This window comes from Corynebacterium sp. HMSC074C04 (genome assembly GCF_001838295.1).
Classification (GTDB): Bacteria; Actinomycetota; Actinomycetes; order Mycobacteriales; family Mycobacteriaceae; genus Corynebacterium; species Corynebacterium amycolatum.
On sequence record NZ_KV836272.1, the window covers coordinates 629,887 to 686,212 of the forward strand.

General features: G+C 57.8%; 53 protein-coding genes, 1 pseudogene and 1 riboswitch (1 of these 55 cut by a window edge). Of the genes and pseudogenes, 28 read left to right on the forward strand and 26 right to left on the reverse strand.

The genetic code is table 11. The annotated features are described in order from the left end of the window. Both HMPREF3011_RS07125 and HMPREF3011_RS07130 read right to left on the reverse strand, forming a co-directional pair. Positions 1 to 520, reverse strand: a 520-nt coding sequence (locus HMPREF3011_RS07125) for an ABC transporter ATP-binding protein (RefSeq protein WP_141764763.1), incomplete at its 3' end; no start/stop codon positions are given. A gap of 9 nt (positions 521 to 529) precedes the next feature. Further along, entirely contained in the window at positions 530 to 1,138 is a 609-nt protein-coding gene (locus tag HMPREF3011_RS07130; RefSeq protein WP_038628289.1) for an ECF transporter S component, read from the reverse strand. Between the two features lie 158 nt (positions 1,139 to 1,296). Between HMPREF3011_RS07130 and HMPREF3011_RS07135 the strand changes: the two genes are divergently transcribed. Together HMPREF3011_RS07135 and HMPREF3011_RS07140 are read left to right on the forward strand one after the other, a co-directional pair. Further along, positions 1,297 to 3,348: a DUF2339 domain-containing protein gene (locus HMPREF3011_RS07135; protein WP_038628287.1), complete on the forward strand. Its 2,052-nt coding sequence runs from the start codon at positions 1,297 to 1,299 to the stop codon at positions 3,346 to 3,348. An 88-nt stretch (positions 3,349 to 3,436) separates the two neighbouring features. After that, positions 3,437 to 3,634 (forward strand): hypothetical protein, encoded by a 198-nt coding sequence (locus tag HMPREF3011_RS07140; protein WP_038628285.1) that lies wholly within the window; start codon positions 3,437 to 3,439, stop codon positions 3,632 to 3,634. A 168-nt stretch (positions 3,635 to 3,802) separates the two neighbouring features. Here the strand turns inward: HMPREF3011_RS07140 and HMPREF3011_RS07145 are convergent, their stop codons facing one another. The 3 genes from HMPREF3011_RS07145 to HMPREF3011_RS07155 all read right to left on the reverse strand — a co-directional run bounded on the left by HMPREF3011_RS07145 (position 3,803) and on the right by HMPREF3011_RS07155 (position 8,084). Further along, entirely contained in the window at positions 3,803 to 5,146 is a 1,344-nt protein-coding gene (locus HMPREF3011_RS07145) for an alpha-amylase family protein (protein WP_038628282.1), read from the reverse strand. A 4-nt stretch (positions 5,147 to 5,150) separates the two neighbouring features. After that, complete coding sequence (locus tag HMPREF3011_RS07150; RefSeq protein WP_038628279.1) at positions 5,151 to 6,566, reverse strand: M20 metallopeptidase family protein; 1,416 nt, start codon at positions 6,564 to 6,566, stop codon at positions 5,151 to 5,153. A gap of 135 nt (positions 6,567 to 6,701) precedes the next feature. Continuing rightward, positions 6,702 to 8,084 carry a M18 family aminopeptidase gene (locus HMPREF3011_RS07155; protein ID WP_070841331.1) on the reverse strand — a complete coding sequence of 461 codons (1,383 nt, stop codon included), beginning with the start codon at positions 8,082 to 8,084 and terminating at the stop codon, positions 6,702 to 6,704. Positions 8,085 to 8,348: 264 nt separating this feature from the next. Between HMPREF3011_RS07155 and HMPREF3011_RS07160 the strand changes: the two genes are divergently transcribed. Continuing rightward, a complete protein-coding gene (locus HMPREF3011_RS07160) occupies positions 8,349 to 8,546 on the forward strand; it encodes a hypothetical protein (protein WP_049180842.1) in 198 nt (65 codons plus the stop codon). A gap of 2 nt (positions 8,547 to 8,548) precedes the next feature. On the opposite strand, the gene HMPREF3011_RS07165 is transcribed toward HMPREF3011_RS07160, so the two are convergent. The 3 genes from HMPREF3011_RS07165 to thiC all read right to left on the reverse strand — a co-directional run bounded on the left by HMPREF3011_RS07165 (position 8,549) and on the right by thiC (position 13,276). Then, positions 8,549 to 9,943, reverse strand: coding sequence for a glycosyltransferase family 87 protein (locus HMPREF3011_RS07165; protein WP_246821457.1), 1,395 nt, complete (start codon positions 9,941 to 9,943; stop codon positions 8,549 to 8,551). Between the two features lie 261 nt (positions 9,944 to 10,204). Further along, the gene (locus tag HMPREF3011_RS07170) at positions 10,205 to 11,188 is read right to left on the reverse strand and encodes an HtaA protein (RefSeq protein WP_246821458.1); all 984 of its coding nucleotides are present in this window, start codon (positions 11,186 to 11,188) and stop codon (positions 10,205 to 10,207) included. A gap of 381 nt (positions 11,189 to 11,569) precedes the next feature. Next, positions 11,570 to 13,276, reverse strand: coding sequence for a phosphomethylpyrimidine synthase ThiC (gene thiC, locus HMPREF3011_RS07175; RefSeq protein ID WP_070841332.1), 1,707 nt, complete (start codon positions 13,274 to 13,276; stop codon positions 11,570 to 11,572). Next, positions 13,275 to 13,396, reverse strand: a riboswitch (TPP riboswitch). It overlaps the preceding gene by 2 nt. 384 nt (positions 13,397 to 13,780) lie before the next feature. Here thiC and HMPREF3011_RS07180 point away from each other — a divergent pair. After that, positions 13,781 to 14,311 (forward strand): hypothetical protein, encoded by a 531-nt coding sequence (locus tag HMPREF3011_RS07180; protein ID WP_246821460.1) that lies wholly within the window; start codon positions 13,781 to 13,783, stop codon positions 14,309 to 14,311. A gap of 490 nt (positions 14,312 to 14,801) precedes the next feature. Here HMPREF3011_RS07180 and HMPREF3011_RS11445 read toward each other — a convergent pair whose 3' ends face one another. Beyond that, on the reverse strand, positions 14,802 to 14,969 hold the full coding sequence (locus HMPREF3011_RS11445) for a hypothetical protein (RefSeq protein WP_224433626.1): 168 nt from the start codon (positions 14,967 to 14,969) through the stop codon (positions 14,802 to 14,804). Between the two features lie 887 nt (positions 14,970 to 15,856). On the opposite strand from HMPREF3011_RS11445, the gene HMPREF3011_RS11450 reads away from it, so the two are divergent. The 3 genes from HMPREF3011_RS11450 (at position 15,857) to HMPREF3011_RS07195 (ending at position 18,422) form a co-directional block, all read left to right on the forward strand. Then, on the forward strand, positions 15,857 to 16,156 hold the full coding sequence (locus HMPREF3011_RS11450) for a hypothetical protein (protein ID WP_246817328.1): 300 nt from the start codon (positions 15,857 to 15,859) through the stop codon (positions 16,154 to 16,156). 237 nt (positions 16,157 to 16,393) lie between these two features. Beyond that, positions 16,394 to 17,890, forward strand: a complete 1,497-nt coding sequence (locus HMPREF3011_RS07190) for an MFS transporter (RefSeq protein WP_070841334.1) — start codon at positions 16,394 to 16,396, stop codon at positions 17,888 to 17,890. After that, complete coding sequence (locus HMPREF3011_RS07195; protein ID WP_038628259.1) at positions 17,877 to 18,422, forward strand: TetR/AcrR family transcriptional regulator; 546 nt, start codon at positions 17,877 to 17,879, stop codon at positions 18,420 to 18,422. The genes HMPREF3011_RS07190 and HMPREF3011_RS07195 overlap by 14 nt, the downstream gene beginning before the upstream one ends. A 6-nt stretch (positions 18,423 to 18,428) precedes the next feature. Here HMPREF3011_RS07195 and HMPREF3011_RS07200 read toward each other — a convergent pair whose 3' ends face one another. Further along, positions 18,429 to 19,631, reverse strand: coding sequence for an alpha/beta hydrolase (locus HMPREF3011_RS07200; protein ID WP_038628255.1), 1,203 nt, complete (start codon positions 19,629 to 19,631; stop codon positions 18,429 to 18,431). Between the two features lie 387 nt (positions 19,632 to 20,018). Between HMPREF3011_RS07200 and HMPREF3011_RS07205 the strand changes: the two genes are divergently transcribed. Next, entirely contained in the window at positions 20,019 to 21,608 is a 1,590-nt protein-coding gene (locus HMPREF3011_RS07205; protein ID WP_070841335.1) for a Re/Si-specific NAD(P)(+) transhydrogenase subunit alpha, read from the forward strand. 6 nt (positions 21,609 to 21,614) lie between these two features. After that, positions 21,615 to 23,090 (forward strand): NAD(P)(+) transhydrogenase (Re/Si-specific) subunit beta, encoded by a 1,476-nt coding sequence (locus tag HMPREF3011_RS07210; RefSeq protein WP_038628251.1) that lies wholly within the window; start codon positions 21,615 to 21,617, stop codon positions 23,088 to 23,090. A gap of 48 nt (positions 23,091 to 23,138) precedes the next feature. On the opposite strand, the gene HMPREF3011_RS07215 is transcribed toward HMPREF3011_RS07210, so the two are convergent. The 5 genes from HMPREF3011_RS07215 to HMPREF3011_RS07235 form a co-directional block, all read right to left on the reverse strand. Further along, positions 23,139 to 23,498, reverse strand: a complete 360-nt coding sequence (locus tag HMPREF3011_RS07215) for a GNAT family N-acetyltransferase (protein WP_246821462.1) — start codon at positions 23,496 to 23,498, stop codon at positions 23,139 to 23,141. Positions 23,499 to 23,692: 194 nt separating this feature from the next. Continuing rightward, positions 23,693 to 24,577 carry a 5-oxoprolinase subunit C family protein gene (locus tag HMPREF3011_RS07220; protein WP_070841337.1) on the reverse strand — a complete coding sequence of 295 codons (885 nt, stop codon included), beginning with the start codon at positions 24,575 to 24,577 and terminating at the stop codon, positions 23,693 to 23,695. Positions 24,578 to 24,595: 18 nt separating this feature from the next. After that, a complete protein-coding gene (locus tag HMPREF3011_RS07225; RefSeq protein ID WP_038628241.1) occupies positions 24,596 to 25,249 on the reverse strand; it encodes a 5-oxoprolinase subunit B family protein in 654 nt (217 codons plus the stop codon). Between the two features lie 71 nt (positions 25,250 to 25,320). Then, entirely contained in the window at positions 25,321 to 26,094 is a 774-nt protein-coding gene (locus tag HMPREF3011_RS07230) for a LamB/YcsF family protein (RefSeq protein WP_038628238.1), read from the reverse strand. A gap of 89 nt (positions 26,095 to 26,183) precedes the next feature. Beyond that, entirely contained in the window at positions 26,184 to 27,395 is a 1,212-nt protein-coding gene (locus HMPREF3011_RS07235) for an NRAMP family divalent metal transporter (protein WP_070841338.1), read from the reverse strand. 148 nt (positions 27,396 to 27,543) lie between these two features. On the opposite strand from HMPREF3011_RS07235, the gene HMPREF3011_RS07240 reads away from it, so the two are divergent. Together HMPREF3011_RS07240 and HMPREF3011_RS07245 are read left to right on the forward strand one after the other, a co-directional pair. Continuing rightward, a complete protein-coding gene (locus HMPREF3011_RS07240) occupies positions 27,544 to 28,233 on the forward strand; it encodes a GntR family transcriptional regulator (protein ID WP_038628232.1) in 690 nt (229 codons plus the stop codon). A 27-nt stretch (positions 28,234 to 28,260) separates the two neighbouring features. Then, positions 28,261 to 29,226 (forward strand): quinone oxidoreductase family protein, encoded by a 966-nt coding sequence (locus HMPREF3011_RS07245; protein ID WP_235191238.1) that lies wholly within the window; start codon positions 28,261 to 28,263, stop codon positions 29,224 to 29,226. A gap of 13 nt (positions 29,227 to 29,239) precedes the next feature. On the opposite strand, the gene HMPREF3011_RS07250 is transcribed toward HMPREF3011_RS07245, so the two are convergent. Genes HMPREF3011_RS07250 through HMPREF3011_RS07280 form a run of 7 tightly spaced genes read right to left on the reverse strand, consistent with a single transcriptional unit; the run spans position 29,240 to position 34,317 of the window. Next, the gene (locus tag HMPREF3011_RS07250) at positions 29,240 to 29,761 is read right to left on the reverse strand and encodes a hypothetical protein (protein WP_038628219.1); all 522 of its coding nucleotides are present in this window, start codon (positions 29,759 to 29,761) and stop codon (positions 29,240 to 29,242) included. Further along, on the reverse strand, positions 29,758 to 30,201 hold the full coding sequence (locus HMPREF3011_RS07255; protein ID WP_168163124.1) for a hypothetical protein: 444 nt from the start codon (positions 30,199 to 30,201) through the stop codon (positions 29,758 to 29,760). Before HMPREF3011_RS07255 ends, HMPREF3011_RS07250 begins: the two co-directional genes overlap by 4 nt. Continuing rightward, positions 30,168 to 30,860: a metal-dependent transcriptional regulator gene (locus HMPREF3011_RS07260; protein ID WP_038628213.1), complete on the reverse strand. Its 693-nt coding sequence runs from the start codon at positions 30,858 to 30,860 to the stop codon at positions 30,168 to 30,170. Before HMPREF3011_RS07260 ends, HMPREF3011_RS07255 begins: the two co-directional genes overlap by 34 nt. A 3-nt stretch (positions 30,861 to 30,863) precedes the next feature. After that, positions 30,864 to 31,682, reverse strand: a complete 819-nt coding sequence (locus HMPREF3011_RS07265) for a metal ABC transporter permease (RefSeq protein WP_038628210.1) — start codon at positions 31,680 to 31,682, stop codon at positions 30,864 to 30,866. Further along, entirely contained in the window at positions 31,675 to 32,505 is an 831-nt protein-coding gene (locus HMPREF3011_RS07270) for a metal ABC transporter permease (protein WP_038628208.1), read from the reverse strand. The genes HMPREF3011_RS07265 and HMPREF3011_RS07270 overlap by 8 nt, the downstream gene beginning before the upstream one ends. Next, positions 32,495 to 33,163: a metal ABC transporter ATP-binding protein gene (locus HMPREF3011_RS07275; RefSeq protein WP_038628204.1), complete on the reverse strand. Its 669-nt coding sequence runs from the start codon at positions 33,161 to 33,163 to the stop codon at positions 32,495 to 32,497. The genes HMPREF3011_RS07270 and HMPREF3011_RS07275 overlap by 11 nt, the downstream gene beginning before the upstream one ends. A 23-nt stretch (positions 33,164 to 33,186) precedes the next feature. Continuing rightward, positions 33,187 to 34,317 (reverse strand): metal ABC transporter substrate-binding protein, encoded by a 1,131-nt coding sequence (locus HMPREF3011_RS07280; protein ID WP_038628201.1) that lies wholly within the window; start codon positions 34,315 to 34,317, stop codon positions 33,187 to 33,189. A 275-nt stretch (positions 34,318 to 34,592) separates the two neighbouring features. Between HMPREF3011_RS07280 and arsC the strand changes: the two genes are divergently transcribed. The 8 genes from arsC to HMPREF3011_RS07320 all read left to right on the forward strand — a co-directional run bounded on the left by arsC (position 34,593) and on the right by HMPREF3011_RS07320 (position 43,774). After that, positions 34,593 to 34,937, forward strand: coding sequence for an arsenate reductase (glutaredoxin) (gene arsC, locus HMPREF3011_RS07285; RefSeq protein WP_070841339.1), 345 nt, complete (start codon positions 34,593 to 34,595; stop codon positions 34,935 to 34,937). A gap of 197 nt (positions 34,938 to 35,134) precedes the next feature. Beyond that, positions 35,135 to 36,532: an MFS transporter gene (locus HMPREF3011_RS07290; protein ID WP_070841340.1), complete on the forward strand. Its 1,398-nt coding sequence runs from the start codon at positions 35,135 to 35,137 to the stop codon at positions 36,530 to 36,532. A gap of 142 nt (positions 36,533 to 36,674) precedes the next feature. After that, complete coding sequence (locus HMPREF3011_RS07295) at positions 36,675 to 36,842, forward strand: antitoxin (protein WP_080969535.1); 168 nt, start codon at positions 36,675 to 36,677, stop codon at positions 36,840 to 36,842. Positions 36,843 to 37,091: 249 nt separating this feature from the next. Then, positions 37,092 to 38,051 (forward strand): FecCD family ABC transporter permease, encoded by a 960-nt coding sequence (locus HMPREF3011_RS07300; protein WP_246821464.1) that lies wholly within the window; start codon positions 37,092 to 37,094, stop codon positions 38,049 to 38,051. 25 nt (positions 38,052 to 38,076) lie between these two features. After that, positions 38,077 to 38,937: an ABC transporter ATP-binding protein gene (locus HMPREF3011_RS07305; RefSeq protein WP_070841341.1), complete on the forward strand. Its 861-nt coding sequence runs from the start codon at positions 38,077 to 38,079 to the stop codon at positions 38,935 to 38,937. Positions 38,938 to 39,049: 112 nt separating this feature from the next. Continuing rightward, a complete protein-coding gene (locus HMPREF3011_RS07310) occupies positions 39,050 to 40,075 on the forward strand; it encodes an ABC transporter substrate-binding protein (protein ID WP_038628185.1) in 1,026 nt (341 codons plus the stop codon). A 116-nt stretch (positions 40,076 to 40,191) separates the two neighbouring features. After that, positions 40,192 to 41,928 carry an ATP-binding cassette domain-containing protein gene (locus HMPREF3011_RS07315; protein WP_235191236.1) on the forward strand — a complete coding sequence of 579 codons (1,737 nt, stop codon included), beginning with the start codon at positions 40,192 to 40,194 and terminating at the stop codon, positions 41,926 to 41,928. Position 41,929: 1 nt separating this feature from the next. After that, positions 41,930 to 43,774 (forward strand): amino acid ABC transporter ATP-binding/permease protein, encoded by a 1,845-nt coding sequence (locus HMPREF3011_RS07320; protein ID WP_070841342.1) that lies wholly within the window; start codon positions 41,930 to 41,932, stop codon positions 43,772 to 43,774. Between the two features lie 46 nt (positions 43,775 to 43,820). On the opposite strand, the gene HMPREF3011_RS07325 is transcribed toward HMPREF3011_RS07320, so the two are convergent. Together HMPREF3011_RS07325 and HMPREF3011_RS07330 are read right to left on the reverse strand one after the other, a co-directional pair. Next, positions 43,821 to 45,116: an alpha/beta fold hydrolase gene (locus HMPREF3011_RS07325; protein WP_070841343.1), complete on the reverse strand. Its 1,296-nt coding sequence runs from the start codon at positions 45,114 to 45,116 to the stop codon at positions 43,821 to 43,823. Positions 45,117 to 45,131: 15 nt separating this feature from the next. After that, the gene (locus HMPREF3011_RS07330; protein ID WP_038628175.1) at positions 45,132 to 46,226 is read right to left on the reverse strand and encodes a trimeric intracellular cation channel family protein; all 1,095 of its coding nucleotides are present in this window, start codon (positions 46,224 to 46,226) and stop codon (positions 45,132 to 45,134) included. 57 nt (positions 46,227 to 46,283) lie between these two features. Between HMPREF3011_RS07330 and HMPREF3011_RS07335 the strand changes: the two are divergent. The 3 genes and pseudogenes from HMPREF3011_RS07335 to HMPREF3011_RS07345 all read left to right on the forward strand — a co-directional run bounded on the left by HMPREF3011_RS07335 (position 46,284) and on the right by HMPREF3011_RS07345 (position 48,714). After that, positions 46,284 to 46,880: pseudogene (locus HMPREF3011_RS07335) on the forward strand (HD domain-containing protein). 170 nt (positions 46,881 to 47,050) lie between these two features. Next, entirely contained in the window at positions 47,051 to 48,085 is a 1,035-nt protein-coding gene (locus tag HMPREF3011_RS07340) for an NADP-dependent oxidoreductase (protein ID WP_168168156.1), read from the forward strand. Positions 48,086 to 48,180: 95 nt separating this feature from the next. Continuing rightward, complete coding sequence (locus HMPREF3011_RS07345) at positions 48,181 to 48,714, forward strand: LURP-one-related family protein (RefSeq protein ID WP_246821465.1); 534 nt, start codon at positions 48,181 to 48,183, stop codon at positions 48,712 to 48,714. 29 nt (positions 48,715 to 48,743) lie between these two features. On the opposite strand, the gene HMPREF3011_RS07350 is transcribed toward HMPREF3011_RS07345, so the two are convergent. Beyond that, entirely contained in the window at positions 48,744 to 50,069 is a 1,326-nt protein-coding gene (locus HMPREF3011_RS07350; RefSeq protein WP_222867186.1) for an MFS transporter, read from the reverse strand. A 140-nt stretch (positions 50,070 to 50,209) separates the two neighbouring features. Here HMPREF3011_RS07350 and HMPREF3011_RS07355 point away from each other — a divergent pair, with 140 nt between their 5' ends. The 5 genes from HMPREF3011_RS07355 (at position 50,210) to nagB (ending at position 54,706) form a co-directional block, all read left to right on the forward strand. Continuing rightward, entirely contained in the window at positions 50,210 to 51,985 is a 1,776-nt protein-coding gene (locus tag HMPREF3011_RS07355; RefSeq protein WP_070841345.1) for an ABC-ATPase domain-containing protein, read from the forward strand. A gap of 111 nt (positions 51,986 to 52,096) precedes the next feature. Beyond that, a complete protein-coding gene (locus HMPREF3011_RS07360) occupies positions 52,097 to 52,885 on the forward strand; it encodes a MerR family transcriptional regulator (protein ID WP_070841346.1) in 789 nt (262 codons plus the stop codon). A 75-nt stretch (positions 52,886 to 52,960) separates the two neighbouring features. Continuing rightward, positions 52,961 to 53,275 (forward strand): cupin domain-containing protein, encoded by a 315-nt coding sequence (locus HMPREF3011_RS07365; protein WP_070429484.1) that lies wholly within the window; start codon positions 52,961 to 52,963, stop codon positions 53,273 to 53,275. Positions 53,276 to 53,356: 81 nt separating this feature from the next. Next, positions 53,357 to 53,668, forward strand: a complete 312-nt coding sequence (locus HMPREF3011_RS07370; protein ID WP_016422332.1) for a hypothetical protein — start codon at positions 53,357 to 53,359, stop codon at positions 53,666 to 53,668. Between the two features lie 252 nt (positions 53,669 to 53,920). Then, positions 53,921 to 54,706 (forward strand): glucosamine-6-phosphate deaminase, encoded by a 786-nt coding sequence (gene nagB / locus HMPREF3011_RS07375; protein ID WP_016422331.1) that lies wholly within the window; start codon positions 53,921 to 53,923, stop codon positions 54,704 to 54,706. 61 nt (positions 54,707 to 54,767) lie between these two features. Here nagB and HMPREF3011_RS07380 read toward each other — a convergent pair whose 3' ends face one another. Further along, entirely contained in the window at positions 54,768 to 55,385 is a 618-nt protein-coding gene (locus HMPREF3011_RS07380) for a cation efflux transmembrane domain-containing protein (RefSeq protein ID WP_049180864.1), read from the reverse strand. Positions 55,386 to 55,427: 42 nt separating this feature from the next. Between HMPREF3011_RS07380 and HMPREF3011_RS07385 the strand changes: the two genes are divergently transcribed. Further along, positions 55,428 to 56,326, forward strand: the 5' portion of a protein-coding gene (locus HMPREF3011_RS07385) for a lipoate--protein ligase family protein (protein WP_038628161.1). The gene runs 187 nt beyond the window's last position; the window shows 899 of its 1,086 coding nt (coding positions 1–899); it begins with the start codon at positions 55,428 to 55,430; its stop codon lies off the right edge, out of view.

Sequence of the window (56,326 nt, forward strand, 5' to 3'; positions counted from 1 at the left end):
CCCGTGCGCCCATCGCCAGCACACCCGCCAATGCGAGGCGCTGTTTCTGTCCCCCGGAAAGCCGGTGCGTGGGATGGTCCAGCGGCAAATCCAGTCCCACCACATCCAGGCTGGCGCGTACTCGGTTGCCGATCTCAGCCGGGGCAACGCCAAGGTTTTCCGCACCAAAGGCAACATCGTCGCCAACGCGGGCACTAATCGTCTGCGAGTCAGGGTCTTGCAGCACTAAGCCCACCGCGCCCCGTGCGGAAGCGGGAGTACAACCTTCAATCAGGAGCTCTCCGGTGGCTTCGCCATCGGAGTCGTCGCCAAGTACGCCAGCAATAGCGGCAAGCAGCGTCGACTTCCCTACCCCCGACGCGCCGAGCAACAGCACCTTTTCACCACGCTCCACGTCCAGTGTGATGTCATTCAGTACCGCAGCTTTGCGCCCCGCGTGCCGATATCCGAACCCCCGCGCGCTCACCGCAGGGACATTTCCGCTTGACGACGGCCTCCGCGTCAACGCCTCATCTGTCATCGATTTTTCCTAGACGTCGCCGTGCCGCTCTCGCCCGATGGCAAACCGATCCAGCGCTCCAGTTGCCGCCAGTGCCTTAGCCAGGAAGTAAGCCAGCAGACCGGCGAGGACGGCACCAGACAGCGCCGTGGAGATCAGGTAGATGATGTTGAATTCGAAAGTCTTGGCCAGGTTGCCGGTGAAAAACTCATAGGTCCACGCGCCGACACCTGCCATGAGACCGGAGATAACCACGGTGGCCAGGTTGTAGCTCTTATACGTCAGAATGAGGAACACCAGCTCCGCGCCGAGCCCCTGCGCCAAACCTGAGTACACGGTAGGGATACCCCACTGGTTACCGATTAGTGCTGAAACTGTCGCTGCGATTACCTCAACGAAGATAGCGGCACCCGGCTTGCGAATGATGTACGCGCCGAGTGGCCCACCGAGGAACCACATACCCGCGACCAAACCGCCAAGGCCAGGAGTAAGCGCGTTGACTGCTTCATAGCCCGCACCGCCGATGATGTTCCAGATAACAAAAATCAGGCCAACGGCCACGCCGATAACAGCTGCAATGATGATGTCAATATTGCGCCATGAGAAGTTAGCGCGTGCTGCACTCGCCGATTGCGTCATCTCACTTGCTCCCATTTTTTCTTTAACTCGAGCGATATTGCTCAAAAGATTTTGATGTATTCATTAGCGGCATATGGGGCCTGTGCCGACACGCCCTAAGCACTAACTTTTGCCTACCCTACCGCGCCCCGCAGATGGCCTAGATAACATAAGGAACCATGACTAAAGCCGAGCGGTCATCTACTGGAGATACCCCAACTGCCCAAACCCCTCATCCGCCGACAGTCGGCGATGAGAGGACAGCCGCGGATTCCGCAGTGAAAACTGCCGAGTTCCCTGGTGCTGACAACACCGCTGAGCAGGAAAGTTCTCGCCCATACTACATGCCCTCATTGACGTGGGGCGAGAGACTTGACCTGTCTGCGAAGCAGTGGTGGCCACTCATCGGAGTTGTTATTGCGATACAGCTTGTCGCTCGCATTCTGGTTCTGACTAGCCATGGTTTTTACTGGGATGACTTCATCATCGTTGGCCGCCTTTACGACACCTCGCTGCTGAGCAAGGACTACCTGCTTCAGGATCACGACGGGCACCTTGCACCACTGGCCTTCCTGGTGCAAGGCCTCTATCACCTCATTGCGCCGTGGAACTGGTGGCTGCCGGCTATCACCATGGCCGTGATGTCGGTAGCGCTGACATACGCCACCACTAAGCTCTTTGAGCTTCTCACTGGCCGCACGCTGGTGTCGCTCTTCCTCATCACGGTCGTCGCCTGGACTCCGCTGATGCTTCCGGGAGACACCTGGTGGTCGGCTGCGGCCAATTCCCAGCCGTTCCACCTGGCATTCGTGGTTTTCATGATTGTCGCTATTCGCACCACTATGCGTCGTTCTTTCGGCCCCCGCCCGTGGGAAGCCGCTGGTCTGTTTGTACTGCTGGCAGTGGCGCTGGGATTCTTTGAGAAGTCCCTGGCTATCGCGCCGATTTCGATGCTGGTTGTCATCACTTTGGCTTACATGGAGCGCAGCAATATCCTGCAGGTTCTCCGTCGCGGCCTAGTCATCTGGATCCCATCGATGCTGCTGACCGGCGCCTGGGCACTGTGGTACTACTTCGGCCCCGCCGAAACTACCGGCTTCATTTCTGACAAGCTACAGCCCGAACTGTTCTTCAACGGCCTCGGCCAGATTTTTGCCGGCATCATCGGCGGGCCAACAAGTTGGGAACGTTGGGCTCCGGGACAGCCGTTTGCCTCCGCTTCGTCTCAGCTGATTACTCTCGGCGGCATTATTCTGTTGATTCTGTCTGCCACCCTCATTGGCCGCGACTACCGTGGCTGGGCTCCGTGGACGCTATCGGTGGCGTACATGTTCACCACCTTGTTCGCCATCACCCTGTTCCGCTCGGGAGAGAACACCTCCGGCGTGCTGGCGCACACTTTGCACTACTACTCTGATGTCGCGCTCGTGATCGCTATCTGTGTCGCGATCTCCCTGGCGGGACTCCCGCCAAAGGACGAGGCGCCGGCTCTGCTACCGGCTCGTACGCACATTCTGATTTGGTCGTTGGGTGTCGCACTGGCGGTCACCTCCTCGATTTCCGTGGTTACTTACCGCAATGCCTGGTCTGATGACATCGCAATGGAGTGGATCGGCAACACCAAGGCGTCGCTGTCCGCGCTGCGCGAGGAGGCCGACGCCGCTGGCCCCGACAAGGCGATCGACTACAACCTCATTGACCAGCCCGTCCCCTTCGAGATTCTCGTGCCCGTCGCCGCTCCGATGAACATGTACTCGCGCGTTTTTGATGCGGTCGCCGATCGCCCACCATTTGAGCGCGTCACCGGTCACCCACGCATGTTCAATACCGACGGTTCGCTTATCGACGCCAAGGTCTCCGAGATTACCCGGGTCACCGATGGCCCTGTCGAGCAGTGTGGCCATCACATCACAGTTGGTGAGGACGGCACTGCGTCGGAGGACATCAAGCTTGAGAACATTATCAAGCTCGGTGACTGGGTGCTTGAGTTCCCGGCCACCGCCTCTGAGGACATGGATGTGCGCCTGTCGCTACCCAATCCTTTCGAGACTGAAGAGCAAACCCGCGCTGGTTCCACGGTCGTGAAGATGAACAACGATCTGCGGCCGCGCTATGCGTACCTCAACGGTGGCGGAAATACTCTCCGTGTCGATGTGGAAAAGGCGTCTCCGGGGGCAACGCTATGCATCGGCGCGGGGGCGATTGGCCCCTTGGTTCCCGCAAGCCGTTAAGAATCCTCTAAGATATTGCTTTAGGATAATGTGAGAAAAGTTCATTAGCCCTTGTAGCTATTGTTTTTCCGACAGAGGAGCCACATCCATGCGTAACCGCATCGCCGGCGCTATCGCCGCATCCGCCATTGCCGCAGCAGCCCTGGTCGCTTGCTCTCCCCCGAACGAGGTTGACTCGGACGTAAAGGTCGGCGACCAGGCCAACCCGTCGGAGACCTTCGAGCAGAAGGCCACCACACCGGCACCCTCCGACGAGATGACTCCTGCTGAGACCGCAGAGATGTAACTGCAGATTCAATAATTGAAACTGCGAAAACCGAGGTAGTTAGCAAACAGAAACGCAGTCACTACCCCTTGTGCCCACTCATCGATGGGGCGCGAAAGAATTACCGCCCGGCCATGGTGTCCGGGCGGTTTTGGTTCTCTGGGGGCAGCCTAGAGCCACGATGAGAGCCTAGGAAAACTCAAATTCCACGTGGTCACCATCACGGATTACCGCGCTGGTTGCGCCATTTTCCAGGTTCAGCTCGACAATGAGCGAGGGCATCTCGCCGGAAACTCCAGCCTCACCCGAGGCCCCGGCAGCATCGTCCACGAGCGCCGCATCGGTCGCGATCACGCGGTAGCGAAGGAAACCATTGCGCAATTCATCAGTCTCCACGCGAGCGGAGTGCAGCCATGGGAATCGGCGGCGCAACGCAACGAGCTGCTGATAGGAGCGGTAGAGAGCCTCGCCGAGCGTAGAGAGTTCCTCCGGACTATCCGGGAACACTGGACGGACCTGGTCGTCACCGCCGATGCGTTCCTCTTTGAGACCGGTATAGCCCTGTTCGTCACCGTAGTAGACCAGTGGCACACCGGCCACGGTAAACAGCACCGTTGCCGCCAGCACGGCCTTGTCGGCCCCTACCTGTGTCGCAATGCGTGAAACATCGTGGTTTCCCACAAACGTCACCGGCACAAAAGACTCCGCGAAGGTGTTATGGCGCTTCAGAGTCCAGTCCAACTCGAAGAAGTTTTCCTCCTTCAGCGCCGACCAGGTCGCTTTCCACAGCTCGTATTCCGTCACCGAGTCCATGCCGGACACCGACACAATCTCCGCATAGTCGCCGTGGATGACCTCCCCGTAGATAAAAGCATGCGGGTGCTCAGCACGCACTCGCGGCAAAACCTTGTGCCAGAATTGTGGATCCACTGCGTAGGCCGCATCCAGGCGCCAGCCATCAATCCCCCGCACCAGCCAGTAATTCATGACGTTCACGACAAAATCAACAGTCGCGTCACTGGTGTGATCGAATTCGACCAAACTCTCATGTCCCTCAAACACCGACGCGATCATGTCGCCATCTGAGTGCGTAAACGCAAAGAGCTGCGCTTCTTCAGAGTCAGGGTTTTCCTTCGCGGTCTTCAGCGCGGGCGCCTCTGACCCGATGTGGTTGAAGACGCCGTCGAAAAGCACTTTGATGCCGCGCTCATGGGCAGCTTCGATGACGGCCTTCATGTCCTCTTCGGTGCCTAGGCGCGAGTCAATGCGGTAGTAGTCCTCGGTATCGTAGCCGTGGCTGGTGGACTCGAAAACTGGTGCCAGTTGCAGGACGTTGAGTCCCAGTTCCTGGACGTAGGGCAGCCAGTCAATCAGTTTGCGAATTCGATTGACCGGCGCGGCGCCTCGATCCTTCTCACGGATGGGCGCTCCCACAAACCCCAGTGGATAGACGTGCCATCCAATCGCCCACTTCGTCCACTCAGGTGCGGCGGCAGCGAGCGTCTTATCAGGGGCGTTGGGGGTAGTGGACATTGTCCTATGCATCCTCTCTAGGTGCCTGAGGCTGATTGGAATTATCTGGTGCCGTCGCAGCCTCAGGGGTCGGTGAGGTCTCCCCCGCCGATTCGCTTGACGACGCCCGCGCCTGGCCCGCATGCGACTTCGGCGTGCCAAGGCCTGCATTCCGCGGCCGTGGAGGCACGGTACCTGCTGCGGGCATGATCGGAGATGCGACAGGGCGCTCCGGCGGTTGGCTCTTCGACGGGTTCAGTGCATCTAGCGCGATTTGGATTTCCGTGCGCATGCCGCTGACCATGGCTCTCTCCACAATTTTAAACTTGGAGTTGTGAAGAAAGAAGGGATTACCCGCTTCCGGGCCACCGGTGCCGAGGAACATGTAACAGCCCGGCGCTTCACGGGAAAAATACGAGAAATCATCCGAAGGAGCCCACGGATCGGCAGCGAACACCTTGGACTTGCCAACCGCCTTCGTCGCCGCATGCCAAGCACGATTGACCGCAATGTCGGCGTTGACCACCATCGGGTACGGAATCTGCCAGTCGAAAGTCGCCTGTGCACCGTGAGCCTGGCAGACGCCGTTGACGACGGCCTCGATACGCTGGCAGACAATCTCCCAGTCGGCCTCATCCACCGAGCGGATGGACACTTCCAGGTTGGCCGTATCCGGAATCACGTTGCCGGCCTCACCTGAATGCAGTGAGCCGACATTGACAATGTTCATGTGCTTCGGATCCACATCGCGGGAGACAATCGTGTTCAGCATCAGAGTCACCTCGCTGGCGATGAGCACCGGGTCAATCGACAGCTGCGGGTTCGAGGAGTGTCCGCCACGGCCACGAATCGCGATGGAGACGATGCCCGACATAGTTGTCACTCGCCCAGCGCAAATCCCAACATGCCCCACCGGATGCGGCGCGACGTGGAAGGCATAGACCTCATCTAAGTCATCGGCGGCGCCCTTGTCGACCAGCTCACGAGCCCCGCCCGGCAGCATTTCTTCGGCGTGCTGGAAGATGCACAGCACCTTGCCGTGCAGCTGATCGCGCATTCCGGAAAGCACCTTCGCAGTGCCCAGCAGCATCGCCGTGTGAACATCATGACCACAGGCGTGCATCACACCCGGCGTGCGCGAGGCGTACGGCAGTCCCGTTTCCTCCTGAATCGGCAGCGCATCAATATCCGCGCGGTAGCCGATCACACGGCCCGTGCTGGGGTCGCCTGCTGTGCCCTCGATGACGCCAATTACGGACGTCGGGGTCAACCGGTACGTCGGGATGTCCCACTGATTGAGCAGATCCTCAATCATGTCCGAGGTCCGGTACTCCCGGAAGCTCAGCTCCGGATTCTGGTGCAGTTGGCGACGCCATGCCACCGCCTCTTCGATGGGTACTTCAAGGCGGTGCGACGGCAGGGTGTCGTTAGCATCAGTCATGGTTCATAGCATGACAGAAAATGGACTCCACGACGAGCAGCTACGGAAATTCCCTCACCCATTTTCGCTTCACGACGGCCACAGCGCCCCGACATCTCCCCTGCTAGAGGTGACTTAAGCGCTGCCAGCGAGCTGCTAGTTTCCGGCACCCCAAAAATCCACGGTGAGTTCGGCCAACCACCATGGATCAATCGTGCCGCACATCTCACGCGCCGAGTGCATGGAGACCATCGCAGCTCCGATATCAATGGTGTCAATACCCAGTCGCGTTGCGGTGATTGGGCCGATAGTGGAGCCGCATGGCTTATGGTTCGCAGAGACAAAATACTGCACCGGCACTTCCTGACCAATGCGCTTGGTGGTTTCCGCTGCAATTCGGACAACCTCGGCCTGACCAGCCGCCGTGGTGGCATAGCGCTGGTTGGCATTGATCTTCACCACTGGGCCAGCATTGAGTTCCGGCTGGTGCCCCGGCTCGTGTTCACCTGCATAGTTCGGGTGCACACCGTGTGCGCCGTCGGCAGAGAGACAGATGGAACCGCGGTAAAGCTGCTGGGTGCGTTCCAGGTCAGCGCCTGTGGCCGCTGCGATGCGGGACAGAACGTCGGCAAGCAGTGGCCCTGCAGCGCCCGTGGTGGAGGCGGACCCGACTTCCTCGTGGTCAAAAGCGACCATGACGGGGATAGTGGTTGACGTGCTCCAGTCTTGGCGGAGCAAGGCCTCGAAGGCGACCAGGGAGGAGTGAACACTGAGCAGATTGTCCAGCCGGCCTGAAGCCAGGAACTCATCGTGAGCACCGAAGGTGCGCGGCTGCTGAGTGTCGAAGGAAATGAGGTCCCAGGCGACGATGTCGTCGATAGACAGGCCCGCTGCATCGGCGATGACCTGGTGCACATCGGTGCCGAAGGTATCCATTCCGATAATCGGTGCAGTGTGATTCTGCTTGTGGAGCTTCAACCCCTCTTCGTTAACCGCACGATTGAGGTGGATAGCCAACTGCGGGATGCGCGCGACCGGGCCGGTGCGAGCAAGGTGCTCATTGCCATTTTTATCAATTACACGACCGGCGAACTCAATTTCGCGGTCGGTCCAGCTTCCCAACAGCGCGCCGCCATAGACTTCGACGGCGACCTGTGCATAGCCTGCGGCGGAGGTGCGCGCGTTGGGCTTCACACGAAAACCGGGCGAATCCGTGTGGGAACCCACAATACGGAAACCGGTCAAATCGGCAGCCGGTGTCTCCGAGACGATCCAAGCAACGGCGGCGCCATCGCGACGCAGGACGTAGGCACCGGGTTCGCTTGGCCACTGTTCGTGCTCGTCGACGACCGTGGCACCGGCTGCACTCAGACGGTCAACGACCTGTTGTGCCGCATGAAATGAGCTTGGCGACGCAGCCACAAAATCAATTAGATCCTCAACGTGACTGAGCGCTGCCGCCGGAACGCTGCGCGATGCCGCGTCCGAGGTATCCGCCGAATCCGGAGACTCAGGGGTGGGTGCCGAAGAAATAGCCATAGCCAAACTCCTACTTCAAAATTGATTCCGCATTTCATTGTATTGGAGCCCACAACTGACCGTGACCGAGTATTAAGCCGGTCCTCAGTGTGATGCAGCTTTCATGTTGGGAACGGTATCCGCTTAGTCACTTTTGCCCGTTTTAACTCGATATCGGGCATATTCAGACATATAGTGGCAACCGCATCAAAGAAAACCATTTGAATACAGAAACTCTCAAACCGGAGTCCCGACCGGATTCCGACCACAGAAAGGGTTTATACCGTGAGCCTTGAAAACCTGTTCCCCCGTTCTTTCACTACCAAGCGCGCCTTCTTCTCGCAGCCGCTGCGCGAGGCTCTTGCCCGCGACACCAGCAGTGACGCTAACGCAGTCCACTTCGGCCACCAGGTTAAGAGCACCCGGAACGAGATCTACAGCGACATGTCTCCCCGTGACATCGTCTCTATGCTGAGTCGCTAAATCTAGCGCTTCCTCAAGTCGAATAAGACCATTGGCTCTGGCTGAGGAAATTTCAACGTCTCCACAACAGCTAATTCACTACCAAAACCAGGTCCAACCTCGCCTGTATCACCATCGCCATACCGATGTACCGCAAACGCGTGGCAGCCACCAATAACTAGCATCAATGCCAGCGTCAAGAGCATCGCAGTAATCCCCGAATACATAAATCCGCCGGTATATGGCGTAGCAGCAATCGGGTTTGTCACAGGAAACGTCAGCAGGACCACTAGCAACGCAATACCGATATACGGCCACTGTCTGGTCAATCGGGTCCGCGCCATGGCGGCCAAACCGAACACAGATGTGACCAGCATCAACATGTAGTGGGTCCAAAGAATCGATGAGAATGTGGCTGCAATAAGCCAAGCGCCCGTAATCAGAAATTCAAACCGGTAGACCGGGTTCAACCACGCAACTGCCGTGACCATCAACACCACGCCAAGCGCAATACACAGTGGAATCGTTTTCACGTGACTCGGGTAATCACGAACCACTGTTACTAATAAATCAGGTTTGCCCAGGTCTGTGGCTAAAGTCGACGCCAACGACTGATTCGCACCGCCGACCAAGACCGATGAACCAATGTCGCCGATTCGATCAATCCAATCCGAAATCACCGACATATCAACGCGGATAAACATCCAGACCGCCAGTACCGCCGTGGTGGCCAGCGACCAGAGGGCTGCGCGGCGTCGATAAGCGAAAAAGAGCATCACAGCGATGAGCGCATACGGAGTCAATTTAATGGATGCGACGATGCCGAGCAGGATGCCCGCGAGCCAATGACGAGTGCGCGAGGCAGCAAGACCATAGGCGACGCCCGCGACAATCAGCGGTGTCGTCTGACCGATCCAGAACGAATTAAGAGTGGTCGGCAGAGCGAATACGCATGCGGTAACCAGCGCTGCGATGCCCCAGGGCATGGTGGACCGAAACCACAGGTGGTAGGAGGCTGCGACGAGGACCACGACGGCCATTCCAGAGAGAAAGAGCAACCAAGCAACCGAGGTTTCAAAGCTCATGACGTGGGATATCGCTCCCAGAGCCTTTGCGAACAAAGGGTTTTGCACAAAGGGATGCGTAAATGGCGCAGACACTTCCTGCGCCAGGCGTGGCCAGACCTCTCCATTCATGGCGGTGAAATCGATTGGATCGGCGTCATAGAGATGGGACTCAAGTCCCCTGTCCATAAGTAGCCCGCCTACCCAGAGCGAAGCCCAATCGTCCGGCTGAGTACGACCATTCCAGGCCAACAGCGAGGCAAGACCACCGAGCAGCGAGACCAGAATAAGAGGCCAGCTCATCACAGGCGATTGCGCCAGCGCGGGGGTCTGACTGGGTTTGCGAGCCCGCATTTTTCGCGAGACCTGTGACCGAGACTTCGCAGCAGCACGTTGCGACTCCGCAGCCTGTGACGATGCGCCATCCTGTGACACAGGTCCTTCTGCCTGACTATGCCGTCCCACGTTCCTCCTCATCGCTGGTAAGCGCCTCTATCTAATGTAGTGATTCCAATACGGCAGTGGTTACACCCCGCAAGAACCCACAAGGTATGACGGCTTTCTTTGAACAAAGTGCCAGGAGGACGACAGTTGGCGGCCGTGATGGCCGGAGGACTATCGAATCTGTGAAATAGTGCCGATGGTCGTAATCAGCTGATCTCCATCGCTGTCGACCACGGCGGCTATGGGCATGCGCTCCATCTCATCCGGGCCGACATCGTAGCCCTGCGAGACCTCTGCCGTAATAATCTTTCCGGTCGGGCCTTCCTCAATGCGCGGATTACGAACGACCACATGAACCAGACTGAACTTCGCGGTGATGTGAACTTCTCCGCGGTAGCTCTCCCCTTCGACATCACTGTTGTCATTGTCGCGGGTGAATGAGACGACACCGGCCTCAGGCTCTAGGGCACCGTTCTTGGCAGTGACGCCACCACCCAGTGCGCCGAATACCTTCTCCAGCGCAGATACAGAAATTACTAAATCCTCGCTGGAGGGAGCCGGGGCATTCTTGCCCGGAGCATCCGAATAATTCAACGGGATGTAGATTTCCTCGGCCTCATTAATGGAGCCGGCTGCCGGGTAAACATAAATGCCCCAGTTTTCACCAGCTGGGGTCTCTGGCGGGTTAACAACAATGCGAGCCTCAAAGCTGCCGTCATCTGTCATCGGGGTAGCCTGACGAGCGATAGAACGTCGCATGTCGACGCCCTGGTTCGGTATCGCCTCGAGAGTTCCAGCCGGCGTGACCCAAGCAATGTTGTCGTGCGGATGTTTCCGCGACGAGGACGGAGCACCTTCACTTGGCTTCCAGGAGTCTGGGAACGCACTGTAGAGAACGTAAACACCATTGGGCACACCCGGAGGAATTGGAAGCGGGTAACCACCACGGTTGGCCGACGGGTTGAAACCACTACCGCGAACGATAAGAACATCGCCGCGATGAACCGTGGCACCTTCAGCTGGTGTGCCGTCCTCAAAAGTGACAGTAACTTCCGGGGATTCGACATACTTCGAATCCTGCGGCTGGAAGTTCTCCGCTGGATTAATCACATTGGGAAAGTTGTCTGGCACGATTGGCTTCGCAGTTTCAGCCATTGCTGGGGACACAAACGCCGAAAGGACCATGGCACCGGACAGCGAAACCGCAGTAACACCTCTGCGCGCACTCTGCCTCACCGGTCGACGCTTGCCTTCTCCAACGGGCGATGATTCAAAGCCGGACGAAAGGCGAGTTTCGTGAGCACCCGCAAGATGGCCGTGGGAATGATCGAAAGTCAGGAACTTCAGACTGTGCATACAAGCAATGTACACCCCGCATATTAGGCCCACCTAACCTAGTTATTAAGGCGCGCCTTATCCACCCCCGTTAGAGTCTCAACGCTGGGATTGGAAGAAATGGCTGAGAGCAAAAGAAAACCGCGGCCAAGCCCAATAGAGCTCGACCGCGGCTTGCTTCAGCAGCTTTGACGCAACCAATTACTCCGCGGTAATCGGCAGGTAGACGCGACCACCCTGATCAGCGGACTCCTGGGACTTCTCAGCCATGCCGGCCTCGATAGCTTCAACGGAGTCCAGGCCGTGTTCCTTCGCGTAGTCCTGCACATCCTTGGAAATACGCATGGAGCAGAACTTCGGACCACACATGGAACAGAAATGCGCGGTCTTTGCCGGCTCTGCGGGCAGGGTCTCATCGTGGTAATCCAGCGCAGTGTCCGGATCCAGAGCCAGTGCAAACTGGTCATGCCAACGGAACTCGAAGCGGGCCTTCGACAGCGCGTCGTCACGCTCCTGAGCGCGCGGCAGCCCCTTTGCCAGGTCAGCGGCGTGCGCGGAAATCTTGTAAGTAATCACACCGACCTTGACGTCGTCGCGGTTCGGCAGACCCAGGTGCTCCTTCGGCGTGACGTAGCAGAGCATGGCGGTACCAGCCTGCGCAATGATTGCCGCGCCGATAGCCGACGTGATGTGGTCATAGCCCGGCGCGATGTCGGTTGCCAGCGGGCCGAGGGTGTAGAACGGAGCTTCCTCACACCACTCCTCTTCCCACTTCACGTTGTCAGCGATCTTGTGCATCGGAACGTGGCCTGGGCCTTCAATCATGACCTGGCAGCCGCGGGACTTGGCGATCCTGGTCAGCTCGCCGAGGGTCCGCAGCTCAGCCAGCTGGGCCTCATCGTTAGCGTCGGCAATGGAGCCCGGGCGTAGGCCGTCACCGAGGGAGAACGTGACATCGTACTGTGCCAGAATGTCGCACAGCTCAGCGAAGCGCGTGTAGAGGAAGCTCTCCTGGTGATGCGCGAGGCACCATGCGGCCATAATCGAACCACCGCGGGAGACAATGCCGGTAACGCGGTTGGCGGCCAGTGGCACGTAGCGCAGCAGCACACCCGCGTGAACGGTCATGTAGTCCACGCCCTGTTCACACTGCTCAATAATGGTTTCGCGGTAGATTTCCCAGGTCAGCTTGGCCGGGTCACCCTTGACCTTCTCCAGCGCCTGGTAAATCGGCACCGTACCAACCGGCACCGGGGAGTTACGCAGAATCCACTCGCGGGTTTCGTGAATGTCCTTACCAGTGGACAAATCCATGATGGTGTCCGCGCCCCAACGGGTCGCCCACACCATCTTCTCCACCTCTTCGGAGATGGACGAAGTCACAGCCGAGTTACCAATGTTGGCGTTGATTTTGGTGGCAAAGCGCTTGCCAATAATCATCGGCTCGGTCTCCGGGTGCTTGTGGTTGGCCGGAATCACGGCGCGCCCCGCAGCAACCTCTTCGCGCACAACTTCCGGATCCACATTTTCACGAGCGGCAATGAATGCCATCTCTGGGGTGACAATTCCCGCACGAGCCCATGCCAGCTGCGTCTTGACCTTCGGGGCGTCCTCAGACCCCGCAACCGCCGGCACCGCCGGAGCCTTCGGCCAAGAGTCACGAGTCTTAGCCAACCCCTCCTTCAGATTCAGTTCCGGGTTTTCCTCGGTGTAAATACCCGAGGTGTCGTATGCATCGAAGTGAGTGCCGTCCGTCAGATTGATTCGACGGACTGGAATGCGCAGGTTCGCCTCACCGAAATCGTTGCTAAACGCAACCTCGTCGTAATGCTTGTTGCTGCGGTAAATCGGGCCAGTTGTAACCTCGCCCTCTTTCGGTGGAGCGGATACAGATACACGTGCGGCCATGAAGCAACACATCCCTTTCCTACGCTGGTATTACCCAGATTCAGGTTCGTCCGGTCGACGCTCGATCCCTAGCGTCCTCTCAGTGCCGGAATTTCGGTTGGCACTCCCGTGGTTTTGTAATGCGCCTCATAGTCTAACCAATCGTTCGGATTACTTCGGTTATTACACCCATGCTGTCCACCAACGCTTAACGACGCCCCGGAGAACGCACCCCAAAGGTGCAGGTGGTGGCTACGCAGAGGCGTCGTTTTGCACGGCGACCGCGTTGTCCACACCCCCTAAAAGTTATCCACAGCCGGTCTATTTTTTCGGCTTCTCAGCAAGCGCAATTGCGACCGCGGTGTTATATCTTTCTCACACAAATTCTTTGGGGAGGGAAAATTGAAAAAGGCGACTACTGCCGCCCTACTGTCAGCACTTCTATGGGGAATAACGGGGACTAGTTGCGCATCGACCGAGGCATCCGGCGAGGACGTTCAACCTGTCGGCGACAATGCGACAACCATGACTACTGACTCGGGCGTGACGTTACCTGCGGGTGTGCTTCCACCCAACAATCCGCCGGAGCCCGGTGATGCTCCACTTGGTCCCGATGGGCACTACAACTACGACGCACCCGAATTCGTCCTGACCAATCCGTGTGACGACCCTGCGATTATGGGGCGTTTAGACAGGCTGGGGTTCCAGGAGCAGACGTACATGGAGGGCCGAATCGAAGGAAATAAACAGATTGGCTGCGTTATTGAATCCGATGCTTCCGGCCTGCTGAGCATCTGGCATGCTGCGGTCGCTCACTCACAACTCGAACGCTACAGTGCCGAGCCTTTGGCTCATCACGAAGGGATTTTCAATTGGGTGACATTCACTCAAATCAATCCGCTCGGAAGTTCCGCCTGTATTGCTTCTGTCGAAACAGAACAAGGAGCTCTCGGATTCGTTATCGACACAACCGGACAAGATAGCCCTGACCCACAGCACCGGCTGTGCGCTCCAGTAAATGAGCTGTTAATTGATTATTTGGGGGAAGAATCATGATGCATGCCGTAATTCCAACAATCGACTCTGCAATTCAGAAGTTCCATTCCACGAATTTGCTGGCAAATAATGCCATCCATATCCAGCCAAACTTGGCCGGCTACTCACAGGTTCCGTCACTCCAGCTGGTGGCGACAGAACACAGTCTCGCAATTTCCGGCAGCTCAGGAAGCTCTGCTGCCATCGGATTGTCTCTGGGCAAACAGCTCACGTGGGCGCAAACAAATCTCGCTGACTTCCGTCGCGTGATCACTGAGCACGAGTCCACCATGAATCGGATTCTTCGAAGCATTAACCCATTCAATGGTGACGGCGCTTCCCTTGCCGAAGTAGCGCGCACAAGCGGTGTATTTCAGCGTCGGCCGATGTTTGAAGCTGGAAGTCTCACTTTCGCGCCAGTCACTCTTTCCGCGGAACTTGGTCTCGATGCGAAGTCCCTACTATCCATGTTTTCCTCAACAAACGACGGTGCCGTAGCCGAGGCAATCGCCTACTGGAATAACTTCGCCGACACTATGACCACGTTGGCCAGCAATCTAACCTCCATCTCATCCGGCTTGGTGTCGAGCAACAGCGGTGCTGTCTTCTCTGCTGCGGACTCAACAATGAAAGGTCTGGCCGCACGCGCTACCAGCATCGCCACCGCATCTGAGGTCATGGCCGGGCACCTTGCCGTATTGCCATCTGTGAAGGCGATGGCCGTCAATGCACTATCAGCGATCGAAGCCGAGTCCAAAGCACTCCCAAACCCTGGCGCGCAAAAGGCTTTTGAACAGGCCGAGGTAGCAGCCTTTCTCTCTGGTCCGTATACCGCACAACTACAGACCGCTATTCCCCGAATTCCTAACCTGGTTTCTGCCGATGCGGGAAGTGGTGTGACCGCCGAGGTGTCCGTTGGAGCCACAGTCGCCGGACGTTCTGGAACTAGCCAGTTCAGCCTTTCGCCTGCGGGGATGGCTGGAAGCATGCAGGCCGCCAGCGCACCAGTTGGTGCCACCTCAACTGTTCCGGATTCTCCGACACCGCAATCCACAACCGCGAGCCCTTCCGCTCCTTCGCACTTGCAACCGAGCGCTTCGACTTTGTCGAACCCTACTAATCCGTCTGCTACCCCTGTGCACCCCGCATCACCTAGCAGCCCAACGAGCTCCACAATCTCGCCAACATCCCCGACCGGTAAATCAGCTATGGCTCAACCGAATGCGGCGAATCCAGCCATGGTCGCTCCTTCGGGGGCGAGCACCCCCACTTCAACGCTCATCACCGCAAGGAGTTTCGCCTTACGGAGTTCACGGCAACCGGCCGGCTGGCTCCCTCGGTGCAGGACGCACTGCGGGACTCACACCAGCGGGCAATATCCCGGCACTGCCGTATTCTGGAAACTCAAGCCCCCGTCCCCCGGCCTCGGGATTTCCGGCTTCGAGTCCCGGTCGTATGCCAGCGCCGACAGCGGGTCGCGGGATGGGAACCGGCTTGGGTCCCGGGGTCGCTGGTTCTGCCTTGCCAACCGTCTCGAATAGCTCTGGACAGCGCGGAAGTGGATTGATGAATTCCCTAATCAGTGCGCGCAACAGTACTGCTACCGGAGCTACGGGTGCTGCTGGCGGAACCGCGGGCGCCGCTGCTGGAAACCGTGGCGCAGGGGCTTTCGCGGCCACCACTGCGGGCAGCCGTGGTGGATTGCTCCAAAAGGGTTCCGCACCGTCGGCACGCAAACTGACAAACGTGGCCACGATCAGGGATAACGATGCTGGCGCTTTCGAGCAGAACGAATACCAGAAGGAGCTTTTCGGGGATGCACCCATTACTATCCCGGCGGTGATTGGCCACAACGTCCGAGCGTAAAGTCAGCGCGTAAGCCTCCGAGCATAAAGTCAGCGCGTTCATGCTGACTTTTACCCGCTCGGGCGCCACGGGGGATCGAACGGCGTCCGTGAATTCGCACCTCAACAACGCCTGCAACTTAGACACTTTTTCACCGGCTCCTTGGGCGGGATCGGCTTACTTTTCTTGAAGTTTTAGGTCTAAATCAGCACCCTTTAGAGGTTGTAACTAAACCGAACGTTCGTTACAGTTACTGGAATGACAAGTACTGACCACGCCGCTTCCACGAGGGCTAATCCGCCCACTTCAGTCACCCACAGGTGGATCTTCCTCGCTATCATCAGCGCCGGCCTACTACTCATCGGCATAGATAACTCGGTGCTCTACACTGCTCTGCCGGTTCTGCGCGAGCAGCTCCACACAACCGAGTTAGAGGGCCTGTGGATCATCAACGCCTACCCACTGGTGATCTCCGCACTCCTCCTCGGCACAGGCACCCTGGGCGACCGCATCGGTCACCGCAAGATGTTTCTTGTGGGCCTGACAATTTTTGGCTTCTCTTCCCTGGCCGCGGCCTTTGCGCCGCACGCCTGGGCGCTGGTCATCGCCCGCGGCTGTCTAGGACTGGGCGCCGCGACCATGATGCCGGCGACCCTCGCACTGCTACGTGAGACCTTCCACCACCCTCGTGAACTTGCCACAGCTATTGGCATTTGGTCTGCCACGGCAACACTGGGTGCCGCCGCTGGCCCCGTCGTTGGCGGTTTCTTATTGGAGCACTTCTGGTGGGGCTCAATCTTCCTTATCAATATCCCTGTAGTAGTTTTCGCAATCATTGGCACGCTGATTTTTGCTCCGCCGAATCAGCCCAACCCAGCCAAGCGCTGGGATTTTCTCACCAGCCTCTACGCGATGCTGGCCATGCTGGGCCTGGTCTCGCTCATTAAGGAACTCGCTGGTCATCACTCCTCCACCGTCATCGTCGCGGCTATCGCCTGCGGGCTAGTGGGCGCGGTACTGTTTCAGCGTCGTCAGGCACGTCTCACTGAACCCCTCATCGACTTCTCCGTCTTCCGTTCGCGGATGTTTTCCGGTGGCGTGCTGGCAGCCGCGCTTGCCATGTTTGTCCTGGCAGGCGCCGAATTGATGACGACGCAGCGCTTCCAGATTTCCGTCGGATACACACCACTCGATGCGGGCTTGCTAGTTGCCACCGCGGCACTGGCGTCCTTGCCAGTTGGTGTCATCGGCGGCATGGTGCTGCATCGAGTGGGTTTCCGCACACTCATCACCGGCGGATTCCTCCTCAACGCCATCGGCCTGGCAGGCATGTACTACGGTGTTTCCTCGGGCAATTTCCCGCTCATGATCGCAGGACTGATACTGCTCGGCGCGGGCGCAGGTTCTGCGATGTCGGTGTCGTCGACCGCGATTATCGGCTCAGCCCCAAGGTCAAAGGCCGGCATGGCGGCGGCGATGGAATCCGTGTCCTACGAATTTGGCACACTGATCACCGTCGCAATCACAGGCAGCCTCCTACCCATGTTCTACGCCTTGTTCACGCCTGTCGACGCCAGCATCTCACTCCCCGATGCACTTCACACGCCAGCGCTTAACGACGGCGCCCGCGCCGGCCTCGACAGTTCCTACCTGGCCATTTTGATTATGCTGGCTGTCGTTGCTGTCATTGCAGCGATTGCGACTGCGGTGGCATTCCGCGGCAACCCGAAGGAGACTGAATATGCGCACGAGTAAGCGCACTGCCATTCTCGACACAATCGTTGAGATTATCGAGACAAACGGCTTTTCCGAGGTCACCTACGAAAATGTCGCAACTCAATGCGGAATGAGTAAATCAGGGTTGATTTACCACTTCCCCTCCCGCGAAGACATGATTCGCAGCGTCCATGAGCACATGGCGCAGTTATGGGAAGAGGAGCTTATCGAAGCCGCGGGTGGGCCTGCGGAGGAGGTATCCCCCGCCAACCGCCTACGCGCAAACCTCCAGGTCTCGCTGGAGACAGCAACAAGGGCCGAGCTACTCATGTCCATCGACTCTGCCGCCGAACCGGAGCTGCGCGAGATCTGGACGCGCCTTTTGCGCCGGTGGAATCCGCCGGTAGAACAGATTGCCACCGATGAGGAAGCCTGCATGGCCTACGTTGTCCAAATGATTTCCGATGGACTCTGGGCCAACGACTATCTCAACGGCAATCAGCTCACGAAAGCACAGCGTAAGGCAATCGCCGAGGCCGCGGCAAAGCTGATTCCAGAGTCGATGGAGTAGCCAGCTCTAAACGCCCTTGCGCTGAACGTCCTTGAGCTCGGAGTCAGTAGCCAGGCCGTAGTTAGCACCCTCATAGACGGCCTTTGCTCGACTCGTTCCGCCGAGCACATACTCACTAAAGGACAGCACCAGCGAGCCAAGCACATTCTTAGACGGATCATCCAGGTAGGTGCCGTGGTAGGAACCGGTGACTACCGCTTCCCAGGCGGGCCCTTCAGCATCGCGGTAACCACGTCGATCCGCATCAAAAGGAACGATGTCCTCGTGCTCCGCAATGGCCACCAGGCTTGGAATCTCCGGCGGTGTGGAGATTAGTCCAGCGTCGGAAGGCCCTGGGGTGATGGCGACCAGACCGCGGGTGACCATATCGATACCCGCAGCCTGGAAGGCTTTATCCATCCTGTTGTTCAGGAAGATTGCGGAGCCACCACCCGCAGAGTGCCCGACCAACATCGTGCGGGAGAAATCGATCTTGCCTGCAAGTGGTGTGGACTCGTCCTCATTGGCCGCTGCGGCAACCGAAGCTGCCAGCACCATCTGTGGCGCGAACCAGTTGGTGAAGTTGTAGCCAAGAGCCACGACGTATCCGTGGCTTGCATAGAGTCGCGCTTGCGCGTCGTACATACCCGGCTCAGTACCAATGCCAGGGCTGAGAACCATCAGTGGCGCAGACTCCATGGAGTCAATATCCGCCGGGTAGATAAGCTGCGCGCCAACTGGGGAGGCGTTGGCCGATTCTGGCAGTACGTCATAACAGCCGGTGGTGCCGTGGAGACCGTGGAGGTCCCGCAGTACGCGGTTATAGATGGTGTAGACGACACCATCACATGGCATTGCTTCGCGGGTTGCGGCAACTGGATGGGAGCCCATCGCTCCGAACTCCTTGCGCAGCTGCCCCGCCTCTGGGGCGAACGGCTCGGTGATATGGCCACTTTCGCCACCGGAGATGACACGGTTCACGCCACCCATGACATCCACCAGACCACCGCCAATTTTGTCCACGGTTTCCGAGTTCTGGTAGTCAATAGTGCTTTCGCGTGCAGTGATGTCCGGTAGCTGACCAATGCGCGGTGCCGCCTGCGCTGGCACCTGTCCGCTGAGAACTACACCAGCTGCGAGCGAGAGAGCAACCACCTTCGAGAACGTACGCCCCTGCCCTCGGCGGGATGCCAACACGGTCTTTCCGGCGGCACTTAGTGAACCAATCATCGTTTTCCTTAACTCTTGCCAAAAACCTTGGAATACAAATCTACCTAATGCGTAACGACGTACGTAAAGACAGAAATATCCTCCCCCATACTTCACCCCTCAAACAATCATTCAGGCCGCTACAAATGTTCACTCTCGCTCAAAATTAACACCCTCACCCCCATTTCCTACCCCCTTTGCAAGAGTGTGCAAATTCAGAAAACCCACCTCACCACCGTTACCCACATATTTTTATTACCTTTTTCCACAAACGCCTCCGCTGCCTCCCCACCAGCGCATACCTTATTGGCACCAAGGAGAAAGCGGCCACGCCCACACTCACTGTTAACCGACAACCGAGTGCGCATGGCCCTTAATAAAACCCCCGAACAGAAAAGAACTCCCACAATGAGAATCGGCATCCCTTTAGAACCCGATCCCCAGCAAACAATTGTGGCTGCGACCCCGGAAACCGTCGGCAAACTCGTCAAGCTTGGCTACGAGGTCGCCGTGCAGGCTGACGCCGGCCTGGCTGCAAAGTTCACCAACGCGGACTACGAATCCGCCGGTGCCACCATTGTCGACGAGTCTGTCTGGCACAGCGATATCGTCGTAACGCTCGACACTCCGCCGGAGCAGTTCCGTGCACTGCTTAACGACGGTGCCATGCTGATTAGCCGACTTGCACCAGGCCGTAACGAAGAGCTGGTCGAAGAGCTCGCGCACTGCAACATCACTGCCCTTGCTATGGATGCAGTTCCCCGCATTTCCCGGGCACAGTCGATGGACGTGCTGTCGTCGATGGCCAACATCGGCGGCTACCGCGCAGTAGTCGAAGCGGCTTCTGCATATGGTCGCCTTTTCACTGGTCAGGTGACTGCCGCAGGCAAGATGCCACCAGCTACCGTTTACGTCATCGGCGCTGGTGTCGGCGGACTTGCCGCAATCGGTACCGCCAACTCTATGGGCGCGATTGTCAAGGCAACAGACCTGCGCCCTGAAGCCGGTGAACAGGTCGAATCGATGGGTGCAGAGTTCATCCCGATTCCGGCTGCCACTGAGAAGTCCGAAGATGGCTATGCCAAGGAAATGACCAATGATCAGGCTGCCGCTGCCGCGAAGCTCTACTCCGAGCAGTCCGCGCAAGCTGACATTGTCATCACCACCGCGAATATCCCGGGCCGCCGCTCTCCGCTGCTGCTGACTGCTGCCGATGTTGCAGCTATGAAGCCAGGCAGCGTCATCGTCGACATGGCTGCCGCCGGTGGCGGTAACTGCGAGGTGACCGTTCCAGGCAAGACTATTGTCACTGACAACGGGGTGACCATCATCGGTTACACCGACCTTGCAGGACGTCTGCCCGCACAGGCATCGTCGCTGTACGGCCAGAACATTTTCAACCTGTTCAAGCTGATTACGCCAGAAAAGGATGGCTCTCCAGTTCTCAATCTCGAGGACGAGATTATCCGTGGCATCACGGTGACAAAGGCTCGCCCACAGAATGGTGCCGGCGCTACCGGAGCTGAGATTCTCTGGCCACCACCGCCAATCAAGGTCGCTGTCACCCCTGCTGCCCCGCTGCAGGAACAGCAGGCTCAGCAGGCTGCATTAGAAGAGAATGCGCCGGAGAAGGTTTCTTTCATGGGATCGGGCCTGGGCTCGAAGATTGCTCTGGGTCTGACGGCACTGCTGGCAATTGTGGTTATGCTCAGCGCGCCGCACAGCGTGAGCGCCAGCTTCATGGTTCTCACCTTGGCTATCGTGCTTGGCTTCTACGTGATCTCCGCGGTTACGCCACGCCTGCACACACCGCTGATGTCTGAGACCAACGCGATTTCCGGCATTGTTCTGGTGGGTGCGATTCTCCAGGTGGGAAGCTCCAACCTGCTGGTTTCCGGTCTCGCGTTCGCGGCCATCGTGGTCAGCTCCATCAATATCTTCGGCGGTTTCGCCGTCACCGACCGCATGCTTGGCATGTTCGTGAAAGAGGAGGCATAAAGTCTAATGGCTAGCATTGATACTGCTTCGCTTCTGGACTGGACCTACCGCCTGTCCAACGTCGGCTACATTGTCGCCGCTGTCCTGTTCCTCTCTGCCCTCTCGGGCCTGTCTAAGCCGGAGACCGCTCGCCGCGGAAACGCCTTCGGTATTGCCGGCATGGCTGTCGCCGTTGTCATTGCCATCTTTCAGGCACTCGTCACCGCTGACACCAAGCCGGATACTCACTTCTCCCCGCTGATTACCCTGATTCTCATCGCTGTCGCTATCGGCATCGGTGGTGTCATCGGTATCACCCGCGCACGCAGCGTTGCCATGACCGGTATGCCGCAGCTGATTGCACTGTTCAACGGTCTGGTTGGACTCGGCGCTATCTTCATCGGCTTCAACTCGTACATCTTCGCCGAAGATGTTGACACCGATGCCCTGAAGTTCCACTTCGGCGAGGTCTACATTGGCGTCTTCATCGGCGCTGTGACCTTCACTGGTTCCATCGTCGCTGGCCTGAAGCTGTCTGAGAAGATCAAGGGCTCGCCGCTGCTACTGCCGGGCCGCAATGCTCTGAACATTGCCATTCTGGTGGTCACTCTGGTTCTCCTGGCTGTCTTCATCGCAACCGGCACCGAGGGCGGCGCCATCGCATGGGCATGCATGGTTGCTGTGACTGCTTTGGGCCTGTTTTTGGGCTGGCACTTGGTCATCGCCATCGGTGGCGGCGACATGCCGGTTGTCGTGTCCATCATGAACTCGTACTCCGGTTGGGCCGCTGCTTTCACCGGCCTCATGCTTGGCAACCCGCTGCTCATCATCACCGGTGCGCTGGTTGGTTCCTCCGGCGCCTACCTGTCGTACATCATGTGTGAGGCCATGAACCGCTCCTTTGCAAACGTTATTCTGGGTGGCTTTGGCTCCGAGGCTTCGTCGGCAAGCGCTGTGGAAGGCTCCCACACTGAGGTCAACCACGAGGACACTGCAGAAATCCTGCGCAACGCGGACAAGATTCTCATTGCTCCGGGCTACGGTATGGCTGTGGCACAGGCTCAGTACGCCGTCGCCGATCTGGTACGCAATTTGCGTGCCGACGGTAAGGAAGTGGTCTTCGGTATCCACCCAGTCGCTGGCCGCCTGCCGGGTCACATGAACGTGCTGTTGGCAGAGGCCAAGGTTCCCTACGACATCGTGCTGGAGCTGGACGAGGTCAACGATGACTTCGCTGATGTGGATGTCACCCTGGTCATCGGTGCAAATGACACCGTCAACCCGATGGCAGAGCAGCCGGGCTCCCCGATTGCGGGTATGCCGGTACTGAAGGTGTGGGAATCTGAGCGCGTGATTGTTCTCAAGCGGTCGATGGGTTCGGGCTACTCGGGCGTGCAGAACCCGCTGTTCTTCAACGAAAACACCGACATGCTTATCGGCGATGCGAAGGCGAGCATCGACTCCCTGAATCGCATCCTGGCGGATTCGAAGGTCACCGCTTAAACCCGAAGTAAGCAACGCCGTACAAACCGGAGCCTAGGCGATTAGTTCCTAGGCTTCGCCACGGGCTGCATCACGAACCATGGTGATGTGCTCAATGCCGGCTTCCATGAAGGTCTCCCCGACCTCATGGAAGCCGGCTTTTGCGTACACAGCCTTCGCCTGCGTCTGGGCATGAAGAATCAGCCCCGTATCCGGGTGGTCAGCGATGACCTGCTGCAGCAGTTTCGAGGACAACCCCCTACCCCGGCTCGCAGCATCGACGACAACTCGGCCGATGGTGCGCGGGTAGCTCGACGAGTACTCATCGAGCGTGTCAATTACACGCAAGTACGCGATAATCTTGCGGGAGTCGTTGTCGTCGCGGATGAAATAGTGCTCTGCGGTATCTTCCAGGTCGCGCCAATCCATTTCCGGCTCCTCACAGGACTGCTCAAGATAGAACACGTCGGTACGCAGCGCCGAGATGGCATACGCATCGGTCGCACTGAGGTCGGAAAAGAAGCTCTCTCAATCATGGTGGCTGATTTTACTGCGAAGTGCTGTGCGACTCTGACAGCTGGCAGACTTTGTGGCGCACCATCGCGCAGGATGACGCCGCAGACCTATGCCGCCCGCACCCGGCGGAATTTTACCTTCGCGCCGGGCACCAATTGCCCAGCTCTCGACAATGACGGCTCCGTCAGCACACCAATGACCGGATATCCACCCGTCGCCGGATGATCAGGACCGAAAATAATCGGCTGCCCCGATGCGGGCACTTGTATCGCACCGGGAACCATTCCCTCGCTGGCCAACTCATGGGTGACCTGGCGCTCAAGAGTAGTCCCACTCAGCCGAAGTCCGACGCGGTTGGCCTCTTGCGTCACGGTCCATGTCTCGTGAAAGAAATCACTGACACTTTCCGACGTAAACCAGTCCGCCCGAGGCCCAGGAACAACATCAAGACGGGCAGCCTCGCTCGACCAATGAGGAGCGGGATAAATTGCGATTGACGAACCCGTCGAATTCGCCGGGGCGCCGACGGGCAAGACCTGACCAGCCTGCAAAGGCGCTGGACCGAGCTTGCCAAGCGTATCGTATGACCGCGACCCCAACACTTCCGCGACATCGATGCCCCCTCGAATCGCGACGTATCCACGAAGACCCGCATCGAAGGTACCAAGCCTCACAATCGCCTTCGCCCCGACCACAATTCGGCTATTCATCGAGGTTTTGATGACCTTGCCATCCTGCTCGACGGTCACCTCACCGTGGGCTCCTGCAAAGGAGATAATTGCCCCCTCCGCTACTTGGAACTCCAACCCGCCGACGACGCATTCGAGCACAGCGAGGTTTTCTTCGTTGACAACCATCCGGTTAGCAGCTGCCGCGGACTCGCGGTCGAACGCACCGGAGGTACTCACCCCCAAGCTCCCTTGCCCAGCACGGCCCCAATCCTGAATAGTCGTCAAAATACCGGGTCGAATAATCTCGATAGAATTCTTCATCTCTTCCGCACCCTTTTTCTACGCCGCACTCGCCGTAGAAGTCGCCTCAAATTGAACCTCAGCCCCGGGCTCAAGCAGCGCCGGATTGAGCCGATTTAAGTCCCACATCTCCACATCTGTATGCCCCAAGAGTTGCCAGCCACCGGGCGAATCGATGGGATACACACCTGCGAATTGGCCTGCAAGTCCGACAGAGCCCTTGGGAACTCGGGTGCGCGGCGTCGCAAGGCGGGGAATATCAAGCGGCTCTGGCCATCCCTGACCGCTCCCCCGCACCATGTAATAAAAGCCCGGCGCAAATCCACCGAACGCGGCCGTCCAAGGGCGCTCGCAGTGCCAATCAATTAACGCTTGGGGGCTCATCCCAAGGCTTTGTGCCAAGGATTCAAGGTCCGCGCCGTCATAGTGAACGGGAATCGTCACTGTCTTTCGCTTGTCGACGGTGTGCCTCTGCGTATTGTTGCCCTGCAGCGCGGTTTCGACTGCGCTGAGGTATCGACGAGCCGGCCCGCGAAAGCGAAGTAGGAGCGTTTGGGCTGCGGGTACCCTGTCAACGAGTCCCTCGATCTCAGCCGCCGCAGAGTGTGCACGAAGTACCTTCGCCAACGGATTGGCCGATGATGAATAGTCGATAAGCAGCGCATTTGTTCCCATAGGGCGAATCTCGGCCATGGCGGTGCTGATCCTTTCTTTCTTGCGAGGTTGAAAAACTGCGGTCGATAAGACCGGTGTACGAGTCCGCGCTATACGTGGGCAGCGACGGTAACTCCCGCGTCGACGAGACCTTGGCGAATCCTACGGGACAGTTCGACCGCGCCAGGGGTGTCTCCGTGCAAACAAATAGAGTTAGCCTGCACGGTCAACAGTGAACCGTCGTAAGCGGCGATTGGTTCCCCACTGGCCATTGCAATGACACGTTTGACGGCGGCATCGGGGTCTGCAATGACCGAGCCCGCGAGCGCTCGGGAAACTAGCGTTCCGTCGGAGTTGTATGCGCGGTCAGCAAAAGCTTCCCGAATCACAGGGAGGTCCGCATCGAGGCTGAGCCGTTCGATGACCGACCCCGGCTGCGCCATAATGGCAAGCCCATCTCCGCAGGTGGAGCGAGCGAGCAGGAGCGCCTCCACCACTGCAGTGGCCTGATTTTCGTCCACTGCGATGCGGTTATAGAGGGCACCGTGGGGTTTGACGTAGGAAACTTCGGTACCCACCGCCCGTGCACATGCCGATAGGGCACCAATCTGGTATACAGTTTCGGCTCGCAATTCTCGATGTGAGTAGTCCATGCGACGTCGTCCGAATCCGGCGAGATCGCGGTAGGCGACGTGTGCGCCGATGCGAATTCCGCGCGCGGCAGCTGCCTCACAGGTCTCCATCATGACGCTAGCGTCACCCGCGTGATACCCGCAAGCAACATTCGCACTGGTCACAATGTCCAGTAGAGCGATGTCATCCCCCATCTTCCATGAGCCGAAAGCTTCCCCGAGATCAGAGTTGAGATCGATAATGGCGCCCATAAACGTCGCCGCCCCTTCCAGGTAGTAATGCTGGTCTTTGTACCGTTGATATGTTGGTCCTCATCTGAGCTGTACGAAAAACCGGCCGATTAGCCGAGCATTTCAAACACGCCGCCGAACGAGCGCCACGCCAAGAACCAAGCGACTGCGACACCCACGATTCCGATAGCCGCTAACCACTTCGGGTACTTGTAGCCATTCATGAGGTCCGCACGGAACAGCGCGATGTAAATCAGCACAGTAACACCAATTGGTAGAACCAAACCGTTGAAGGCTCCGGCGAAAACCAACAGCGTCGCTGGAGCCGTACCGATGACACCGAAGAGCAGCGTGGAAATTGCAATTAGGACAATGGTGATCGTGTTTTGAGTCTTGGCTCCAGCACCCGAGGAACGAGTCAGAAACGTTGCCGAGGTGTAGCTGGCACCCACAATCGACGAGATTCCCGCAGCCCACAGGACAACGCCAAAGAATCGCATACCCCAATCGCCTGCCGCAGCTTGGAATGCCTCTGCAGCGGGGTTTCCATCCGTATTGAGGACCACGCCACCCGCGACCACTCCCAAGACAGCTAGGAAAAGTAGGAAACGCATGATAGCCGTGACAATGATGCTCGTAACAGATGAGCGAGTGGTCTGCGCGAGGGGCTCCACACCGCTGGCGCCAGCGTCAAGCATGCGGTGAGCGCCAGCGTAAGTAATGTAACCGCCTACAGTGCCACCGACCAGCGTGATGATTGCCAGCAAGTCAATCGTGTCGGGCATGACCGTGTTCTTCAGTGCTTCTCCTACTGGTGGGTTAGAACTGAACGCCACAATTGCAGTGACCAGAATCATCACTACACCAAGCACGACGAGTGCCTTGTCCAGCGCCATACCCGCCCGTCGGGAGAGAAAGAAGCCAATGGCGAGGATTGCAGTAACAATGCCGCCAATCTTTGCGTCCACGCCCAACATCGCGTTCGCGCCAAGTCCAGCTCCGCCGACGTTGCCAATATTGAAGACCACACCACCGATGACAATGAGAATTGACATAAGCCAGCCCAACCCCGGAATCACGGCGTTGCCGAGCTCCTGTGCGCGGCGTCCAGAGACGGCGATTACTCGCCACACGTTGAGCTGAATCGCGATATCAAGAAGCACCGAGACCAAAATGGCAAAGGCGAAAGCCGCGCCAAGCTTGGCCGTAAAGGTTGCGGTCTGGGTGAGGAAGCCTGGCCCGATAGCACTGGTCGCCATCAGGAATACAGCGCCGAGGAGTGCCGTTCGACGCGCCTTGTGGGCAGATGTTGAAGCGTCCATAGCGTAAGGCCTTTCCCTACAAATCTGACAATCCCCACGTTGAAGGATTCCTACGTTGAAGATCGTCTGCACCGAGATTGTTGAACAATGTCTCGTATGTTAATTGGTGATGGCCGCCACACAAAAGTGCTTTAGTAGTCTGTATTACATGACTACCCCCGGAAACATCCTCGACGATCAGACCCACACGTCCTCTGGGGAAAAACAACATGACGTTTCAGTAGCGGATGCCACCGCAACTGTCCTGCGCCGAGAGATTCTCGCCGGAAAGCACTACAGCGGCGAGCAGCTCCGTGAAACCCAACTTGCTGCGCGACTACAGGTCAGTCGCAACACCATCCGACAGGCGTACCGGAAGCTGGAATCTGAGGGGCTACTCACTCACATCCCTCATCACGGCGTTTTTATCGCCTCCTTCGACAAAGAACGCATCCGCGAACTGTATGCTTTTCGCCATGTCGCCGAATGCGGAACACTGCGGTCGCTAAGCAAGAGCCAAGCAAAGCTCCTCGGCAAAGAGATTCTTTCTCTTTGTGGTTCGCAGTCATCATTGAACCTTCCCGAACGGAATAATGCCTTTCACCTCGCCATCGTCAGGGCTTCCGGGTCTCCCGACCTGTTAGCAACCGCCGAATCCATTCAGGCCCAACTCCGTCTTTGCTTCCTCTCCTACCCCCAAAGCATCGAACTCCATGCCCGATACGCCGATCGCCACATCAGTATCGCCAAGGTTCTCATCGAAGACACCCCGCACCACGCCGCCGACCTCCTCAGCGCCTACCTCAACGAGTCCTTCGACGCCGTCACCGCTGCCCTCCCACCTGCCACCCGTTCATAATTAGCAGCTAGGACTACAGTGATGGACATGGCAGCAAATTCAGGCAACGCATACGCAATGACCATTACGGAGTTCGGCCCCGCTGACATTTTCACCAGGACACCTATCGAGCCTGCAGAGCCCGGCCCCGGTGAAATCCTGGTCAAAACCACAGCCATCGGCGCAAACCCGCTGGACTACAAGATGCGCGATGGATCTTCCGGCCTGTGCGCAAAGTTCACCCCTCCCGCGGTGCTCGGACGTGAAGCCGCTGGCGAAGTCGTTGCCGTCGGCGAAGGTGTGGACAGCTTCGCCCCCGGCGACCGTGTCTTCGGCATGCGCAGCTTCGACGACTTCCGCGGCACCTACGCAACGCACAACGTCTTCCCCGCCGACGGTGTGGTCCGAACGCCCGATTCGCTTGACGACGTTACCGCTGCGGGCCTTGCCCTAGTGGGAATCACGGCGACCGTGGCTGTCGAGCAGCTTGCAAAGGTAAAAAGCGGTGACACCGTACTAATTCATGGTGCCGGTGGCGGTGTTGGCCAGCTGATGACGCAGCTGGCGGTCGCCCGTGGCGCAACTGTGTTGGCCAGTGCGTCGTCACGCCATCATGAAAAACTAGTGGGCTTTGGCGCGCAGCACATTGATTACACAGCGGAAGATGTATTCAAGGCTGTGCGCCAGCAGTTCCCCGAGGGCGTGGACGTTGTCCTTGACGGCGTGTATTTCGATACTTTCCTCCCCTCGCTGGATGTGTTGGCATCGGATGGTCGGATTGTGGCGCTGCCTTCGCTGGCCGATTTAACACCGGCGAAGGAACGCGGCATTGAGGCACACATCCCGGCTATTTCGAATGACACGACTATTTATGCAGACCTGGCCGACCGCGTGGTTGCCGGTGAGATTTCGCTTCCTATCGGCCTGACTAAAAATCTCACCGAGGTCGCGGAGGTCCACCGGGTATTGGAAGACGGACACGCTGACGGCAAGGTTGTGATGACCGTCGACTAATTCAAGTGCGTTACTACAGCTCGCGACGAGCGTTCTGATACGTCTTCGTCAGCGAGCACCAGAGCTCGTCGGCATCAGAGATGGCTTCCACCAGCTCCCGGTTAGTCATAGTTTCGCGCTGCTCGCGCAGTCGGTTGTTTAGCTTTCGAGCTCGAGAGAGCTCACCGCGTAGTTCGATGAGCTCCGGCGTAGCCTCTCCGGAGGCAAATACATCTTTGTAGATGGTGCCGACCCCCATTGTGGTGTTCACGTTGTCCCAGGCAGAGAGGATTGCGGTGAGCTGGTACTCGGTGTCCATGGCAATCTGCTGTAGCTCAGCGTGATTACGCTCGGCGAGCTCGTGCGCCTCAGCGCTGCGGCGCACACCGACCCACGCCTGGTATGCAATGAGAATCGCAAGCACCAAGCCCGCAACTGGCAATGCATATTGCAGAATCCACAGCGTGACACCGAAGAGCTGAACAATCAGGCCGAAGAAGAAAAATACGACAATGACCGTCGCGCACCCGTTGTCGGAGCCTGAGCGTTTACTCATCGCGGCGTCACCTCCGCCGCAGCATTCAAAATCGCATCGGCCCCCAGGTGGCTGGCGTAGCCAAGTCCGATGGCTGCTGCCAAAAGGAGTATTGCCAGCAACGTATAGACGATTGCCTCTTTGACGGTGCTAGTGACCGCAATGCGCTGCTCTTCGTAGTCCAGCAGTGCCCGCATATCTTTGGTCGAGGCATTCAAGCGGCGTTCGAGATTAGCCATGTGTTCCTGCTGCTCAGCAGGCGAGATAGCGATGGCATTGAGTGGCACATCAACGCTCTCGACACTGGCATATGCCTGTCGACGAGCACTCTTCACGCTGTCGAACGAAACTGACGGTGCGGGTGGCACTTTAGTTGGCCCAGTGAGATTCCGCGACACCTTATAGTAAGAGCGCGCTGCGGCCCTCGTCAGTTCGTTGTTGGAGTCGCCTTGATTGCCCATAGTGCCGAGTCTGCCACATGAATTTTCTTTGGCTCGGTATCGTCCACCTCATCGAGGATGGCAAAGACATGCATGCCTGCATATGGTGCGGCTTCGGCTCGGAGCACAGTCCCCGGTCCTACCCCTGATGTCGCCAAATAGCGCAGTAGTTCAGGGTCGGAGTCATTAATGCGATCGACTACCACCATCGCGCCGGCTTCGATATCCGTCAGGTCGGTGCGCACTGCGCTGGCGATGGTACCGCTTGCGCTGGGAATTGGATCGCCATGCGGATCGCGCTCAGGGAATCCCAGCATTGCATCAATGCGACTAATGAAATCATCCGAGACCGCATGTTCAAGCTTTTCGGCTTCCTCGTGAACCTCATCCCAGGTGTATCCCAGAGTCGAGACCAAGAAGCTTTCAATCAACCGGTGGCGACGCACCATGATTAGCGCAATGTCTCGCCCACGGTCCGACAGGCTAATGCCCCGATACGGCTCGTGGTTGACAAGGCCACGTGCAGCTAGCTTCTTTACAGCCTCGCTGGCGGTGGGCTTCTTTTCGCCCATCCGCTCAGCGACGTCGCCAAGTGCCACTTTTTCACCGGTGCGCTCGTGCAAATCCCAAATGACCTTGAGGTAGTCCTGGGTCTTTGCTGGTAAATCCTCCACGTGCATTCTTCAAACTCTAGCGCTATTGCGTGTTGACGCAATCTTGAGGGGGACATAGAAACAGCCGGCGCATACACCAATGCAGCCACCAACTGACAGATTCGCCGCCACCGCAATGAATAGCCCCACCAGGCCAATCGCGATACCCATCAATGGCGCCAACACGAATAGCAAACGGGTATCGTTCACTACCCCAACGAGCGCAGCTGCCGGGGCAGCTAGCAGCGCGATGGATAGAATCGTGCCGACAGCCGGAATCAGCGCCACCAGAGTCAGAACGATGAGCCCGCTGATGACCAGCTGTGCTTTTCTCCTCGAATGCGCGACTCCGAAAGACTCCGGGTCGAAGGTGAAGTAAATCAGCTGCCGCCACCGAGCCACCAGCACCAACGCCACCAGCAGCAAGAGGCCACCGGACAGCGCAATATCAATCTTGTTCACGTTGAGTACGCTGCCGACCAGGAAACTCTCTACCTTCACCGGCAACGGGGCGAACCACTTGTTCAGGAAGTAGCCCAGTGCGAACCCAAATGTCAGCACAATTCCCGCCGCCGAGGACGTCGTTCCCACCTTTGACAGACCGAACAGCGCCCCAATCGGAATACACATCAGAAATGCTCCGATAAAGAGGAACACCGAAATCCACGAGTGGCTCAGGCCGAGCGCTGCCGCAATAACAACGCCCACAACCGCGCCGGGAAAAGTCGCATGTGTAATCGCTTCTGCGAAGAACACTTGTTTTCCCAGCACCGCGAGCACCCCAACTACTCCAGCCAGGGCTCCTACCAGTATCAGTTCGATAATTGGCAAAATCAGGATGCTAGACACGGTCGCCTCCCAGCACGACGCGCAGCCCCAGTGCCATGAAATACAGTCCCACCGAGGTCAGCGCGACGACTGCCTGAGGCGACACCGGCCCCAAAGGCACCAGTGCCAAACCAACGATTCCGCTGAGGCAGCCCACTGCAATCGCGATCGGCACCATCACATGAACTCGGCGAGTCAGCAGTCTCGCCGCCGCTCCCGGCACGACCAGATATCCGACTACCAGCAGCACGCCCACTGCGCTTGCCGACGACACCACGACCGCAGCAATCGCCGCGTTAATGGTGAGGTCGGCGCCCCACACATTGACGCCTGCGGCTTTGGCACCGAAGCGATCAAAGGCAACAAACACCTGCTGGCGCCAGGTCACTGCGATAAGAACCAAGGCGATGGCACAGACAATCAGGGCGCTGGTGAGACGGGAGTCAGTGACTTCCAGCAGTCGCCCGAACATGAGCGCTTCCAGCTGTCCTGACTGGTCACCTTTCTTCAGCGAGAGAATCACGCCGATGGAAAAGAAGCTGGTCAGTACGACTGCTACTCCAGCTTCCGACATGTGCGAGCGCGATACTAAGGTCAGTGCTACTGCCACTACCACCGCAAATGCTGCAGCCACCGGGATAATCATGTCGATGCCGCCGAATACGGCACCGGCCACAATTCCGGGAAAAATAGAATGCACCATGGCCTCCGCATTGAACTCGAGGCCACGCAGGTTCACGATGACACCGACCAGGCCAGAGACCGCCCCGAGGGCAATCAGCAGCACTAGTGGCCTGAACATGAAAGGCGCTACCCCAAGCTCATTCGCAAGCTCAGTCCACATAGGCTGGCACCAACTTCGAGGTCGCACCAAAAGCTGGCTGCTCCGCCACGATTAATGTGTTTTCGCAGGTTTCCTCGGCAAGCACGAGATCATGGGTGGCCGCGATAATTGCCGTGCCATTTTCCTTCAGTTCGTTGAGGAGATTCAGCAGCATCGCCCGATTTTCAGCGTCGAGGCCGTTAAACGGCTCGTCGAGAAGCACGAGTTGCGGACGTGCGACGATGGCACGCGCCAACAGAACGCGTTGCTGCTGACCACCGGAGAGGTTGCCGAAACGTTCACTGGTGCGGTCGGCAAGCCCGACTTTGGCTAGCGCTGCGTGGATGCGTTCTTTGCGGTGTCCAAGCGGTTGGAAGGGGCGCAGTTCGTGCAGCACCCCCATGGCGACGACATCGAAAGCCGTGACCGGAAAAGTGCGATCGAGGTCTGCCGACTGCGGGACGTAGGACACAATCTTCGCGTTGTTGTGCATCTCACCAGCGAGAATACGAGTCCCACCCAGGATTCCGCGCAGCACAGTCGTTTTTCCAGAGCCATTGGCGCCGATGAGTGCAAGCCCGGTACCCGGCGCGACATTGGCGGTGATGTGATTGACGATGGGTACCGCCGTGTAGCCGAATGAGGCATCGCGGAGCGTGACTATGGGCTCGGCAGACATGGGGTTAGCTAAGTGGTTACGGCTCACTTGATGCCCTCTGGCAGCGGCGCGACAGTTCCGTCCCATGCCGTCACAACCTGAGTGACGTTGTGGATGATGGAACCGATGTAGGTTTCGCCATCACTGCCAGCCGGACCAAGGGAGTCGCCGTAGAGTGCGTCCTCACCAACGATGGCCTTGACACCTGCGGCCTTAGCGATCGCCTCAATTGATTTCGAGTTGTTCGAGTTCTCCGCAAACAGCGCAGTTGCACCCGAGTCCTTCACGGTCTTTGCCGCCTCGGCGATATGCGCGACCGTGGCATCCTGCTGCTCGTTGAAATCAGACAGCGCTGCACCGATGAAGTTGATATTGAACTCGTGGGAGAAGTATCCAAAGGCATCGTGGCTGGTAAACAGCACAGGGTCCGACACGGTGGCGATGGACTTATTTGCCCACTCATCCAGCTGATTCAACTTGTCCTGGTAGGCCGCAACGTGGTCGGCGATGGTGGACTTCAGCTCATTGTCGCCACGTTCCTCAGCGACCTGTTCCAGTGCGTAGCCGATATTGGCAACCTGAACCTTGGCGTTCTTCGGCGAGGTCCATACATGCGGATCGAAGCGGAATTCCGCCTCCTCACCGGGTTCTTCCGGCGGGAATGGCCATGGGGCGACATCAATCTTTTCCACCCCTCGGTCGATGGTGTAGTTACCATTCTTCGCCTTCTCTGGTGGCAGCGGCTTGGTTTTGTCCGTGTCCTTGGCTGCCTTCATGGCATCTACGTCACCTGCAGTGAGAACGCCACTGGTTACTGCCATCGTTCCGGAAAAGCCCGAGGACTCAATCGCCTGGTCCAGGAAGTGCTCCAAATCGACTCCGTTGACGAACAAGAGATCGGCGTTACCAGTCTTGGTCAGCTGCTCATGGGTCATTTCCAGCTCATGTGCTGTTGCATTCGGCGCCAACAGACAGGTCAAATCAACTTCATCGATGTCCAGCTGCTTCACGTAATCACAGATCTGTGTCGTGGAAGCCACGACGTTGATTGGGTTCTCGCCGCTGGCTCCCTCACTGCCATCGCCACACGCTGCAAGGCCAGCGCCCGCTAGCAAGATCGAAAGGCCCGCACACATGGACTTAGCTGATCGCGAAAGCTTTCCGGAAATTGTCATGTTGGTGTCCGCTCTTGATTGTTTGTTATTGCTTTACGACGGCTACGCTGACCGGCCGCTTCAGTAAATCTGGTCACCTTAGGGGCGGTTGGGGCGCACTTCGCCGTTCATCTATCACGTGCGAGAGTAAACCTAACGACAACTATTTTCAACCTATTGAACTTAAGTGTTGTTGGCTTTACGGCCCTTCAAGATAAATAATGAACAAGGTCTCACCACATACAGTTACGCCGCTCCGTCAACCGTCACACCACAACATCAGCCATGATGGAGACATGGAAGCGAAGATTTACCACAACCCCCGCTGCTCAAAGTCCCGCCAAGCTCTCGCCGTACTACGCGAGGCCGGAATCGAGCCGGAGATCATCAAGTACCTAGACACTCCTCCAACCAAGACCGAGCTGCGCTCGCTAATCGAGACGGCCGGCCTGAACGTCATCGATGCCGTGCGCACTAAGGAAGCAGAGTTCAAGGAACTGGGACTCTCTAAGGACTCCAGCGACGAGGAACTGCTGGACGCAATGGTCACACACCCACGCCTGATTGGGCGCCCGTTTGTCGTCACCAATAAGGGGGTAAGGATGGCGCGCCCCACCGAGGCAATTAATGACATTCTCTAGGCAGTGACAAGCATTAATTGCTTTTACGCCAACCCCCCTCAAAGACCCCCAAGGCCGGGAGGTTAACGCCCCATTAATAGAGACTGAAGTCTCTGTAAACTCAACGCTGAAACGATAAAGCTCTCCGCCTGCTGCCCTAAGCATCCGCACAGGTTGCATTAGAGGCAACGGCGGCCTTCAGCGAAAGGACTGTCATTATGAGCAGTCAGAGGCTCGGCTGGCTCAGCGCACCCGGCCCAGCAGCTCCCCTCCCCGAGGAAAAAATTGCCCCGACCTACCGGACCTGGCGATTCAACGTCTTCATGGGCATCTTCATCGGCTACGCGGGCTTCTACCTCATCAGAAATAACATCCCCCTGGTGTCCGCCGTACTGGAAAAGCACGACCTACTTGGCGCAGCCGGAATCGGCATCGTAGCCAATGCAGTTCTGTTCTCCTACGGCCTATCCAAATTCTTCATGGCCATGCTCTCCGACAGAGCCAATGCCAGGTACTTCCTCCCACTTGGCCTAGCACTGTCCGCGGTCGTAAACCTCTTTGTTGCGTTCGTCCCAGCCATCAGCGCCTCTGTTGCAATATTCGCGACAGTCATGTTCATCAATGGTTGGTTCCAAGGCATGGGCTGGCCTCCCTCTGGACGAGTTGTCGTCCACTGGTTCTCGACATCCGAGCGCGGCACTTTGATGTCGATCTGGAACACTGCCCACAATGTCGGCGCCGCCGTCGGCGGTGCTCTGGCAGCCTGGGGCTTGCATTCGTTCGCCACTTCCGACGCCGACTGGACTCCCGCATTCTGGCTACCGGCAATTGTCGCGCTCGCGATTGCCGCCATCGCATTCCTGCTGATTCGAGATAACCCGCAATCCATGGGCCTGCCTCCGGTCGAGGAATACCGTAACGACCCGGACAAAGTCGAAGGAACTAATGACGAGGCACAAGAACCCTGGTTCACAATCGTCAAGAACCATGTTCTTACCAATCCGGTTATCGTCATGCTGGCACTTGCCAATGTATTCGTCTACGCACTCCGTTACGGAGTTCTTAACTGGATTCCGATTTACTTGACAAACGAATTGCACAAGACCAACGTCACGGGCGGAATCATCGGATTCATGCTCTACGAGGGCGCAGCAATTGTTGGCACCCTGCTGTGCGGATGGGTCTCCGACAAGGTCTTCAAGGGTTGGCGCTCAGGCGCCGGCATGCTCTTCCTGATTGGCACCGGCATCACCATTTTCGCATATTGGCAGCTACCCGCCACGGCACCATTGTGGATGTTCTACGTGCTCATCTCCCTGATCGGCGCACTCATTTACGGTCCAATCATGCTTATCGGACTGCAGGCCATCGACCTCTCGCCTAAGTATGTTGCGGGAACCGCAGCTGGTTTCACTGGATTGTTTGGATACCTTCTCGGCGCAACACTCGCCTCCACTGGTGTCGGCCTCTTGATCGACTTCGCAGGCTGGAATGTTACATTCGCGACCCTCATTGGCGTTGTCGCTATAGCGTTTGTCCTCATGATTTTCGTCGGCAAGTACGAGCGCGATGTCATGCACAAGGCAGATGAAGCCCGCACCAAAACAGCTCAATAACTGTCGGTCACGGTGTTGCTAGTCGAATATCAACTTCACTCCGTGGGGCCAATACGGTCGCAAGGTCACCAATTCATCGGTACACTCTATGTCACAAACGAAAAAACGCGAGTAGACATTACGAATGGAAGGAGACTTCACCATGGGACTTATGGACAAGGCCAAGGAAGCACTGAGCAACGAAGAGAACACCGATAAGGTTCTGGACAAGGCTGAGCAGCTGGGCAAGGAGAAGCTCGGCGAGGACAAGGCCGACCAGATCAAGAAGGCTCGCGACATGGCAGACGAGCGCCTGGGCGACGAGAAGTAAGCTACAGAGCTTTTCACCCCGCATTAGCACCCCACTTTCACAGGGGAGCTGGTGCGGGGTTTTGCTGTCCTTAGGAGATCCCACAGGACCGCTGACGCGCCTTTATTGACAATTATTTTCACATTGTCCATCATTAGCCAAGTGAAAACTATTGTCGATAGAGCTTCTCTTCCGCGTCCTCGAAACCAAAAACTTCGATCCCGGCTCTTCGGCTTTCTGTTTTTCCTGGCCGTCCCCGCCACAATCCTCTTGGCGATCTCCATCGGCCCCGCGGGAACCGGTTTCAGCAACGGCATCGTCGCACTGCTCACTCCGCTCATCAATACGCTTTCCGACGACCTCCCAGCTCTCAACCACCTTCTGCCAGAGATATCCCCTGCCACGCAATCACTTGTCTGGAGCATTCGACTACCGCGCGTCCTCCTTGCGGGACTGGTCGGCGCCTCGCTCGCTGTCGCAGGCGCAACCATGCAGGCAGTCTTTCGCAATCCACTGGCGGAACCCGGTGTTACCGGTGTCTCCTCCGGTGCAGCAGTGGTAGCCGTTATTCTCATCGTCACTGGCGTGGCCGCGAAAGCGCCGTGGGTTCTCTCGGCAGGCGCGTTCATAGGCGCGTTGCTGGCTGTCATATTTGTCCAGATCGTCGCCGGTCTCAATGGCGGCAGCGGAGCCACCCTGTTGCTCGTCGGTATTGCACTCAACGCATTCCTCGGCGCAGTCATCGCCGCCACCAACGCAAACGCACCACACAGTGATGACGCACAACAGGCCATGTTCTGGCTCAACGGCGATTTAACTGCTGCCAATTGGCAGGACATTGCGCTAGCAGTCGGCCCCATTACCGTCGGCACGGTTATCTTGATGATGCTCATTCCCGAACTCAACCTGCTCCTCCTCGGCGAAGAACAGGCCGCTGCCACTGGTATGCGCACAGTCTGGATCCGGCAACTGCTACTCGCCCTGGCTGCTTTAGTCACGGCAGCGGGCGTCGCTGTCACTGGCGTTATTTCCTTTGTCGGATTGGTCGTCCCGCACCTGATTCGCCTTGCCATCGGCCCCGATCACCGCAGCCTGCTGCCCATTTCTATGTGCCTCGGCGCAGTGTTTCTCATTCTCGCCGACCTCGTCGCCCGCAGTCTCTTTCCCCAGTTGCTCTGCAAACTGGCACAGTCACCGCGTTCCTTGGCGCACCTGCGCTACTCGCGTTGATTCTTCGGCAAGGTGGTCGCCAGTCATGAGTCAGCAGACGCAAAATCTCACTGACCACGTCACTAAGCCAGACACCGACAGCACCGCGCTGCTGCGGGCTACCGACCTCAGTGTCGGTTACCGCAATCGGACCGTCGTAAGTGGCGTGAACCTTGCTATTCGACCTGGCGAAGTCCACGGCATCATCGGCTCCAACGGCACCGGAAAATCCTCCTTGCTCCGTGCTATGGCTGGCATTGTGACACCGAGTTTGGGGCAGGTTGAGCTCCTCGGCACGCCGCTGACGAAGCTTCGTGCCCACGAACGCGCCACTCGATTGGCGTACCTGCCACAGCACACACCGGCCGATGCTGCTATTGACGTTCGAACTGTCGTGGCACTCGGCAGGTACGCGCACCACCGTCGGCGTGACCGTTTCCGCAGCTCACTAAACTCCACGGACCACGACATCGTCGCCTACGCGCTAGACCGCGTCGGTGTCACCGCACTCGCCGACCGCCCTATCACGGCTCTGTCCGGCGGGCAGCGGCAATTGGTGTTCATCGCAAAGCTATTGGCACAACAGGCCAAGGTCATGCTTTTCGACGAACCCACTGCGGCCTTGGACATCGGGTTTCAGCTGGAAATCCTCGAGCTCCTCGGCGAGCTTGCCGACGAAGGCCACGGTATCGGAGTCGTCCTTCATGACCTCAACCTCGCGGCCCGCAGCTGCCACCGGCTCAGTGTGATTCACAACGGCGGATTGGAAGTCACTGGTTCCGCCGAAGCGGTGCTAACACCTCCCCGAATAGATGCGATTTATCGCATCTCCAGCGCTGTCGATACCGATCCGCATACCGGTTCGGTGCGAGTGACGGCGTTGGCTCGGGCTCGCCCGGCTGACTGATTGCGGCTAACTGATTCAGACTGACTGATTCAGACTGACTGATTCCAGCTAGCGATAACGCAACTGAAAACTTTCCCGACAATCAAAACTCAACATTCAAGGAAGTACTTTCGTGTTTTCACCAACTTCTCCTATCTCTGCCTTGAAGCGAAACTCTAAAAAGGCCTTCGCTCTGCCGTTGATTGCAGCGCTCCCACTCGCTGCGGTCGTCGCCTGTTCCTCTTCGGAGGAGGCGTCGCAGCAGCCGTCGTCAAGCGAAACTTCGACAAACCAGCAGGCGCAGTGGCCGCGGACTGTGACAGTCGGCGACCATGACGTTACGGTGCAGAGTCAGCCGAAGCGCATCGTTGCACTGTCGACCGAGGTTGCAGATCTGGCGCTGGAACTGGTTGGGCCAGAGCGTGTCGTCGCGGTGACGAAGAACGCGCTCGATGAGACCTCTGGTAATCAGGTTGAGCTGGCGCGTAAGGTGCCTAATGCAATTGCCAACTCCACGAAGCCGGATCCGGAGCAGATTCTGTCCTATGAGCCGGACATGGTGTTGATGACTAGCCGCCATGATCAGGAGCAGTCGGCAAGCAAGCTGCTGGGCGCCAGCGATGTTCCGACCGCTGCGTTTTCCAGCAGTGATTTCGCTTCGCCGAAGGCGCTGGCAGAATCGGTGACCACGCTCGGCAAGTTGCTGGGAGCTGAGGACAAAGCGGCCGAAATGGTTGCCAAGATTGAATCGGAAACCGAAGAGATTCTCTCGGGAATTGATTCCACAACTAAGCCAAAAACGCTGGTCCTGTTTGCCCGCGGTGGTCAGAAGATGATTATGGGAATGCAGTCGGCGACGACGAATCTCGTTGAGCTGGCCGGTGGCGAGCCGATTTCGCCAAAGGGCAAGCGCCCGGGTGCCGTTCCCGCTGATCCGGAGACAATTGTGCAGCTCAATCCGGATGTCATTTTGATTCAGGATTTCCACGGACAGGGCAAGGCTCCATTCCAGGAGTTGCTGGATAATCCGGCGCTTGCCGACGTCGCTGCGGTCAAGAATGATCGAGTGCAACTGATCGATGCGAAGACGACCTCTGGCACCGCCGGAATGCACATGCCCGATGGACTGCGTGAGATCGCTGACGCGCTGGCTAAATAGAAGATAGGTTTCACGTCGCTATGTGGATTCATGAAGCACTGACTTCGCCTCCCCGCGGAATGCACTGGGTTTTGTTATCCAGCTGGGGGCGTAGCTTTTCCTTCGCTCTCAGTGCCGTGTCTCTTGGACACGCGCTCGATGCTCTCAGCAGTTTGCACGGCGGTATGACATTCACCAGTGGCGGCAATTGGTTTGGGGATTGGGGGCTTCATGAATCCCTGGCCGCTACAATTGTGGCGGTCATTCTAGGAAGCCTCTGTGCTTATGTCACCGAGGCACTACCACCACGGCTAGCTGGGGAGCAGGAAAAGCTGTGGCGCTCGCATGTGGTTGGCAGTGTGCTGAAGCCGGAGTTTTCTGCTCCTGAACAGGCCACGAAGCACGCACATGGAAAAGGGCACGGTGGCGGGAAATCCGGTCACGCACACCGAAGCGCCTCTAACACTGGCGAGGGCCTACTCTTCGATGCAGCGACCGCAAGCGTCGAACAGACCGCGAATTACCGAGCGACATTTCTCGCTCCCACGTTGGCCTCGTTTAGTGCTCCACTGATTATTTTGGTGGTCTGGGCTTTGTGGGTGGATACGAAAACCGCCTTGTGGCTGGCACTATTTTTCATTTCCACGCCGTTGATCATTATTGGGGCTGGAAAAATCCTGCGGAAATCCAATGCGACGTATCGCCGAAAGCAAGCGAAGGCCACACATGCGTATTTGGAAATGCTCGAAGGGCTGGGCACATTCAAAGTTCTTGGAGCAATTGACCGGGTCATGACGCGTTTTGCCAGCCAAACTCGCACCGCGATGGCTGAGCTCACCGCCCTGCTCGCCCGCAATCAGCTGATGATTATTGTCAACGATGCTGTTTTTGGAATTGCAATGTCGACTACAGCAATCGGCCTTGTCCTGCTGCGTTTACAGGCCGGCGCAATCAGCGTAGGCACTGCTCTCGCAGGTGTTTTTCTATCCGTTCTGCTCTACGAGCCCGTTAATCGTGTCGGTCGGACCTTCTACATCGGACTCGGTGGACGCACCCATCGAAATGGAATTGTGGAGATGTTCGGTGAACCTCCAGCTGAAGCGTCCACAGCCGCAACAGCGCATTCCACCGATGCCTCCGCGCCGCAGGCACCGCACGCACAGCACGCACCGGAGATTTCCCTCCGCGATGTCAGCGTTGACATCGGCGAAAAGCGCATTCTCTCCGATATCAACCTGACAATTCCAGCCGGCAGCAGAGTCGGCATCGTTGGCCCCAGCGGTTCCGGAAAAAGCACACTCCTGCGTGTACTCGCAGGCCTGCAGCCACATTCCGGGGAAGTCTCCCTCGACGGCCACGCTCTTTCAACCCCGGAGTTGCTCGCCAACTCGCTACTCATCTCCCAGCAACCAGCCATTTTCGGCACCACCGTCGCGGACAATCTTCGCATCGCATGCCCGGACGCAACGGCCGTCGATATGCGAAAAGCACTTCGCGACGTGCACTTACTCACCGAAATCGAACAGCGCCCTGGTGGTCTCGATTCGGAAGTCGGCGATCAGGGCAATTGGCTCTCGGGCGGGCAACGACGCCGCCTGGCCATTGCGCGTGGTCTGCTCGGTACTGCTCCGATTGTGCTTCTCGACGAGCCGACAGCGGACATCGATCGCCGGACGGAAGGTCTCATCAAGGAGTCCTTGACCCGCCTCGCTGAAGGTCGCACGAGCATCATGGTCGCTCACCGAATGGAGGCACTATCGGACGTTGACCTGGTCATTGTCGTCGCTGAAGGCCGGATTGTGGCTGCGGGCAAACCCGACGAATTGAGCACAAGCAATGAGTATTACGCACGGGCGCTGACCGAGGAGAGCTGACATGAACAACATCATCTGGTTGCTGCGCTTTTCCGCACAGGCTCGCGGGGCGCTCAGCGCATCTATCCTCGCACGCGTGGTTGGGCACATACTGGGTGCATTAATGCTGGCCGTGCCTGCCTGGGCAATTGCCACAATTGCGCTGTTGAAGTGGGACGCAACCGGCTCGTCGCAAAGCAAGGGCATGACGTGGACCTGGGCGGTCATTGGCGTGATTGCGGGGCTGGCGCTGCTGAAAGCGATTCTGCGGTATGTCGAGCAGTACCTCGGACATTTGGCGGCATTTCAGCTGCTCGGCGAGCTGCGACTGTGGATCGTCGAGCGCCTTATCCCGCAGGCGCCCGCGATAACCGATGGGCTGGGTACTGCCAGGATCCACACGATTGCGATTCGTGATGTTGACCGTGTGGAAGTCTTCTTTGCGCACACAATTGCGCCTGCGGTGACGGCCGTATTAATTCCTCTGCTGGCAGTCGTGACAGCGTCATTGACTGCCGGAGCACTGCCTACGATTGTTCTGGCACTGACCTTTGCGGTTGGCTTTGTGATTGCGCTCGCAGGCGCTAAGAAGACGACGGCGGAGGCCTCCGCAACGAACTCCACACGCACGGAAGTTGCGCAGTATATCGCCGATACACTGCGACTTCGGGAGGAAATCCTCATCTACGGCGCAGCCGAGCAGCGGCTGCGGGGACTGCGCGAGCTCGACGAGCAGCTCACCCAGAAGATGCGTGCAGGCGGCAAGCGGGCTGGACTGCGCTCTGGTGCGACTGGGCTTCGGATTTGGGGCGGCAGCATCGCTGTCTTTTGTGCTGGTATCCCGGCGCTTTCAGCCGATCACCGCATGCTGCCCGCAGTTTTGGTGGCGACGTCCCTGGTGGCGGGAACAGCTGCATCGATGGATTCGATCGAGCGCCTGGCATCTTCTCTGCCAGCAGGGCTCAATGCAGTCACTCGGATTAGGGAGCTGGCCGCGCAGCCACCGACTGTGGAAGAACCGCGGCAGCCGGAGCAGCTGGAGATGCCGAATCAGTTTGAACCGCGACATGCGCAGGGCGCCCGGGCCAACTCCGCCGACCCTGTCCCTGCCCTCGAACTGAGCGATGTCAGCTATCACTACCCTGGCGCCGATAACCGTGCGCTGACCAAGATCAATCTGCGCATTGCCACAGGCCAGTTCATCGGTGTGGTCGGCCCCACCGGTTCGGGCAAGTCCACGCTTTCCCGGCTAATCCAACGGCATGTCGATCCGGATGCGGGAGAGGTCATCATCAATGGTCACAATGCCCGTGACCTCGGCTCAACCAATGCCTGCCGAGCTGTTGTTGTCGCAGATCAGAATCCTTTTCTCATGGAGGCCACTGTCGCTGAGAACTTGTGTCTCGGCGCACCTGATGGCTGCGAGGTTCCCGAATCGCTGATGCACTGGGCACTCGAACTCGCTGCCATCAACCCTGCTGAGCTACCGCTGGATAGGCCCATTGGCCGCCGCGCGCAGCGGCTTAGCGGTGGTCAGCGTCAACGTCTGGCGCTGGCTCGCACCTACTTACGCGCGGTACTTGCCGACGGTTCCGTGCCCAACGGCCCCGGTGCCAACCTCGCCGGAAAGATTGTCATTTTCGACGAAGCCACCAGCCACCAGGATCCACTGACGCAGGCTCGTATCGTCGACAATGCCCGCGCATGTGGCGCGACCTGCATCTTCATTGCACACCGGCTTCAGACTCTGACCGAGGCCGATGACATCCTGGTCATCGAAAACGGCCAACTCATCGAGTGCGGCACTTATGACAACCTCTTGAGCGCCGACGGCGCCTTTGCTCGACTTGCGCGCGCAGAGGTCTAGGCTCGGTCGAGCTCACCGCGCTAAGACTCAGCGCTCGGATACTCGCCTAGTGATCCTCGACGAGCTCGCGGAGCCGCGCAAAGATTGCCGCGCCATCGTGGCGAATACCGTCATGCTGGAATGCATTGGTCACATGTGGTCGCAGATCTCGGTAGCAGTTGGCTGTCCCCATCGAGTAATCGAACGGTACGAAAATGTCGTCGAGATAGATCGCGGCTGCCGAGGTCGGAGCGTCGGCAAGCAAGCGCGCGGAATCATACGGCGAGTTTTCCCAGGTGTGCTGCGCCAATTCTTCGGCCTTTTCCTTGAAAGGAATAAGCGCGGGGTCTTCATCGAATTGCCAGGGGAAAATGTGCTCACCGGTGAGGTAAAACGGCTCGTCTCCTGCGGGATTGGCATTTTCTTCGAAACCTGGAATTTCCTCGCGAATGCGGTGAGCTGCCCAATTGGTTGTGGGCTGCTCCCCGACACCGCCATAAATGGATTCGTGAATCGCGGCGTATAGCGGCCCCTCGGCGAAACTCACGCGGGATCCGACATCGGCTAGGAAATCAATGCGCAATTGCTTTTCGCCATTGCGAATGTGGAATGGCTCTTCCAACAAATACGCCAGATTATGGAATCCATCTCCGCGGCCCAATTCAATTCCGATGGTTCGGAATCGGCGAGAACTCAGACGCTCACCAGTGGGGAGAGTTTCTGCAGATTGCTCCAGGTGCGCGCAGATTTCTCGAATGCGATTCTCCACCCACGGGTATTCGCGATAAAAGCGCTCGTGGCGGGTGCGCAGCTTCGCATATGTCGTGCGATAAAGGTCGTCAGCGCCACGATCCAGAACGGGCAAACCACCCGTGAGGTAAGCGTGCTCCACGGATTGCGGATAGCGGCTGAGATATGAAGTAATGCAAAAACCACCAAAGGACTGCCCATACAGTGACCATCTCGCAATGCCCAAATGCTTTCGCAATGCTTCCGCATCTTCGACAATGTATTCCTGACGCAATTGCGCAAGCCGCGCGCCCGGAATATCCGCAATATTGGCCGCATCAATTCGATGCGAGCGCCCCGTGCCACGTTGATCCAAAAGAATCACGCGGAATTCCTTCAGCGCCTCACCAATTACTCCGCTAGTTCCCACCGGACGCGGTGCCGGGGAGCCTGGACCTCCCTGCAAATAGACAATTGCCGGCGCGTCCTCATTTCCTGGCGCACAGATCTCCCTTGCGAAGAGCTCAAATGTCGCAGCATCCGCAGCCCCGGTAAAAGGATCCCAGGGAACCTCAAGGGTGTGTTCCTTAATAATGTGCCCAAAATGCCTGCTCGCAGTACTCGTCGATGCCATGTCTCTACCGCTCCTCTAATCCCGCTGGTCGTATTTCTTCATTAGCTTTGCGACGAGCAAATCGGTCGCCTCATCGTCAGCAAGAATTTGATCCAACATCTCCCGGTATTCCCGCTGCCGCAGCGCAGTATCTTCCCCGTAATCGTCATAGGAATCGCCGGATAGGTCCACACCGAAATTGGATTCATCGCTTTCGTCTTGCTCTGTCTCCTGTTGTGCCGACGGAACTTCCAGATCCGCTGGGAAGTCCGCATTGAACTCCTCCAGGAATTCCTCCGCGTTGGCCTCTGCGTCGGAACGCGATACTCCCCTATCGACCTCAGCCTGAATGCGACGCTGCAGCGCCTTTTCCATCTGGCGGTGGCGCCAACTGCGCAGGCGCGCGGGCTCGAAGCGTCGACCGACCTCACGGCTCTTGCCCTCTGCGCGACGCGCGAGGACCGCAATCTGCGACGCGGTGTCGTTCAATGGTGCCCACTCAGAGCGTGCCGATACGCGCCAATTGCCCCAGTACCCCAGCAGCGACAGCAGAATGCTGACGACGGGACCGACGACCATGGACACGGCCATAAATCCCAGATGGTGGCCTCCGATGACAATAATTGCGCAAGCCACGGCGGGGATGACCGTGGGCTGATTGCCGCCGAAAACAGCGGGTACCCGTCCGGTAACAATGTCACGAATCATGGAACCGCCAGTGGCTGTGAAAACGCCCATCATGATGCACGGCAGAATGGGCAAGCCATACGTGACACCTTTGACCGTTCCCGTAGCGGCCCAAAGACCCGAAACCACAGCGTCACCGTGGACCTGAACGTATTCCCAGGTCTTACCTTTGAAATAGAAAAATCGCGCGATAAGTGCACCGGTGAATGCCAGGATTAGGTACTCCGGCTGACTCATTGCGGCGACGGTGCCCTGGTTAATCAGAACATCGCGAATCATGCCGCCACCCAGTGCAGAGAACAGTGCAATAAAGAAGAACCCGATGATGTCGTAGCCTCGTTGCCGGGCGATGGTGCCACCGATGATGCCCATGAGCAGGACACCACTGACATCGGACCACCGGTACATCGACTCGATGAGCGGATCTACTTCTGCGACGTTCATGATGTTCAAGCTTAGACGCTGCTATTTTTCATGCATCAACGAAAGGTCGGGATACCCATGGAAAACGCTGACACCTTTGCTTCGACACGCCCCAGTGGCAGGCTCATGCGCGGCATCGCAACTGCTTCCCGCGCGCACGATGGGCACTACCGAAAGGGATCTGGCGTTCCCTATATCAGCCATCCAATGGCGGTGATGTTGATTGCGGCGAGCGTGACTAACGACGAAGACGTGCTGTTGGCAGCCCTCTTCCACGACATTTTGGAAGACGTGCCGGAAAACTACTCACGTGCCGAGATGGAAGATGAGTTCGGACCTCGCGTGGTTGAGATTGTCGAGGGCGTCACCAAAGACTCTTCCCTGCCCTCCTGGCAGGAACGCGCCGATGCCTACCTGGAGCAACTTTCTCGTGGCAGCGCGGAGTCAATCATCGTGGCCGCTGCGGATAAGTTCCACAATCTCAACCAGACTCTGGAGGATTTGGACCGCGATGGCCACGCCTTGTGACAACGCTTTCGGTCAACTCCGAGCCAGCAATTGTGGTGGTACACGAGTGTCCGCAACGTAGTCGCCGAACGACTGCCCGACATGCCTCTGTTGGACGACTTGGACGTTCTAATTGAGCGCCTCGATTCCTGGGTACAGGAGACTTAACCTGCGATTTCCCAATCGCTTTAAGCTATAAAAACATATCCAGGCATAGCCTGAACCACTCCGGCAACGGTACAGTGGCAGCCTACGTGGCTCGGATATTTATCACGATATAGAGGCCACGCAACAACAATCCGACAATAGATCCAGGAATACGCAACAGGAGAAAAACAGTGACTTCCACTGATGCATCGTCCACAACCGAACTGCCCACCACCACTCAGCAGTGGGTTCTAGCTTCCCGACCGACCGGCCTGCCGACTGACGAGAATTTCCGCCTCGAGACCGTCGATTTGCCAGAGCTTAACGACGGCGACATTTTGGTAGCCAACTCGGTCGCTACCGTCGATCCCTACATGCGTGGCCGGATGAACGACACCAAGTCGTACGTTCCTCCTTTTCAGCTTGACCAGCCAATGACTGGCGGCGCTGTGGGCACTGTCCTTGCGTCCAAGTCGGATAAGTTCCAGGTTGGCGACGCTGTCCGCCACTCTTATGGCTGGCAGACCAATGCTGTTATTGCCGATTCCGAGGCAACACCGGTTGACCTCAACGTTGCACCGGCTGCTGCCCACCTGGGCATCCTTGGTCTTACTGGACTTACTGCTTACGTTGGCCTGACTGCTGTCGGAGAGATGAAGGAAGGCGACGTCGTCTTTATCTCTGGCGCTGCTGGTGCGGTCGGCTCGGCTGCTGGTCAGTTCGCCAAGCAGATGGGCGCAGCCCGTGTCATTGGCTCCGCCGGCTCGGACGAGAAGGTTGAGCGTCTACTCGAACTCGGCTTTGATGCCGCCTTCAACTACAACGACGGCCCGGTTGCAGAACAGCTGGCAAAGGCCGCTCCAGAGGGCATTGACTTCTACTTCGACAACGTCGGTGGCGACCATCTCGAGGCAGCCATCGGCGCGATGCGCACCTTTGGCCGCGTTGCTATGTGTGGCGCAATCTCCCAGTACAACAACACTGGAGCTCCGACCGGACCACGTAACTTGGCTCTGGCGATTGGCGAGTGCATTACTCTGCGCGGCTTCGTCTTGGGCAAGTACCTGCACCTGGCAGATGAATTCCAGGAGCGAATGGCTCCGCAGGTCGTCAGCGGTAAGGTCGCCTACGATGTCACCACTCGCCACGGTATCGAGAACATGCCAGCTGCATTCCTCGAACTGTTTAGCGGAGGCAATACCGGCAAGATGGTCGTAGAGTTCTAAATAACTGTCATCGAGTTTGGAGCTAATTCGTGAACACACAGAAACCTCGACTGCTTACGACCGACACACTGCTAGTTCAAGAAACACGCAACGTTATGCGCAGTGAATACTCTATTTTCGATGACAACGGCACCCAGATTGCCCAAATTACCCAAGCAGGATCACTGGGTCGACGCATGTTGGGCATCGGTGTCAAGTACGACATCTTCGATATGGACGAGGATGGCAAAGAGGGCGACAAGCTCCTCACCATCACCGACCCCGCGAACGTTTTCGGCGACACATACAAGGTTCTCACACCCAACGGCGCTAAGATCGCCACAGCCAAGACCAAACGATTCAGCCTAAAATCACGGCTAACTTTGTCCGTCAAAGGGCTTTCCGACGTCGATGTTGACGGCGGCTTCCGCGGTAAAAATTACGCACTGACCAGCAAGGGACGCCCGATTGCGAAGATTGACCGGAAGTACCGTGGTCTCAAAGGCGCTATTACCGGCAAGGACACGTACGCTCTGCATTTGGAGCCGAACTTGAACAAGGAAACGCGGGCTGCGGTGATCGGTACTGCGCTGGTTATTGACATTGTCAGGCGCAAGAACGATGAGGCTGTAGCGGTTAGTGTGAGCTAGCGCTTCCGCCTTGTTAAAGAACTGCCCTGCTAAGGCGTCACCTTGTGCGGCGCCGAGACTTCCTTCAGCCTGCTGGACATAGCGACACCAACCAGTCCCATTAGTGCCAGGAAGATTAAAGCTGCCGCAGGGCCGAAGCTGGCGATAACACCCGAAAGCGCACCGACGATGAGCAGGACAACGCCCATGATGGTGTTGGCTGCTCCGACATACTCGGTGCGCTTGTCTCCTTCTGCCATGTCCACAACATAGGTCGAACGAGCCACGCGAACACCGGCGTGGACGACGGACATCGCGAAGAAGCCGAGCGGGAAAATCCAAGCGTTCGCACCGGCGGAAAGCCAGTGAGCACTTGCGACCAACAAAAAGAGAACAATAGAACCGACCAGCGAAGAGTAGGTCAACACCTTCTTCGAGGATTTATCCGACCAGATTCCGGCGACTTTTCCACCAACCAAAGAGGCGAAGCCTGCGGCGAGCATGAAGATACCGACATTGGCGCTTACTCCCCCGCCGCTACCGTCAGAGGCTTCCAGATCAGCTCCCACCTGTGCACTTAGGGTTACGATGAACGACGTGGATAATGCTGTGACCAGCAACAAACTACGGACGATCACAAAGTCGCGGAAGTTCTTATCCTCTTTAAAGAGCCGCCAGGTGTCCTGCCACCAGGTTTTATTCGGTTCTTCCTTGTCCCCCTCGTTGGTGGGCTCAACAATCCCACGGAAAATCAAAACTGCTGCTACCCACGACAGTGCCGCAACAAAGATGAGCCCCGCCACGATTGGTTTGGTGACGTTGTCGCGGATAATCCACAACACTGCACCAACAATAATTGCGGCGACACCGCCCAACATCGCAGCTCGGCCACTAATCTGCCCGCGCTGCCCCTTCGGAATCGTGCGGCCCTGGACATCCTTTGAGGCCATCGAGCACAGGGCTCGGGCCGTTGCAAAGCCTGCAAGCGCGACGATGACAGCGACGCCGAGCGCGGTGCCTTCTAGGAACAACGCAGCCAGACCAATCAGCGCTGCTGCGATGGCTTGCCCCAAAGCACCAGCGATCCAGACGGTTGTGCGGCGCGGGCGAGATTTCACCCAAGGTGTGAGGGCGGCCTGCGGAAGCATCGAACCGGACTCGCGCACCGGCACAAGCATGGCGATGAAGAAGCCCGGCGCGCCAGCCGAATGCAGCAGCCATGGCAACAGCGTCTTCGCCGCGACGATTTGATCGCCGATATTCTGTAGTCCGTTCGCCCAAACGTAACGCTTGGCATTCGCGCGGGCGTGTTTTTGCACCGACTCTGGGGTGTTCCCTGCGTCCGTGGGTTTGTCAGCTTCCGAGCTATCAGTCATGGCTCTCACGCTACCTGCCTGTAGCAACGGCGCTACCGTATGCGGCAGCCCCGCTGTGTCGCCCGACGGCAATTCTCATCCGGCGCTCAGTCGCTACACTCGCGGGAAGAACACCGAATTCCCTCAACGAAAGTAGCAATATGTCCGCTGACCTTTATCGACGTCTTTCCAACCTCGATGGCAAGAGCTACGGTGCATACAAATCTCTTCGTGGCTCCCACGACCTGCCGGATCTCGACACGACACTGTTTATCGACAAGGTCCAATCCGACCCTTACGCCCCAGCATCACGGGCACGCGTCCACATTCCGCTGTCAGTGCTGGACTATCGCGGCGCATCCCGGTCACAACCGGGCAGGTTCAGCACGGCAGAGCTCGACTTATTGAACCGTCGCCTCGTGCGCGCGTTTAAGAAGTATGGCCGCGGTCTGTTTATCGATCCCCCAGGTCAGCAGGTTTTGCGTCGAGCAGCTGTCACTGAGCTCCGTGGGGATGCGCACGACGTCGATAAGCATGGCGATGCCCTCCAGATCTGCCTGGAAATCCAACTGCCCGCCCGCGGCCGACGCATTCTCGGGCGTGAGGCAGCGCGCTTGATTTGTGGGGATTTGTTGGACGCGCTTGACGACGCCATCGTGAACGCACCCATCGATGCACTCGAGGCAGCTGCGGAATTGGAGTATGACCAGAACTCATTGCGCCGTGCAGTGGCGGACGCGGACCTGATTGGGTTTGTGGCAGACGGGTCGGTGTTGCCCCGTCAGGCGGGAAATAGCCAGCTGCCGAAGCCCGGTGCGACTGCGTTTACCTCGCCGGAATCGTTGCAGCACAGTTTTCAGCTACCTTCGGGGAAAACGGTGCACGGCATGGGCATCCCGCGGGGCGTGACGTTGATTGTCGGTGGCGGTTATCACGGTAAGTCCACGCTGCTGTCCTCCCTGGTCACGGGCGTATATAACCATGTCGCTGGCGATGGCCGCGAGTTTGTGGTCGCCGACGAGACTGCGGTTGCGCTGCGTGCCGAGGACGGCCGGGCCATCACTGGTGTGGATATCTCACCGTTTATCAACGGTCTTCCCTCCGGTGATGACACGACCCGGTTTTCCACGGCGAACGCGTCGGGGTCGACCTCCCAAGCTGCGGGCCTGATGGAGGCGCTGGGTTCCGGTGCGCGAGTGCTGCTCATCGATGAGGACACCTCCGCGACCAACTTCATGATTCGCGATGAGCGTATGCGCCGACTCATCCCCGATGACCGCGAGCCGATTACTCCACTGGTCGCACGGGTCCGCGAGCTCTGGGAGGACCACGGGATCTCCACGGTCATCGTCGCTGGTGGTTCTGGTGCGTTCATCGATGTCGCGGACACCGTGATTGCTATGGATGCGTACACGCCTTACGACGTCACCGAGCGCGCCCGTGAACTTCGCGAATCTGCCACTCCGGCTGCACCTTCGCCAGCATTCGCGCAGATTGGTGAGCGTTTACTGCAGGCAGGCTCTCCTGCCGGTGAGAGCCGTGGCGGGCATGACGGCCGCAATGGTCGCGGACGTGGCGGTCACCGCGGCGGACGTGGCGGCGGGCGTGATGGTCGTGGCCGCGGTGCGAAACCGCCTAAGCCACCGCGTGCTCGTGGTCTCGAGCTGATTCAGGTGGGCAAGGACAATCTTGACTTGCGCGCTGTCAGTCAATTGATGGATTCCTCCCAAACAGAAGCAATTGCCCGGATTCTGGGGGCCGTCGTCAAGCAGCTCGATGGGCGTACTGACCTTATCGAGCTAATCCAGCGTGAGTACGACAATTTTTGTCATTCGCTCTTCGACGCGACAGCTGAGTTCAATAATTCAGGTCATCTCGCGGAGCCTCGTTTCCAGGAGGTGACGGCGGCAATCAACAGGCTCCGGCTCTTGCGGTAGGAGCCCGAAGGTTGGCAATCGCGGGAACGACATTCCTGCGGCTGCCGCAGCAAACTTCCTCATCTGATTCCGGCATCTGGCCTTGACCTTGACGCGACGTCAAACAGAAAGATGATTCCCGTGAGCAACAACGACAACGAGTACACCATCGGCGAGGCAGCCGAGCTCCTGGGCGTTACAACGCGCACGCTGCGACATTGGGATGCCATCGGGCTGCTCAGCCCGCAGTATCGCACGTGGTCCGACTACCGCCTCTACACCGATGAGGATATCGACACGGCATTGGAGATTCTGGTCTATCGCGCCGCTGGTGTGCCGTTGAAGACTATCGAGGAGTTCATCCACTGCGATTCCTCCTCGAGAAGTCGGAAAGATCGTTTGCTCGCACAGCGAACTGTTCTCACAGAGAAGATCGCTGCCCTGCACCACATGGTGCAGTCTCTGGACAAACTGATTGAGGAAGGACACACGATGGAAGCAAAGACGAAGGCAGAGCTCTTGGGCCGCGACTGGCAGAATCTAGAGGCCGAGGCTGAGGAGCGCTGGGGTGACACCACCGAGTGGGAGCAGTCCCAGCAGGCTCAGAAAAACATGACGGATAACGACTGGGCTGCTCTTGAGGCAGAGGCTAAGGATTTTGCCGATGCGCTTGCCGACGCTGCCGAGCGACACGTGGAGCCAGGTTCCGAAGAGGCGACCGAGCTAGTTGACCGTCACTTGGCCTCTATTACCCGCTTCTACGAGGCCGGTCGAGAAAAGCAGATTCTGCTGGCTCGCATGTACGTCGCTGATTCCCGGTTTGACCGGTATTACCGCGGCAATGCTGGCTACCTGCTGGAGTTGATTGAAGCTCAGGCCCGTAAGGAAGGTATTGACCCGGCAAGTGCCGAGTGGCGGTAGGTAGCGCTAGACACCGGACGGCAGCCGTTCATCCAGGCCTTTCCACTCGGGACGAAATCCGCTTAGAATTGGCTCATGAAATTCATCGAAGCCGCAGACTTCACCGCTGATCGCCCGTGGGGTGCACTGAATGTTGTCACTATGACTGGCGCCACAAGCGTCCGGCTCCACTGGAGCGATCAGCCATACAAGTGGCACATCAATGATGGCGAAGAGGTCTTTGTGGTTGTCGACGGAGCCGTCGACATGCACTACCGCGATGCGGGACAGGAATGCGTACGCACATTAACGCCTGGCACTATCTGTTTTGCAGAAGCCGGCGACGAGCATGTCGCGCACCCGCAGGGCGAGGCGCGCATGCTTGTCATTGAAAAAGAAGGCTCAGTCTAGCCCACAGCAACAGCAGCCGACAGTGCGCACTTCGGCATCCCCATAACTGCGTCATAACCCCGACTCGGGAAGGAATTAACTATGAAGTTCTCTCGCTCTCTCGCCGCTGTTATCATCGGCGCCGCTGCCGTACTTGGCTCCGTCGTGGCTTCCCCGACAATTGCACAGGCGATTAACTGCCCATTTGCTCCGGTGCACAAATACGAACAGCACCGTTTCTCAGGATCTTCGACTTCGGCCGATGCTTTCCAGGTTTGGTTTGACGGTGGCGTGTACGTTGAACCAATTGTCGAAACACTGGATTTGGTTGAGCTTCAGGTCAACGATACCCAAGTCGCTCAAGCTGGTGACATCATCTACAAGGACGAAGACGGCAATTTCTGGGTGAAGTAGCCCAGGGCCAGAAACAATACGCCCCCAACACACTCAGAGTAACGCCAACTGTGGCGTTGCCCTGAGTGTTTTTCGTTGCCCGGAAGAAGTTGATAAACAAGAAAAACAGAGTGTAATTACAGGAATTAACCAATGGCAGATTAACCTCATCTGAATAGGGCTATAGCGCTTAGCGTTGTGGAGTCACTGGTACTCTGTCTCGCACCTTTTGCAATTTCTGCCACTAGCCCTCGTTTTCTGGAGTGTTCCACCATGGAAATCATCATCGTCGATTCTGAGGCTGAAGTCGCGAGCATCGCTTCGGATTACCTCGCGCACTACGCCAACAAGGGTGCAAACCTCGGTGTAGCAACAGGATCAACCCCGCTTGCGACGTATCGGGAGCTGATTCGTCGCCATCGGGCTGGTGAAGTCACTTTCAAGGACTGCAGCTTCTTCGCACTCGACGAATACGTGGGCCTGCCCATCGAGCATGAGCAGAGCTACTACCACGTGATTCACAACGAGTTTTCCGATCACGTGGATGTCGACCCGGCGCGGGTCCATATTCCCGATGGTCTCGCAGACGACATTGGCGCTGCCTGCGAGGACTACGAACGCAAGATTATCGAGGCCGGCGGCATTGACATTCAGTTACTGGGCATCGGCACAAATGGGCATGTCGGTTTTAACGAGCCCGCCAGCTCTTTCGGTTCCCTGACTCGCATTAAGACGCTGCACCCGCAGACCGTGCTGGATAACGCCCGCTTCTTCGACTCCACCGAAGACGTGCCGTACCACGTGGTCACCCAGGGTCTTGGCACCATTTCACGTGCGGGGCACCTCCTGCTGCTGGCCACAGGTTTTGCAAAGGCGCATGCCATTGCCGCCTCCATCGAGGGCCCGCTGAGCGCTTCTATGCCCGCGTCCGTATTGCAGCTGCACCCACGGGCCACGGTTGTGATTGATCAGGCTGCAGCCAGTGAGCTGAAGAACAAGGAATACTACGAGTTCACCTACGCTCATAAGCCGCAGTGGCAGAAGGATATGTGGAAGTAGGCCCCAGCTGCCCCCCCCTACTATTGCCCTACCGCACCCCGCCACACACGACTAGTCTGCACTAGTCGTCGTCATCGTCATCCATCTCCAGCTCGGGGTCTTCGGCACGCGCCTGCTCGTAGACCTCCTTTGCGGCCGTGAGATTAATGACGCCGATGACAAGTCCTACGACGATGTCCGGCCATGCGCTGAACCAGAAAATGGTGACCACTCCAGCGGCGAGAATGAGCAGGTTCGCCAGGACGTCGTTACGCGCCGCCAACCACGCGCCGCGCATGAGCGCACTGTCGGCTTTGCGCAGGTTCATCAGCAAAATCGCGCAGACCAGGTTGATGACCATCGCAATAATCGCAGTCACCGACAGCGTTAGCGGCTCTGGCGGCTCACCGCTGATCATCTTCCAGATGGCAGTGCCGAACGCCGCAATCGCCGGAATCAGGATTAGCCCGGCAAGGCCGAAGCTTGCTTTACGACGGCTCGCCAGCGACCAACCCAATGCGGTGAGAACCAGCAGGTTCATGAGGAAATCTTCAAGAAAGTCTGCAGCGTCGGCGAACAGCGCTGCGGAGCCAATAATTGAGGCAACAATTAATTCAATGAAGAATCCGAGAAGATTCAGGCCTGCTACCCACGCAACAATTTTGCGGGCACGGTGATCCAAAGTCGATGAGGTAAACACGGGGGGGCATCGTAACGCCCGGCACGAGTACCATCGAAACCCATGACCCCCGCACAGAAATTTCACTCAGAAATGAAGGTTCCCGGCGGCAAATTGGTTGTTGCCGACTGCGAGACCACAGGTGACACGATTTCGTCGATAAGCATTTCGGGCGATTTTTTCCTCGAACCCGATGAAGCCTACGACATTATTAATGACGCTCTCCTCGGTGCGCCTGCCGGGGACAATACGGAACGCCTACAGGCTCGCCTCGATGCGGCGCTGAAGGATTTTGAGGATCAGTCTGGCCGCGAGGTGCGACTGCACGGTTTTGATACCCACATCATTGCGCAAGTCGTTCGACGTGCACTGACACAGGCCGTCGACTTCACTGATTTGGAGTGGGAGGTTTTGCAGCCGGGTGTCCTGCCGACGGTGATGAATGTTGCGCTCGACGAGGTCCTTCTTGATCAAGTCAATTCCGGGCAGCGCGGACCGACTCTGCGTTTCTGGGATTGGGATGATCGTGCCACTGTGATCGGTTCATATCAGTCTTATGTCAACGAACTCGAGCCCGAGGGTGTAGAGAAGCACGATGTGCAAGTGGTGCGTCGTCTCTCCGGCGGTGGCGCGATGTTCATGGAGGGCGGCAACTGCGTCACCTACTCAATCTATGTACCAGAGAAGCTGGTCGCTGGTCTTAGCTACGTCGAATCCTATGAATTCCTCGACCGCTGGGTCATCGCTGCACTTGCGCAGCTCGGGGTCAATGCGTGGTATGTCCCCATCAATGACATCACCTCCGATGGCGGCAAGATTGGTGGTGCCGCACAGAAGCGCCGTGGCTCAACAGTGCTTCACCACGTCACCATGAGTTATGACATCGACGCTGACAAAATGATGGAAGTCCTGCGCATTGGCAAGGCCAAGATTGCCGATAAGGGCCTGCGCAGCGCGAAGAA

What these genes read in the sequence shown, in the direction of transcription:
- HMPREF3011_RS07130 (WP_038628289.1), bottom strand. Translation starts at nt 1,138, where the DNA reads ATGACGCAATCGGCGAGTGCAGCACGCGCTAACTTCTCATGGCGCAAT.
- HMPREF3011_RS07135 (WP_038628287.1), top strand. Translation starts at nt 1,297, where the DNA reads ATGACTAAAGCCGAGCGGTCATCTACTGGAGATACCCCAACTGCCCAA.
- HMPREF3011_RS07140 (WP_038628285.1), top strand. Translation starts at nt 3,437, where the DNA reads ATGCGTAACCGCATCGCCGGCGCTATCGCCGCATCCGCCATTGCCGCA.
- HMPREF3011_RS07145 (WP_038628282.1), bottom strand. Translation starts at nt 5,146, where the DNA reads ATGTCCACTACCCCCAACGCCCCTGATAAGACGCTCGCTGCCGCCGCA.
- HMPREF3011_RS07150 (WP_038628279.1), bottom strand. Translation starts at nt 6,566, where the DNA reads ATGACTGATGCTAACGACACCCTGCCGTCGCACCGCCTTGAAGTACCC.
- HMPREF3011_RS07155 (WP_070841331.1), bottom strand. Translation starts at nt 8,084, where the DNA reads ATGGCTATTTCTTCGGCACCCACCCCTGAGTCTCCGGATTCGGCGGAT.
- HMPREF3011_RS07165 (WP_246821457.1), bottom strand. Translation starts at nt 9,943, where the DNA reads ATGCGGGCTCGCAAACCCAGTCAGACCCCCGCGCTGGCGCAATCGCCT.
- HMPREF3011_RS07170 (WP_246821458.1), bottom strand. Translation starts at nt 11,188, where the DNA reads ATGGCTGAAACTGCGAAGCCAATCGTGCCAGACAACTTTCCCAATGTG.
- thiC (WP_070841332.1), bottom strand. Translation starts at nt 13,276, where the DNA reads ATGGCCGCACGTGTATCTGTATCCGCTCCACCGAAAGAGGGCGAGGTT.
- HMPREF3011_RS07180 (WP_246821460.1), top strand. Translation starts at nt 13,781, where the DNA reads ATGACTACTGACTCGGGCGTGACGTTACCTGCGGGTGTGCTTCCACCC.
- HMPREF3011_RS11445 (WP_224433626.1), bottom strand. Translation starts at nt 14,969, where the DNA reads ATGACCTCAGATGCGGTGGCGATGCTGGTAGCGCGTGCGGCCAGACCT.
- HMPREF3011_RS11450 (WP_246817328.1), top strand. Translation starts at nt 15,857, where the DNA reads ATGAATTCCCTAATCAGTGCGCGCAACAGTACTGCTACCGGAGCTACG.
- HMPREF3011_RS07190 (WP_070841334.1), top strand. Translation starts at nt 16,394, where the DNA reads ATGACAAGTACTGACCACGCCGCTTCCACGAGGGCTAATCCGCCCACT.
- HMPREF3011_RS07195 (WP_038628259.1), top strand. Translation starts at nt 17,877, where the DNA reads ATGCGCACGAGTAAGCGCACTGCCATTCTCGACACAATCGTTGAGATT.
- HMPREF3011_RS07200 (WP_038628255.1), bottom strand. Translation starts at nt 19,631, where the DNA reads ATGATTGGTTCACTAAGTGCCGCCGGAAAGACCGTGTTGGCATCCCGC.
- HMPREF3011_RS07205 (WP_070841335.1), top strand. Translation starts at nt 20,019, where the DNA reads ATGAGAATCGGCATCCCTTTAGAACCCGATCCCCAGCAAACAATTGTG.
- HMPREF3011_RS07210 (WP_038628251.1), top strand. Translation starts at nt 21,615, where the DNA reads ATGGCTAGCATTGATACTGCTTCGCTTCTGGACTGGACCTACCGCCTG.
- HMPREF3011_RS07215 (WP_246821462.1), bottom strand. Translation starts at nt 23,498, where the DNA reads ATGGATTGGCGCGACCTGGAAGATACCGCAGAGCACTATTTCATCCGC.
- HMPREF3011_RS07220 (WP_070841337.1), bottom strand. Translation starts at nt 24,577, where the DNA reads ATGAAGAATTCTATCGAGATTATTCGACCCGGTATTTTGACGACTATT.
- HMPREF3011_RS07225 (WP_038628241.1), bottom strand. Translation starts at nt 25,249, where the DNA reads ATGGCCGAGATTCGCCCTATGGGAACAAATGCGCTGCTTATCGACTAT.
- HMPREF3011_RS07230 (WP_038628238.1), bottom strand. Translation starts at nt 26,094, where the DNA reads ATGGGCGCCATTATCGATCTCAACTCTGATCTCGGGGAAGCTTTCGGC.
- HMPREF3011_RS07235 (WP_070841338.1), bottom strand. Translation starts at nt 27,395, where the DNA reads ATGGACGCTTCAACATCTGCCCACAAGGCGCGTCGAACGGCACTCCTC.
- HMPREF3011_RS07240 (WP_038628232.1), top strand. Translation starts at nt 27,544, where the DNA reads ATGACTACCCCCGGAAACATCCTCGACGATCAGACCCACACGTCCTCT.
- HMPREF3011_RS07245 (WP_235191238.1), top strand. Translation starts at nt 28,261, where the DNA reads ATGGCAGCAAATTCAGGCAACGCATACGCAATGACCATTACGGAGTTC.
- HMPREF3011_RS07250 (WP_038628219.1), bottom strand. Translation starts at nt 29,761, where the DNA reads ATGAGTAAACGCTCAGGCTCCGACAACGGGTGCGCGACGGTCATTGTC.
- HMPREF3011_RS07255 (WP_168163124.1), bottom strand. Translation starts at nt 30,201, where the DNA reads ATGGGCAATCAAGGCGACTCCAACAACGAACTGACGAGGGCCGCAGCG.
- HMPREF3011_RS07260 (WP_038628213.1), bottom strand. Translation starts at nt 30,860, where the DNA reads ATGCACGTGGAGGATTTACCAGCAAAGACCCAGGACTACCTCAAGGTC.
- HMPREF3011_RS07270 (WP_038628208.1), bottom strand. Translation starts at nt 32,505, where the DNA reads ATGTGGACTGAGCTTGCGAATGAGCTTGGGGTAGCGCCTTTCATGTTC.
- HMPREF3011_RS07275 (WP_038628204.1), bottom strand. Translation starts at nt 33,163, where the DNA reads ATGTCTGCCGAGCCCATAGTCACGCTCCGCGATGCCTCATTCGGCTAC.
- HMPREF3011_RS07280 (WP_038628201.1), bottom strand. Translation starts at nt 34,317, where the DNA reads ATGACAATTTCCGGAAAGCTTTCGCGATCAGCTAAGTCCATGTGTGCG.
- arsC (WP_070841339.1), top strand. Translation starts at nt 34,593, where the DNA reads ATGGAAGCGAAGATTTACCACAACCCCCGCTGCTCAAAGTCCCGCCAA.
- HMPREF3011_RS07290 (WP_070841340.1), top strand. Translation starts at nt 35,135, where the DNA reads ATGAGCAGTCAGAGGCTCGGCTGGCTCAGCGCACCCGGCCCAGCAGCT.
- HMPREF3011_RS07295 (WP_080969535.1), top strand. Translation starts at nt 36,675, where the DNA reads ATGGGACTTATGGACAAGGCCAAGGAAGCACTGAGCAACGAAGAGAAC.
- HMPREF3011_RS07305 (WP_070841341.1), top strand. Translation starts at nt 38,077, where the DNA reads ATGAGTCAGCAGACGCAAAATCTCACTGACCACGTCACTAAGCCAGAC.
- HMPREF3011_RS07320 (WP_070841342.1), top strand. Translation starts at nt 41,930, where the DNA reads ATGAACAACATCATCTGGTTGCTGCGCTTTTCCGCACAGGCTCGCGGG.
- HMPREF3011_RS07325 (WP_070841343.1), bottom strand. Translation starts at nt 45,116, where the DNA reads ATGGCATCGACGAGTACTGCGAGCAGGCATTTTGGGCACATTATTAAG.
- HMPREF3011_RS07330 (WP_038628175.1), bottom strand. Translation starts at nt 46,226, where the DNA reads ATGAACGTCGCAGAAGTAGATCCGCTCATCGAGTCGATGTACCGGTGG.
- HMPREF3011_RS07345 (WP_246821465.1), top strand. Translation starts at nt 48,181, where the DNA reads ATGCGCAGTGAATACTCTATTTTCGATGACAACGGCACCCAGATTGCC.
- HMPREF3011_RS07350 (WP_222867186.1), bottom strand. Translation starts at nt 50,069, where the DNA reads ATGACTGATAGCTCGGAAGCTGACAAACCCACGGACGCAGGGAACACC.
- HMPREF3011_RS07355 (WP_070841345.1), top strand. Translation starts at nt 50,210, where the DNA reads ATGTCCGCTGACCTTTATCGACGTCTTTCCAACCTCGATGGCAAGAGC.
- HMPREF3011_RS07360 (WP_070841346.1), top strand. Translation starts at nt 52,097, where the DNA reads ATGATTCCCGTGAGCAACAACGACAACGAGTACACCATCGGCGAGGCA.
- HMPREF3011_RS07365 (WP_070429484.1), top strand. Translation starts at nt 52,961, where the DNA reads ATGAAATTCATCGAAGCCGCAGACTTCACCGCTGATCGCCCGTGGGGT.
- HMPREF3011_RS07370 (WP_016422332.1), top strand. Translation starts at nt 53,357, where the DNA reads ATGAAGTTCTCTCGCTCTCTCGCCGCTGTTATCATCGGCGCCGCTGCC.
- nagB (WP_016422331.1), top strand. Translation starts at nt 53,921, where the DNA reads ATGGAAATCATCATCGTCGATTCTGAGGCTGAAGTCGCGAGCATCGCT.